This is a genomic window from Rothia nasisuis (genome assembly GCF_928381405.1).
Classification (GTDB): domain Bacteria; phylum Actinomycetota; class Actinomycetes; order Actinomycetales; family Micrococcaceae; genus Rothia; species Rothia nasisuis.
In genome coordinates this window covers 56,580-114,250 of record NZ_CAKMSB010000006.1, presented here as the reverse complement: position 1 = coordinate 114,250, position 57,671 = coordinate 56,580, and the positions used below count along the sequence as shown (strand labels likewise).

45 protein-coding genes and 1 tRNA gene (2 of these 46 cut by a window edge) are annotated in these 57,671 nt (G+C 58.7%); 23 read left to right on the top strand and 23 right to left on the bottom strand.

The features are described 5' to 3' along the window. The 4 genes from L6966_RS06835 to L6966_RS06820 all read left to right on the top strand — a co-directional run. On the top strand, window positions 1–198 hold the end of the coding sequence (locus L6966_RS06835) for a TetR/AcrR family transcriptional regulator (protein ID WP_237233111.1). The gene continues 411 nt to the left of window position 1, outside the view; only the last 198 of its 609 coding nucleotides appear in the window; the start codon falls outside the window, past its left edge; it ends in the stop codon at window positions 196–198. A gap of 153 nt (window positions 199–351) precedes the next feature. After that, entirely contained in the window at window positions 352–2,289 is a 1,938-nt protein-coding gene (gene acs, locus L6966_RS06830) for an acetate--CoA ligase (RefSeq protein WP_083091987.1), read from the top strand. 243 nt (window positions 2,290–2,532) lie between these two features. Then, a complete protein-coding gene (gene aroQ / locus L6966_RS06825) occupies window positions 2,533–2,988 on the top strand; it encodes a type II 3-dehydroquinate dehydratase (protein ID WP_083091988.1) in 456 nt (151 codons plus the stop codon). A 108-nt stretch (window positions 2,989–3,096) separates the two neighbouring features. Continuing rightward, a complete protein-coding gene (locus tag L6966_RS06820) occupies window positions 3,097–4,368 on the top strand; it encodes an APC family permease (RefSeq protein ID WP_237224680.1) in 1,272 nt (423 codons plus the stop codon). On the opposite strand, the gene L6966_RS06815 is transcribed toward L6966_RS06820, so the two are convergent. Then, window positions 4,365–5,537: a MarP family serine protease gene (locus tag L6966_RS06815; RefSeq protein WP_237224681.1), complete on the bottom strand. Its 1,173-nt coding sequence runs from the start codon at window positions 5,535–5,537 to the stop codon at window positions 4,365–4,367. The genes L6966_RS06820 and L6966_RS06815 overlap by 4 nt on opposite strands. Window positions 5,538–5,913: 376 nt before the next feature. Here L6966_RS06815 and L6966_RS06810 point away from each other — a divergent pair, with 376 nt between their 5' ends. Further along, window positions 5,914–6,591: a Crp/Fnr family transcriptional regulator gene (locus tag L6966_RS06810; protein ID WP_083091991.1), complete on the top strand. Its 678-nt coding sequence runs from the start codon at window positions 5,914–5,916 to the stop codon at window positions 6,589–6,591. A gap of 158 nt (window positions 6,592–6,749) precedes the next feature. Here the strand turns inward: L6966_RS06810 and L6966_RS06805 are convergent, their stop codons facing one another. The 3 genes from L6966_RS06805 to L6966_RS06795 all read right to left on the bottom strand — a co-directional run bounded on the left by L6966_RS06805 (window position 6,750) and on the right by L6966_RS06795 (window position 8,489). Further along, window positions 6,750–7,718, bottom strand: a complete 969-nt coding sequence (locus tag L6966_RS06805; RefSeq protein WP_237224682.1) for an NUDIX hydrolase — start codon at window positions 7,716–7,718, stop codon at window positions 6,750–6,752. Next, the gene (locus L6966_RS06800) at window positions 7,711–8,187 is read right to left on the bottom strand and encodes a RidA family protein (protein ID WP_083091993.1); all 477 of its coding nucleotides are present in this window, start codon (window positions 8,185–8,187) and stop codon (window positions 7,711–7,713) included. Before L6966_RS06800 ends, L6966_RS06805 begins: the two co-directional genes overlap by 8 nt. Window positions 8,188–8,285: 98 nt before the next feature. Next, window positions 8,286–8,489, bottom strand: a complete 204-nt coding sequence (locus L6966_RS06795; RefSeq protein ID WP_083091994.1) for a DUF4177 domain-containing protein — start codon at window positions 8,487–8,489, stop codon at window positions 8,286–8,288. Window positions 8,490–8,610: 121 nt separating this feature from the next. Between L6966_RS06795 and L6966_RS06790 the strand changes: the two genes are divergently transcribed. From L6966_RS06790 to L6966_RS06765, 6 genes are all read left to right on the top strand, one after another. Next, window positions 8,611–10,740 (top strand): transglycosylase domain-containing protein, encoded by a 2,130-nt coding sequence (locus L6966_RS06790; protein WP_237224683.1) that lies wholly within the window; start codon window positions 8,611–8,613, stop codon window positions 10,738–10,740. Window positions 10,741–10,761: 21 nt separating this feature from the next. Continuing rightward, window positions 10,762–11,733, top strand: coding sequence for a metallophosphoesterase (locus L6966_RS06785; protein ID WP_237224684.1), 972 nt, complete (start codon window positions 10,762–10,764; stop codon window positions 11,731–11,733). A 16-nt stretch (window positions 11,734–11,749) separates the two neighbouring features. Then, on the top strand, window positions 11,750–13,579 hold the full coding sequence (locus L6966_RS06780) for an ABC transporter ATP-binding protein (RefSeq protein WP_237224685.1): 1,830 nt from the start codon (window positions 11,750–11,752) through the stop codon (window positions 13,577–13,579). A 3-nt stretch (window positions 13,580–13,582) separates the two neighbouring features. Then, complete coding sequence (locus tag L6966_RS06775; protein ID WP_237224686.1) at window positions 13,583–15,427, top strand: ABC transporter ATP-binding protein; 1,845 nt, start codon at window positions 13,583–13,585, stop codon at window positions 15,425–15,427. A gap of 100 nt (window positions 15,428–15,527) precedes the next feature. Next, window positions 15,528–15,604, top strand: a tRNA-Pro gene (locus L6966_RS06770). Window positions 15,605–15,732: 128 nt separating this feature from the next. Further along, the gene (locus L6966_RS06765; RefSeq protein WP_219336357.1) at window positions 15,733–16,293 is read left to right on the top strand and encodes an NADPH-dependent FMN reductase; all 561 of its coding nucleotides are present in this window, start codon (window positions 15,733–15,735) and stop codon (window positions 16,291–16,293) included. 70 nt (window positions 16,294–16,363) lie between these two features. Here the strand turns inward: L6966_RS06765 and L6966_RS06760 are convergent, their stop codons facing one another. From L6966_RS06760 to L6966_RS06740, 5 genes are all read right to left on the bottom strand, one after another. Then, window positions 16,364–18,517 carry an MMPL family transporter gene (locus L6966_RS06760; protein WP_237224687.1) on the bottom strand — a complete coding sequence of 718 codons (2,154 nt, stop codon included), beginning with the start codon at window positions 18,515–18,517 and terminating at the stop codon, window positions 16,364–16,366. A gap of 9 nt (window positions 18,518–18,526) precedes the next feature. Next, window positions 18,527–19,540, bottom strand: a complete 1,014-nt coding sequence (locus L6966_RS06755; protein ID WP_237224688.1) for a DUF418 domain-containing protein — start codon at window positions 19,538–19,540, stop codon at window positions 18,527–18,529. Between the two features lie 120 nt (window positions 19,541–19,660). After that, window positions 19,661–20,302, bottom strand: coding sequence for a LutC/YkgG family protein (locus L6966_RS06750; RefSeq protein ID WP_083092001.1), 642 nt, complete (start codon window positions 20,300–20,302; stop codon window positions 19,661–19,663). Beyond that, window positions 20,302–21,927, bottom strand: a complete 1,626-nt coding sequence (locus tag L6966_RS06745; protein WP_083092002.1) for a LutB/LldF family L-lactate oxidation iron-sulfur protein — start codon at window positions 21,925–21,927, stop codon at window positions 20,302–20,304. The genes L6966_RS06750 and L6966_RS06745 overlap by 1 nt, the downstream gene beginning before the upstream one ends. Window positions 21,928–21,930: 3 nt before the next feature. Continuing rightward, on the bottom strand, window positions 21,931–22,728 hold the full coding sequence (locus tag L6966_RS06740; protein ID WP_237233110.1) for a (Fe-S)-binding protein: 798 nt from the start codon (window positions 22,726–22,728) through the stop codon (window positions 21,931–21,933). Between the two features lie 456 nt (window positions 22,729–23,184). On the opposite strand from L6966_RS06740, the gene L6966_RS06735 reads away from it, so the two are divergent. Both L6966_RS06735 and L6966_RS06730 read left to right on the top strand, forming a co-directional pair. Then, window positions 23,185–24,900 carry an L-lactate permease gene (locus tag L6966_RS06735; RefSeq protein WP_083092004.1) on the top strand — a complete coding sequence of 572 codons (1,716 nt, stop codon included), beginning with the start codon at window positions 23,185–23,187 and terminating at the stop codon, window positions 24,898–24,900. A gap of 148 nt (window positions 24,901–25,048) precedes the next feature. Further along, complete coding sequence (locus L6966_RS06730) at window positions 25,049–25,819, top strand: FadR/GntR family transcriptional regulator (protein ID WP_237224689.1); 771 nt, start codon at window positions 25,049–25,051, stop codon at window positions 25,817–25,819. 90 nt (window positions 25,820–25,909) lie between these two features. Here L6966_RS06730 and L6966_RS06725 read toward each other — a convergent pair whose 3' ends face one another. Next, window positions 25,910–26,830, bottom strand: a complete 921-nt coding sequence (locus tag L6966_RS06725) for a phosphoribosylaminoimidazolesuccinocarboxamide synthase (protein WP_237224690.1) — start codon at window positions 26,828–26,830, stop codon at window positions 25,910–25,912. 70 nt (window positions 26,831–26,900) lie between these two features. Beyond that, window positions 26,901–28,190 carry a phosphoribosylamine--glycine ligase gene (purD, locus tag L6966_RS06720; protein ID WP_083092007.1) on the bottom strand — a complete coding sequence of 430 codons (1,290 nt, stop codon included), beginning with the start codon at window positions 28,188–28,190 and terminating at the stop codon, window positions 26,901–26,903. A 426-nt stretch (window positions 28,191–28,616) separates the two neighbouring features. Here purD and L6966_RS06715 point away from each other — a divergent pair, with 426 nt between their 5' ends. From L6966_RS06715 to purM, 8 genes are all read left to right on the top strand, one after another. After that, complete coding sequence (locus tag L6966_RS06715) at window positions 28,617–29,540, top strand: DUF559 domain-containing protein (RefSeq protein WP_083092008.1); 924 nt, start codon at window positions 28,617–28,619, stop codon at window positions 29,538–29,540. Between the two features lie 216 nt (window positions 29,541–29,756). Continuing rightward, the gene (locus tag L6966_RS06710) at window positions 29,757–30,464 is read left to right on the top strand and encodes a TetR/AcrR family transcriptional regulator (RefSeq protein WP_083092009.1); all 708 of its coding nucleotides are present in this window, start codon (window positions 29,757–29,759) and stop codon (window positions 30,462–30,464) included. Between the two features lie 38 nt (window positions 30,465–30,502). Continuing rightward, window positions 30,503–33,238 (top strand): MMPL family transporter, encoded by a 2,736-nt coding sequence (locus tag L6966_RS06705; protein ID WP_237233109.1) that lies wholly within the window; start codon window positions 30,503–30,505, stop codon window positions 33,236–33,238. A 132-nt stretch (window positions 33,239–33,370) separates the two neighbouring features. Continuing rightward, window positions 33,371–34,369 carry an asparaginase gene (locus L6966_RS06700; RefSeq protein WP_083092011.1) on the top strand — a complete coding sequence of 333 codons (999 nt, stop codon included), beginning with the start codon at window positions 33,371–33,373 and terminating at the stop codon, window positions 34,367–34,369. Beyond that, window positions 34,369–34,764, top strand: coding sequence for a sterol carrier family protein (locus tag L6966_RS06695; RefSeq protein WP_083092012.1), 396 nt, complete (start codon window positions 34,369–34,371; stop codon window positions 34,762–34,764). The genes L6966_RS06700 and L6966_RS06695 overlap by 1 nt, the downstream gene beginning before the upstream one ends. 40 nt (window positions 34,765–34,804) lie before the next feature. After that, entirely contained in the window at window positions 34,805–35,176 is a 372-nt protein-coding gene (locus L6966_RS06690; RefSeq protein WP_083092013.1) for a hypothetical protein, read from the top strand. Between the two features lie 152 nt (window positions 35,177–35,328). Next, entirely contained in the window at window positions 35,329–37,077 is a 1,749-nt protein-coding gene (purF, locus tag L6966_RS06685) for an amidophosphoribosyltransferase (RefSeq protein ID WP_237224710.1), read from the top strand. Next, the gene (gene purM / locus L6966_RS06680) at window positions 37,078–38,220 is read left to right on the top strand and encodes a phosphoribosylformylglycinamidine cyclo-ligase (protein WP_237224693.1); all 1,143 of its coding nucleotides are present in this window, start codon (window positions 37,078–37,080) and stop codon (window positions 38,218–38,220) included. Between the two features lie 403 nt (window positions 38,221–38,623). On the opposite strand, the gene L6966_RS06675 is transcribed toward purM, so the two are convergent. Next, on the bottom strand, window positions 38,624–39,367 hold the full coding sequence (locus L6966_RS06675) for a DUF6270 domain-containing protein (protein ID WP_237224694.1): 744 nt from the start codon (window positions 39,365–39,367) through the stop codon (window positions 38,624–38,626). A 95-nt stretch (window positions 39,368–39,462) separates the two neighbouring features. Between L6966_RS06675 and L6966_RS06670 the strand changes: the two genes are divergently transcribed. Together L6966_RS06670 and wecC are read left to right on the top strand one after the other, a co-directional pair. Further along, complete coding sequence (locus tag L6966_RS06670) at window positions 39,463–41,454, top strand: CgeB family protein (RefSeq protein WP_237224695.1); 1,992 nt, start codon at window positions 39,463–39,465, stop codon at window positions 41,452–41,454. A gap of 151 nt (window positions 41,455–41,605) precedes the next feature. Beyond that, entirely contained in the window at window positions 41,606–42,859 is a 1,254-nt protein-coding gene (wecC, locus tag L6966_RS06665; protein WP_237224696.1) for a UDP-N-acetyl-D-mannosamine dehydrogenase, read from the top strand. Window positions 42,860–42,950: 91 nt separating this feature from the next. Here wecC and L6966_RS06660 read toward each other — a convergent pair whose 3' ends face one another. The 11 genes from L6966_RS06660 to L6966_RS06610 all read right to left on the bottom strand — a co-directional run. Beyond that, complete coding sequence (locus L6966_RS06660; protein WP_237233108.1) at window positions 42,951–46,439, bottom strand: glycosyltransferase 61 family protein; 3,489 nt, start codon at window positions 46,437–46,439, stop codon at window positions 42,951–42,953. A gap of 13 nt (window positions 46,440–46,452) precedes the next feature. Continuing rightward, entirely contained in the window at window positions 46,453–48,663 is a 2,211-nt protein-coding gene (locus L6966_RS06655) for a glycosyltransferase (protein ID WP_083092020.1), read from the bottom strand. Further along, window positions 48,663–49,433: a hypothetical protein gene (locus tag L6966_RS06650; RefSeq protein ID WP_083092021.1), complete on the bottom strand. Its 771-nt coding sequence runs from the start codon at window positions 49,431–49,433 to the stop codon at window positions 48,663–48,665. The genes L6966_RS06655 and L6966_RS06650 overlap by 1 nt, the downstream gene beginning before the upstream one ends. A gap of 28 nt (window positions 49,434–49,461) precedes the next feature. Further along, window positions 49,462–50,601 carry a non-hydrolyzing UDP-N-acetylglucosamine 2-epimerase gene (wecB, locus tag L6966_RS06645; RefSeq protein WP_237224698.1) on the bottom strand — a complete coding sequence of 380 codons (1,140 nt, stop codon included), beginning with the start codon at window positions 50,599–50,601 and terminating at the stop codon, window positions 49,462–49,464. Between the two features lie 107 nt (window positions 50,602–50,708). Next, window positions 50,709–51,530: an ABC transporter ATP-binding protein gene (locus tag L6966_RS06640; protein ID WP_083092023.1), complete on the bottom strand. Its 822-nt coding sequence runs from the start codon at window positions 51,528–51,530 to the stop codon at window positions 50,709–50,711. Then, window positions 51,514–52,410 (bottom strand): ABC transporter permease, encoded by an 897-nt coding sequence (locus tag L6966_RS06635; protein ID WP_083092024.1) that lies wholly within the window; start codon window positions 52,408–52,410, stop codon window positions 51,514–51,516. Before L6966_RS06635 ends, L6966_RS06640 begins: the two co-directional genes overlap by 17 nt. Continuing rightward, a complete protein-coding gene (locus tag L6966_RS06630) occupies window positions 52,395–54,047 on the bottom strand; it encodes a glycosyltransferase family 4 protein (RefSeq protein ID WP_237224699.1) in 1,653 nt (550 codons plus the stop codon). The genes L6966_RS06635 and L6966_RS06630 overlap by 16 nt, the downstream gene beginning before the upstream one ends. After that, on the bottom strand, window positions 54,035–55,297 hold the full coding sequence (locus tag L6966_RS06625) for a glycosyltransferase family 4 protein (protein WP_237224700.1): 1,263 nt from the start codon (window positions 55,295–55,297) through the stop codon (window positions 54,035–54,037). Before L6966_RS06625 ends, L6966_RS06630 begins: the two co-directional genes overlap by 13 nt. A 141-nt stretch (window positions 55,298–55,438) precedes the next feature. Further along, a complete protein-coding gene (locus L6966_RS06620) occupies window positions 55,439–55,645 on the bottom strand; it encodes a DUF3073 domain-containing protein (protein ID WP_237224701.1) in 207 nt (68 codons plus the stop codon). Window positions 55,646–55,906: 261 nt separating this feature from the next. After that, window positions 55,907–57,391, bottom strand: a complete 1,485-nt coding sequence (locus L6966_RS06615; RefSeq protein WP_237224702.1) for a carbohydrate-binding domain-containing protein — start codon at window positions 57,389–57,391, stop codon at window positions 55,907–55,909. A 48-nt stretch (window positions 57,392–57,439) separates the two neighbouring features. Next, window positions 57,440–57,671: the end of a polyphosphate polymerase domain-containing protein gene (locus L6966_RS06610; RefSeq protein ID WP_237224703.1), read on the bottom strand. 665 nt of this gene lie beyond the right edge of the window; only the last 232 of its 897 coding nucleotides appear in the window; its start codon lies beyond the right edge, outside the window; its stop codon occupies window positions 57,440–57,442.

The following is a 57,671-nucleotide window of genomic DNA, read 5'->3' as shown; positions in this document are numbered from 1 at the left end:
GCTACCAGCAGAGACGAAATACCCGCTGGCGCAGACTCCGCCTGGATTGCCGACGTGCTCACCGGGCCCCTACTCATGCGAGCGCTCCTACCAGGCCTGGAGCCTACCGACGAACACCTGATGCACCAGACCATCAACGCCGCCCTTGACTCCCTGGGGTACCGGGGTGATCGGGGCTTGCTTGCGCTCCCCCAGTGAGCCGCTTTGCCAGCAGCTTCTATCTTTATCTACGCGTAACACGAACCTTTATATTTGTGACTAGTACTACATGGTGCGCTATGGTGATACCAAGCCCACTGTGGCGCAGGTCAACAGCGCCATGTATACCCCAATAGGAAGGCACAAACTACGATGAGCGAAACCCAGGCAACCTTCGCCCCCAGTGCAGAATTCGCCGCCCAGGCCAACGCCCAGCCCGGCATCTATGACGAAGCCAAAGAAAAAGGCACCGAATTCTGGGCTGAACAGGCCCGCGAACTCCTGACCTGGTACAAGCCCTTCACCGAAACCCTTGACTGGTCCAACCCGCCCTTCGCCAAGTGGTTTGCAGACGGTGAGCTCAACGCCTGCTACAACGCTGTAGACCGCCATGTTGAAGCGGGCAAGGGCGACCGCACCGCCCTGCTTTTCGAGGGTGAACCCGGCGACACCGCGTCCTACACCTACGCCCAGCTCAAAGACGAAGTCTCCCGTGTAGCGAACGGCCTCGAATCCCTGGGCGTAACCAAGGGCGACCGTGTGGCTATCTACCTGCCCATGATTGCCGAAGCCGTCATCGCCATGCTGGCCTGCGCCCGTATCGGTGCGGTACACTCCGTCGTCTTTGGCGGCTTCTCAGCTGACGCGCTACGCTCCCGCATCGAGGACGGCGAAGCCAAGCTGGTTATTACCGCCGACGGATCCTTCCGCCGCGGCAAGCCCTCCATGCTCAAACCCGCCGTAGACACCGCCCTCGAAAAGGGCGGAGCCACCGTTGAGAAGGTGCTGGTCGTCAAGCGCAACGGTGAAGACATCAACTGGGTTGAAGGCCGCGACATCTGGTGGCATGAGCTGACCGCCGAACAGCCCACCGAGCACGAGCCTTCCCGTCAGAACGCCGAAGACCCCCTCTTCATCCTCTACACCTCCGGCACCACCGGTAAGCCCAAGGGTATTCTGCACACCACCGGCGGCTACCTGACCCAGGGCGCTTTCACCCACAAGAATATCTTTGACCTCAAGCCTGAAACCGACATCTACTGGTGCACCGCCGACGTCGGTTGGGTGACCGGCCACTCCTACGTGGCCTACGGCCCCCTCGTCAACGGCTCCACCCAGGTCATCTACGAAGGCACCCCCGACGCCCCGCACCGGGGCCGCTTCTGGGAGATTGTCGAAAAATATGGGGTGACCATCATGTACACCTCCCCCACCGCCATTCGCACCATGATGAAGTGGGGCGAAGACATCCCCGCCAAGTACGACCTGACCAGCCTGCGAGTGCTCGGTACCGTCGGTGAGGCCATCAACCCCGAGGCCTGGCGCTGGTTCCACCGCGTCATTGGCGGCGGCACCTGCCCCATTGTGGACACCTGGTGGCAGACCGAAACCGGCGCCATTATGGTCTCCCAGCTACCCGGCATCACCGAGGCCAAGCCCGGCTCCGCCCAGCAGCCCATCCCCGGCATCACCATCGACGTGGTCGACGATTTGGGTGACTCCCTGCCCAACGAACAGTCCGGCTTCCTCACCATCCGCGAGCCCTGGCCGTCCATGCTCCGCACCATCTGGGGCGACGACGACCGCTTCGTCGACACCTACTGGTCCCGCTTTGAGAACATGTACTTCGCCGGTGACGGAGCTAAGCGCGACGCTGACGGCGACCTCTGGGTGCTGGGCCGCGTGGACGACGTCATGAACGTCTCCGGGCACCGTCTCTCCACCCCCGAGATTGAATCCGCCCTGGTCTCCCACCCCGCCGTCGCTGAAGCAGCGGTGGTGGGTGCAGCCGATGAGACCACCGGCCAGGCTGTCATGGCCTTCGTCATCCTCAACGACGAGGCCAAGGCAGCTGGGCACGACGAGGCCGAGCTGGCAGAGCAGATTCGCGCTCACGTTGGCGTCGAGATTTCCCCGATCGCTAAGCCCAAGCGCGTGCTGATTGTCGATGACCTGCCCAAGACTCGCTCCGGCAAGATCATGCGCCGCCTTCTCAAGGACGTGGCCGAGGACCGCCCGGTTGGTGACACCACCACCCTGGCCGACCCCACTGTTATGGAATCCATCGAGGCCAACTTCAAGAAAGGCTAGAACGCATAAAATAAAATAACAGCATGTGGGGCATATGTGCCCGCCAACTAACTTTCTTGCTGGCTCGCGAGCAGCTCATGCCAGCCCCAACCAGTTAGCTCTGACACGTATGCCCCACATCAGTCGAACTACATCGTAATGGTTTCCCTCTGTGAAGGTTCTTGACTAGAAGCCCGCCCCACTTTGCTCTATAGATGGTGAGTATGCTGGAGGCGGGCGTTTTGGTGTGAAAAACTAGAAGCTATGGCAACACCACAGACTGCACCACGGCTCATTTCCGTCATCAACGGCCCCAATCTCAACCTGCTGGGTACCCGCAAACCTGAAATCTACGGGCACACCACCCTGGCCGACGTCGAGGCAACACTGCGGGCGCAGGCCGCCGACCTGGGCTACGAGATCACCTTCATGCAGTCAAACCATGAAGGCGAGCTGGTTGACGCAATCCAGGTTGCCCGTACAGCGTCCGCCGGTATCATCATCAACCCGGCCGCCTACACCCACACGTCCGTGGCTCTGCACGATGCCCTCGAAGCCGCCGACCTGCCGGTTGTTGAAGTGCACCTGTCAAACGTGCACAAGCGTGAGCCCTTCCGCCACCACTCCTACGTCTCCCCCCAGGCCACTGCGGTCATTGCCGGGGCTGGAGCCCAGGGCTACGAGCTGGCGCTTGCCTTCCTGGCCCGCCACCTGGGTTAGCCCAGCCCCGCACTTTCACCCACACCATGAGGTGACCACAAAACCAAAAACCGCATCATATGCGATTCTTTTGAGGAAATCTGGCCCCCTGGGTCGAGGAAGCAGCCTATGAACCACCAGCCCAAGCTCACCCTCACCGACGCGGTCTATATTGGGGCCGGTTCCATGATAGGGGCAGGTCTCTTTGCGGCCTTCGCCCCAGCGGTGGCAGCAGCTGGCAACTGGCTCCTGCTCTCCCTCGCCCTAGCAGCTTTTCTCGCCTTCGCCAACGCAACCTCCTCAGCCCAGCTTGCCGCTCAGTACCCCGAATCAGGTGGCACCTACATCTATGGCAGCCGTCAGCTGGGCCATGCCTGGGGTTTTGCAGCTGGGTGGTGCTTCGTCATCGGTAAAACCGCTAGCTGTGCAGCTATGGCCATGACCTGCGCGGCCTACCTGGCACCGGGCTATGAAAAGCCTCTCGCTATCGCCGCAGTTGCTGCGCTCACCGCCGTCAACTACAGGGGTATCACTCGCACCGCAGCCCTCACCAAAATCCTGGTTAGCCTGGTGCTCCTAGCTCTGGCAGTCTTTTTCTGTGCGATTCTGGCCGGGGTAGCCCCCGACCCCGCGCTGATCGACGCTACAGCAGGAACCGAGATCGCGTCCGCCGCCCCCACCAGTCTGGCGGCAAGCATCTACGGGATTCTACAGGGGGCTGGCTTGCTCTTCTTTGCTTTTGCTGGCTACGCCCGCATAGCCACCATGGGGTCTGAGGTCAAAGACTCTGCCCGCACTATTCCGCTGGCTATCATTATTGCCTTGACGCTGGTGGGCTTACTCTACCTGCTGGTTGCTCTCGCCCTTATCAACCAGCTGGGCTACAGGGGTCTTGCGGACGCGTCCGCCCCGCTAGCTGCCGCCGTTGGTGCGTCAGCCCCACTCTCAGCCCTCATGGGGTTGGCCGCATCGATCGGCGCACTTGGAGCCCTGCTAGCCCTCATCACGGGTATCGGCCGCACCGGCCAAGCCATGGCCGCCAACCGCGACCTTCCCACCTACTTTGCGCGCCTGCACCCGGTCTACGGGGTACCCTACCGCCTAGAGATTACGGTCGCGACGGCGGTTACCGTGCTGATTCTTTTCTTTGACGTGCGTGAAGCTATCGGGTTTTCATCCTTCGGGGTACTGCTCTACTACTTCGTAGCGAACCTGGCAGCCTACACCCAAACCGCCCCCTACCGCCGCTACCCACGCGTCCTACAGGTTGCCGGGGCAGCAGGCTGTTGTGTGGTGGTCTGGACGCTGCCGCTCGCCTCCATCGTGGGCGGGCTGATCCTGCTCGGGGCAGGCCTAGCGGTTTTTACCCTCTATGCCCGCCCTCGAGCTACAACCCCTTAGTTAGAGGCGCACTGGCCGGTCGCCACAGCCGGTGAACCGGCATTAACCTGCGCGAGCGCCTCAGCTATCTGTGAGGACGGAACGGCGTAGCCAGTCTGGCTCTGCGTTGACTTGGCAAAGACCATGCCCATCACCTGGCCGTCGTCGGTCAGCACCGGGCCACCCGAGTTCCCCTGCTGCACATTCGCAGCCAACTGGTAGACCAGGCGTGAGGGGTTGGTTTCACCCGTCTTAGCGTTAACGGTCTGGGTGTAGCCCAGGCCCTGGACGGTGGCCGGGCGGCTCTCGTAGGGGCCGCCGCCGGGGTAGCCCATGAAGGCCACGGTAGTGCCAGTTGCGACCTCAGCTTGGTTGACGGAAAGCGGGTTGACGTTCAGGCTGGGGGCGCTGATAATCGCGATGTCACGCTCTGCGTCAAAATAAACGACCTCACCCGTGGCTGCTTGGCCGTCGCGAGCCAGTACCGACGGAGTACTCACCCCCGCAACCACATGGGCGTTAGTCACCACAAGATCACCATCGACCACAAAACCCGACCCCTCAGAGGTGTAGCTGCAGGCCTGAGCCGCACCTAGAACCTGCACTACAGACCAGCTGGCTTCTTCAAGTGCAGAGGTTGCCAGAGTCTCGGTAGGGGCGGCCTGCTCTGGGTAGAGCAGTTGAGAGATTTCGGGCAGGCCGGTGGCCTGCACGATTTGGCCGCGAATCTCAGTAACCTTCTCTTGGGCTGATACCGGGGTTACCTGCATCATCCAGGTCACCACTTTAGAATCGGCCGTTAGGGCGGTCACCGCTGGGATACCCAGTGGGCGCACCACGAGCACCACGGTGATAATGACCAGTGCTGCCAGTACCATGTTCAGCAGACCGCCAGCCAGTCGCTCCAGGCCGCGCAGGGGCGTCCGATCGCTGGCCTTGCGAATCGCGCTACCCAGGGTCATACCCAGGGTTTGGCCCAGCACCAGGCAACCCAGTAGCGTTCCTAGCCCAGCTAGCAGGTACCACTGAGAATCGACCTGGCTAATTACCCAGGGGGTCGCGTAGAGGGCTGCTACCGCGCCCAGAACAAAACCCACAAAGGTGCCCAGTGTGACGAACAGCCCCTGCCGCAGACCGGCTAAAAAGTAGAGGACAATAATAGCGATAATGACCCAATCAAGTACGGTCATGACTCTCCATTCAACGGGGAGAGCCGTAGCCCGCAACGCACCTGACCGCCCTCAGGGAATAGCATAATCCCGAGGTACTGGGCAGGGCACCGCTGGCAGTACGACCCTCACAGGAATACCACAGCCTACACTCTCAATCTGAAAAAATCGGTGGAAGGGTCGAGAAAAATTCTTGTAGAACAGGTCATTACCGCAGGTCTTGGGTGTCAAAACATTAAATATCCTGTAGGCTCGTAATAGTTGAATAAGTCACAGATAGAAGTGCTGTGTGATGAGCTAGGCAAAGATTATGCTTAGAAGTCTTCCTGCCCCGTATACACAGGGCTTTGCACTCGAACCACCCTTCTAGATCTATCACCAGGAGTAAAAGAGAACCATGGATATTGAAGTACTACGCCGTGCTCCGCTATTCGCTTCACTCGACGACGAAGCATTCGCAGCACTGACCGAAGACATCACCGAAGTTGACCTCTCCCGCGGCGCTACCCTCTTCTACGAGGGCGACCAGGGCGACCAGCTCTACTTTGTTATCTCGGGCAAGATGAAGTTGGGCCGCACCGCCTCTGACGGCCGCGAGAACCTGGTTGCTATCATGGGCCCCGGCGAAATCTTCGGTGAGATGGCCCTGTTTGACCCTTCACCTCGTTCCACTAGCGCAACTGCTGTCTCTGAGACCCGCCTAGCCGGTGTTAAGCACGAGTCCCTACGCAAGGCCATGGAGAAGTCCCCCAACATCTCCGCTCAGGTTTTGCAGGCCCTGGCTCGCCGCTTGCGCCGCACCAACGAGAACCTAGCCGACCTGGTCTTCTCAGACGTTCCCGGCCGCGTTGCTAAGGCCCTGCTCGATTTGGCTGACCGTTTTGGCCGCCCCGCTACCGACGGCGTGCTCGTAGCCCACGAGCTGACTCAGGAAGAGCTGGCCCAGCTGGTCGGTGCTTCTCGCGAAACCGTGAACAAGGCTCTGGCTGAGTTTGTCTCCCGCGGCTGGATTCGCCTGGAGGCCCGCGCCGTTGTCATTCTTGACCTACAGCGGTTGCGCCAGCGCTCCCGCTAAGCGCACCAGCTGGCACGAGCGTCCGCCTTCACTGAAAAACCGGGTGGCCAGTTGAGACTGGCCACCCGGTTTTGTGTGCCCTGGCCGAGGCGAGTGAAGCAGAGGCCTCAGGTTGAGCGTGCAAGGACGTCGGGGGGGGGCTAGTAGCTGCGGGGCGGCTAGACCTTCTTCTCCTGAATAGCCAGGTAGCAGGTGCCTGAAGCGTCTTGCCTTACCTCAGGCCTGTACAGAGAAACCTGACGACGCTTGCTCAAGAAGGCCACCGCACCTGAGGCGGCAGCTAGCTGCTCCAGCAGGTACATGACGCCGGGAGTCACCAGCTCACACAGGGGCACACCCACGGTATCGGGCTGGCCGATTTCGTCACCCAGGGCAGTGCTGGCCGTATCAGCCACCAGCTCGCGCGGGCTCACCCAGCTTCCCCACACGCCCTTGTCCTTGAGAAGGGTCGGGCTCTGGCCCACTGGCACGGCACAGGTGAAGTAATGCACGTCGTAACGTTTATGAAAGTAGCCGGGAGACTGCCAGCGAGCCAGGGGCTTTAGCAGGTCAGCCCGAATCTTTAGGCCACGTCGATCAAGGTAGTCGGCGAAGGTTTTATCTTGTTGTGCAACCGCCTGACGCGACACCATGCACTCGTGGCCGCTGGTCAGCTCAATCGTCGAAGACTCTCGGTCGCCTGCCAAAAGCACACCGGTTTCCTCAAAAACTTCACGGGTGGCGGTGACGACTGTAGCGGCCGCCGCTCCGAGATTATCCTCAGCAAAGGCCTGCGCCCAGTATTCACCGGTAGGGCCAACCCAGCCCACGGGGGCGGCGTCCTCAGCTACACCCAGACCGCCTGGGAAGGCTATGCGACCCATCGGAGATTTAACCCGGTAAGTCATATAGGTCTCTACCCCGTTCGCGCCGTCGCGCACAAAGACCACGGCAGCTGCCGGCTTGGCCGGGCGAAGAGTTCCCTGACCCTCTTCAAGCCAGGTCAAAGCACACTCCTGCTGGTGGGCTGGGATGGGGTGGGTTTTAATAACCGGCAAGTTGGCGGTGGCAGGCCGCGGAGCTGAGGGCACGGACGCCGGTGGCGGCACTCGTTTGAGAGCACCGGTATATAGAGGTTGGCTAGACATATTCCACAATAATTTCGACTTCTACCGGTGAGTCCAGCGGTAGCACGGGTACACCAACCGCGGACCGGGCGTGAACGCCAGCGTCACCGAAGATATCACCCAGAAGCAGGGAAGCCCCATTAATGACCCCCGGCTGGGCTGTAAACGCGGGGTCAGAAGATACGAAGCCCACAACCTTGACCACGCGGGTGACACGATCCAGGTCACCGATGACTGACTTGACAGCCGCCAGCGCATTCAGCGCAGAAAGTCCGGCTAGCTTCTGGGCGGTCTCAGGGTCAACGAAGCCCTCTCCTCCCGAGCTTGAAACTTTACCGGTAGCCGGTAGCTCACCCTTGACGAAGGGCAGTTGCCCGGACGTGTAGACGTAGTTACCACTGGTAACAGCGGGCACATAGGCAGCAACGGGTGCCGCCAGTTCAGGTAACTCGTAACCGAGTTCTTTAATACGGTCTTCAATCTTTGACACGGTGCACCTTCCTCAAACTGTGCAGAAGATATCGGCGGTGGGGCGCAAAACCGGGCCCCGCAACCTGTGTGTTGCGTGAACCCGGCGATGCGATATGTTTAGAGAGCCTTCTTACGTTTGAAGTAGGCTATCGGATTACCCTGAGTAGGAGCAACCATGTTCCCGGCGGGGGTGGCACCTGTTGGTGCGGGCGCACCGGGGAGCACGGTTACGAGCTCCCAACCGTCTTCACCCCAGTTATCGAGGATCTGCTTGGTTGCGTGAATCATCAGGGGCACTGTTGCGTATTCCCATTTTTCCATAGCATCAAGCCTAGACCACCGGGGTGCAAAAGGCGATATTGGCGGCATTCTCAGCCGATTCTTTGGCGGCTGTGACGTGCTCTCCGGTGCGCTTTTCAGCCCAAACCGATAAACTGTTGCAATGGCTTCTTCAAAGAATGTTCGCACACGGCGCCGCACCCCCGGTGATTTGGTTCAGTTTATAGCGCTGAGCATCATCGCCGGTTTTATAGCGGCACTGATTCTGGTACCACCGACCACAGCTCTCAGCGCCACTGCTAACGCATCTATGAGCTGGTTCAAGAGTCTTCCTGCCACCTTAAGCAATGGCCCGCTCTCGCAGCCGTCCGTGATTTATGCATCTGACGGTGAGACCGAGCTTGCCTCCTACTACGCCCAGAACCGCACCGAGGTACCCCTCGATCAGATTTCTGAGAACATGAAGGATGCAATCCTCTCGTCTGAGGATCGTAACTTTTACGAACACGGTGCCGTCTCGCCTATGGGTATTGCCCGTGCGCTGATTAACAACGTCATCAACCCTAACAACCGTCAGGGTGCATCAACGCTGACCCAGCAGTACGTGAACAACCTCCTGTTCGACGCGGCTGAACAGTCAGGTGAAGAAGCCAGCACCATGGGCGCTAGCAAGGGTTACCTCGATAAAATCAAGGAAATCAAGCTGGCTATTTCTGTTGAGCAGAACATGACCAAAGACGAGGTGCTTGAGGGGTACCTGAACGTCATCAACCTGGGGGGCACCAACTACGGCGTAGAAGCTGCGGCCTACTACTACTGGGGCATCAAGGCCTCCGAGCTCAGTGTCGCCCAGTCGGCTCTTCTCGCGGGCATGGTGGTTTCACCCAACATGTATCGCCCTGACGTAAACCCCCAGCTCGCCAAGGAGCGCCGTGACGTGGTGCTCGGCACCATGCTTCGTGATGGAAAAATTACCGAAGAAGAGTACTCGAACGCTCTGAATGAAGAGATAGAGCTCGATATTCACACCACCCCCATGGGGTGCTCAACGGCTGGAGACTTTGCGCACTTCTGCTACTACGCCGTCACTGACTTCCTGAACGATGAGACCTTCGGTGCCACCGAGGACGACCGCGCCAATGCCCTCTATCGCGGTGGTTACAAGATTGTGACCACTGTCGACACCGACGCGCAAGAGGCCGCCAAGGAGCAGGTCGAGGCGACCCAGCCTTCAGACAACAACCCTGACCGTGTCAGCGCTTCACTGGTATCTGTTGCCCCCGGCTCCGGCAAGATTATTGCTATGGCCCAGAACTCTGACTACGGCAACTCTGAAGAGACAGATTTCGCGGCGAACTTCTACAACTACAACGTGGGGGTATCACACGGTGGTACCGCCGGTTTCCAGCCCGGTTCGACCTTCAAGGCTGTGCTTCTGGCTCAGTGGATTAAGGACGGTAAAGGCGTTAATGCCACTATTGACGGCACCTCCATCAGCTACCCCAAGTCCTTCCCCTGGCCTGCCCGCTGCCTTGAGGGCGGTCACGTGCTTTCTGAAGATGCGGAGGGCTTTTCTTTCGATAACGCCGAGGGTGGTAGCCGGGGGTGGGGCACTGTGGCTTACGGCCTGAAGAACTCCATCAACTCCTACGCCGTCAAGATGGCTTCGGAGACCGACGCCTGCGATATTAACGATTTGCGGGCCCAGCTGCGTATCACTGACGGCATGGGCGGCGACCCCTACACCCTCTCCCGCCCCTCCTATCTGCTCGGTGGTTGGGACCAGGGTACGACCCCGCTGATTATGGCCTCTGCTTACGCTACTTTTGCCTCTGGTGGCACCTACTGTGAACCTCTCTCCCTGGAAAAGGTGTCTCAGGGCGACACCGAGGTAAAGACCTACCAGTCCTCCTGCGAGCGTGTGCTAGATGAGGAGGTCGCTAACGGGGTGAGCTACGTGCTCAAGCAGGTGCTGGTGGATGGTTCTGGCTACCAGCGCGGTATCGGGCTCAGCGACGCTTCTGCTGCCAAGACCGGTACCACCAACAATTCCACCCAGACCTGGATGGTGGGCTACACCCGCGGCCTCTCCACCGCTTCATGGGTGGGCAATGTTGAGAACACCTCCCGTTCCCTCAATAACCTCTCCATCAACGGCCGTACCCTGGACTACGTGGACGGTGCAACCTACGCGGGTGCCCAGTGGCAGCGTTTTATGCAGTCACAGGCTAAGAACTTTAATACCGATAAGTTCGATGAGCCCTCGGGCACGGTGCTGGGCACAGGCCAGTAAAAACCGGTAAGAAAGAGTTTCATGGCTTCTTTAAATTCTGATGGCCTGGTAGCCTCGGCCGGTACCCTGGCCAAAACGGCCTCGGCAGTTTTAGCGGCGGGTACTGTTGCCGGGGCTGCCACGGTTGCTTATGCCCGCTACGTTGAGCTCAACAACTTTCAGGTACGCCACGAGACTTTGCCTGTGCTCCCAGTAGGGGCACCTGATTTTAGGGTTCTGCATATCAGTGATATGCACATGATTCCGGGCCAGAAAACAAAGATTGAGTTCATGCGTTCACTGACACAGTTGGAGCCTGACCTGATTATTAATACCGGTGATAACCTGTCACATATGAGTGGGTTGCCCTCTCTGTTGCAGGCTCTTGATCCGCTTCTGGATTTTCCGGGCGTCTACGTTCCGGGTTCTAACTGCTATTTTGCGCCTGTCATGAAGAACCCGGCCCGCTACCTGTGGAAGAAGAACACGGGGGGCGAGGCTAACGCCCAGACCCGGGCTGAGCTGCCCACTCAGGCCATGCACGATGCCTTCGACGCACGCGGCTGGCTCGGCCTCATCAACCGCTTCGACACACTCACGCTCAAGGGTTTACGTATGGAGTTCTCTGGCGTGGATGACCCCCACCTGGAGTATGACCGCCACCCCGGTTTCGCTCCCACCGCTTTTGACCCGGAACCGAGCCCGAGCGTCCGGCTGGGCATTTGCCATGCCCCCTACCTGCGCACCCTAAATCGCTTTGTCAGTGATGGTGCCCAGGCTATCTTTGCCGGTCACACGCATGGCGGGCAAATTTGCCTACCGGGTGGGCACGCGCTGGTTTCTAACTGTGACCTGCCACCGGCACGGGCCAAGGGCGTGAGTTTACAGCAGGACGTTCCCGTACAGGTCTCGGCTGGGCTAGGCACCTCCCGTTTTGCGCAGGTGCGTCTCTTCTGCCCACCCGAGGCCGTACTGGTCACGCTGACGGCAGCAGACCGACCATTACGAGCGTAGGCCCCCGGTTATTACTGTGGCTTCTAGACTGTTACGCGTTCGCCCTCTCCCAACCCCTGCCCCAGTACCCCACGGGCCTCGCACCGAGCACGATGTGACCCTCTGGACGTACTCAAAGCCCATTCGCGGCCGCTGGGTTGCCGGACTCCTAGTATCCCTGGCCGCCGCAGTCATCGCAATCTCCATCCCCCAGGTTCTGGGCTGGATTGTGGATGCTATGCTCACCGATTCCCCCACTACCGGTACGGTCTGGGCCGGCGGAGGGCTGGTTTTTGCGCTGGGAATCGTGCAGGCAGCCCTCTTCTTTCTGCGCCGCCAGCTGGTTCTTGAACCGGCCTCCACCGTAGAAAACACCATGCGTATTGACCTGTTTGACCGCCTACTGCGGTTCCCGGTCAGCTTCCATGACCGGTGGCCTTCGGGGCAGCTATTGACCCGTGCCATGGGTGACTTGAGCACGATACGCCGCTGGACGGCATTTGGTCTGATTCAGGTGATTACCGTAGCCGTGCAGGTTACGCTTGGAACTCTGTACATGTTTAATGGCGCCTGGCAGCTCGGCCTGCTTTTTCTCGCGGCCCTGCCTATTACCTTCTTCTGTATCTGGCGCTTCGTGACTCGTTTTCGCGCCCTCACCCGAGCTGCTCAAGAAAAGACCGGCGATATGGCTACCACCGTTGAAGAGTCAGTGCAGGGCCTTCGAGTGCTCAAAGCCCTAGGCCGCGGACCGCATGCCCTGAGAGGTTTCACCAGCGAGGCTGCCGAGCTGCGCGACCTTGAAATAGAGCGCGGCAGGGCCATGGGTGCTGTCCGCATGCAAACCGCCCTGATGAGCGGCGCCACCCTCTGTGCCGCCCTCATCTGGGGCCTGAATTTGGTTTCGTTAGGGCAGCTGACCGTGGGTGCCCTCACCAGCTTCTTTGCGACCGCCACCCTTCTTTTTACCCAGGTGGAGCGCTCAGGCATGCTGCTTTCCATGTACCTGGCAGCTTCGGTCTCTCTGGACCGCCACCGGCAGGTCATGGTGGGGCCGGCGGGGGAAGATGTGAGCCTCACCCGCGCCCCTGCCGTTCGCAGGGACGATGCCGCACCGCTGACCTTCAGGCAGGTTCATTTCTCCTATAGCCTTGAGGAGAAACCGGTTCTCGTAGACTTCACTCTTGATGTACACCCCGGCGAGATTATTGCACTGGTTGGCTCAACGGGGTCAGGCAAGTCCACGGTTCTACAGCTGGTGCAGCGGCTCTACGAGCCAACGGAGGGTACCATTGCACTGGGCGGTCGCGATATTCAAGACTTCTCCCTCCCCGAACTGCGGGGGCAGGTGGCTATCGCCTTTGAAGATCCCCTGCTGTTTTCGGACTCGGTGCGGGAGAACGTCCTGCTCGGTGTCAACCGTAGTCGCTACACCGCAGAAGAGCTGGACGCCCTGGTGGCCCGGGCTCTGAACGTGGCGGCAGCAAACTATGTGTACGACCTCCCGGAGGGTCTCGATACCGTGATTGGTGAAGAAGGTATGAGCCTCTCCGGTGGCCAGCGCCAGCGCCTCTCACTGGCCCGAGCTATCGCTGCCCAACCGGCCGTCCTACTCCTCGATGACCCTCTTTCTGCACTTGATGTAGATACCGAAGAGCAGGTGCTGGCACAGCTCAAGAGTGAACTCACCGCAACCACCACCCTGCTGACTGCTCACCGCCCTTCCACCGTAGCCCTGGCTGACCGGGTGGCCCTGATCGCAGACGGCGGGGTAGTTGCGGTGGGCAGACACAGCGACTTACTCACCCACCCCGCCTACAGAGATCTGATGAGTGCAGCGACCTCACTCCCGGGCAGGCAAGAAAAATAGCCCATGGCAAGTAACAACATTATCGAGTCTGAAGACAAGATTACGCTCAGCAAGGACGAGGCGCGTGAGGTTCGCCGCCGCTCCCTGGCCCTGCTGAAGGAGTCCTTGCGCCCTCTTCGCGCCCAGCTTCTCGTTACCCTCTTTTTGGTCGTCCTGGCCACTGCCCTGACCACGGCCATGCCCTGGCTGATTTCTACAGCCATCAACGATGCTCTCGAACCTCTGCTAGCCAACGACCCCGCCTACGCCATCTGGCTGACCATTACCTATGCAGCGGCTGCTGCGGTTTCCGGCATCGCCACCTACGCCAACGTGCTCCTCACCCACAAGATTTCGCAGCAGGTACTCTACAACCTGCGCCTGCGCATGTTTGAACACTCGCAGAAACTCTCGGTAGGCTTCCATGACACCTACACCTCGGGCCGCGTGATTTCACGATTAACCAGTGACCTCGACACCATCCGCCAGTTCTTTGACTCCGGGCTTTCCGAGCTGGCCGCCATGCTACTTGCCATCATTTTTACCGTGCTCGCCCTCACCCTCATGGACTGGCGCGCCGGCGTGGCCCTCGTCGTCATCATGTTGCCGCTAGCCTGGTTAACCTCCTGGTTCCGCCGCGAATCGGAGCTGGCCTACCGGGCCGGGCGCGTTGCCTCAGCCAAAATTATCTCCCGCTTCTCTGAGACCTTTACCGGTCTCCGTGCCGTCAAGGCCTTCAGCGCCGAGGCCCCTGCCCGCGCCGCCTACGCTAAGACCGCCGAAGAGTACCGCGTGCGCGCCATGCAGTCCATCAAGGTTCACGGCACCTACATGCCCTCCCTCCAGGCCCTAGGGAACACGTTTGTGGCCGCTGTGCTAATCATCGGCGGGTACTCCATTCTGGGTGGCACCATGCAGGCTGGTACCCTGCTCGCGCTTGTCATCTATGCCAACCGCGTCTTTGAACCGATTTTTATGCTCTCTGACTACTACAACATGTTCCAGTCTGCGGTGTCGGCACTCGAGAAAGTCTCGGGCTTTCTGGCCGAAGAACCCCAGGTGGCTGAGCCTGAGCACCCTGTAGCTCGCAAGCAACCGGCCACCGGTGAGCTGGTTTTTGACGGTGTTGACTTTGAGTACGTGGCAGGGCTCCCTGCCCTTCACCGACTGAGCCTTGAGGTCCCTGCCGGGCAGCGTCTGGCTCTGGTGGGCGAGACCGGCGCGGGCAAGTCAACCCTCGCTAAACTGGTGGCCCGTTTTTATGACGTGACCGCAGGTTCCATCACCCTGGACGGGGTGGATGTGAGGGATCTAGCTGATGAGCAATTGCACCGTGAAGTGGTCATGGTGACGCAGGAGGCCTTCCTCTTCAAGGGCTCGGTGGCCGATAACATCCGCCTGGGCAACCCCAGTGCCACGGACGAACAGGTCTTTGAGGCTGCCCGCCGCGTGGGCGCCTACGACTTCATCACAAGCCTGCCACAGGGCTTTGATACCCATCTCTCCAAGCGCGGCGGGCGTGTTTCAGCCGGTCAGCGGCAGCTCATTTCCTTCGCGCGCGCTTTCTTGGCTGACCCTGCCGTGCTGATTCTCGATGAGGCCACCGCCTCGCTGGATATACCCACCGAGAAGCTGGTGCAGCGCGGCCTAGAAACCCTGCTGGCCGGGCGCACCTCACTGGTAATTGCCCACCGTCTCTCTACGGTGCTGACGGCAGACCGGGTACTGGTCATCGCTGCTGGCCGGGTAGTTGAGGACGGCTCCCCCGCTGCTCTGGTAAAGGCCGGCGGCCGCTTCGCCGGTATGGTGGCTTCCTGGGACAAGAACAACCGGGTCAACGCACCGGATTCCTCAACGCTACCTGGGTAGCTCGCCCGGCAAGCCCAGTGGGCTGAACCCCTGTTTTGCAGGGGTAGGGGCTGCACGTTATACTTGAGAGGTTGTTATCACCTCGGTGTAAATCAATTCTCGGGATGTAGCGCAGCTTGGTAGCGCGCGTCGTTCGGGACGACGAGGCCGCAGGTTCAAATCCTGTCATCCCGACCAAGCTCAAACCGCTCTCTGGTACTCCCGGAGGGCGGTTTCTCTGCTTTTCGACCCCAAAGTAGTTGCAAGGTAAACCATCTTGGTTCTATAGTTACTATGAAAATTAAGACGTGAAAGGAAAGTCTACCGTGTCCACCAAGGTACTCATTATCTCAGGCTCCGATCGTGAGGGTTCTTTCAATACCCAGCTGGCCGAGCAGCTCACCGAAGCTCTCGAAGCCAAGGGCCAGGCCGCTGAGGTGTATGATTTCTCTGCCGTGCCCATGCTGAGCCAGAACTCCGAGTTCCCCGCTCCTGCCTCCGTACAACAGCTACGTGCAGACATTGCCGAGGCAACAGGCCTGATTTTTGTCTCCCCCGAGTACAATGGCTCCTACCCTGCACGTCTCAAGAACCTGATTGACTGGGCCTCACGCGCTGTTATCGCCGGTGATAACGAGTCTCCCACCGTTCTCAACGGCAAGAAGGTTGGCGTTGCTTCCGCTGCTAACTCAACCTACGGCAAGTTTGTGCGCGAGCATCTGCGCCACCTGGTGCCCTACGTCCGTGCGAACCTGATGGAGGGTGAGGGCCTGGGCATCCGCATTCCTGGTGAAGCATGGGGAACCGGCAAGCTAGAGCTCGACGGCGAGCAGCAGAAGAACGTTGACGAGTTCGTCGATGCCTACCTGGAGTTCCTAGGCAAGTAAACCCCGAGCTCCTATAGCTAACAAGGGCCACCTCAGATGAGGTGGCCCTTGTGCGTGACCGCGGGCGATTCTACCGAGCCAGCCGAGAAGGCCACCAGATTTTCTTGCCGATGTCTTCAACAAGGGCAGGAATGAGCAGGGCACGCACCACGGTCGCATCGAGTAGCACGCCAAAGGCAACGATGAAGGCAAGCTGGGCCAAGAAGATCAGCGGAATAACACCCAGGGCGGCGAAGGTTGCAGCCAGCACGATACCGGCTGAGGTAATCACCCCGCCGGTTGCCACCAGGGCGGTCCGCAGGCCACTCTTGGTTCCCTGATGCAGGGCCTCTTCTCTTACGCGGGTCATAAGAAAGATGGTGTAGTCAATACCCAGAGCTACCAGGAATACAAACCCGTAGAGGGGCACGGTGGGGTCGGCCCCGGGAAAGTTGAAAAGGTGGTTGAAAACCAGGGCAGAAACACCCAGGGCCGTGAGGTAGGAGAGCACCGTGGCGGCAACCAGAGTCAGCGGTGCCAGAATTGAGCGCAACAGAACCATCAAGATGAGGGTGATCACTGCGAGTACAACCGGGATAATCAGGGCCCGGTCGCGCTGGGCGCTGTCGATGGTGTCAAGTGCGGACGCGGTGGTTCCGCCTACCAGCGAGCCGGGGGCCTCGCTGGCAAGGATCTCACGCATCTGGCCAACGGTTTCTTCTGCCTGCTGTGAGTCAGCGGGGTCGGCCAGGGTTACCTGGAGCATGATACGCCCCCCGACCTCCGTGGGGCTGATACCGGCAAAAGCGGGCGGTGCCGACTCAGCGGATACCCCCACCGGAACAGTGCCAGCAGGTGAGTCTTGGGCTACAGCGGCGATGGAGCTTACCCCATCCAGGCTATCGAGGGCCGCCACAGCCGCCTCCTGTTCAATTGCGGGAATAATGACGTTAGCCGGTGAACCTGAGCCACCGGGGAAGTGCTCAGCAAGCACGTTCTGGCCGTCCCTGGCCTGGGACTCTCCCAGCACCAGGTCAGACTGACGCACGCCGTTGGCCTGAAAGGTTGCAGAAAAGCCGGCAAAAAGAGCCAGCACCAGGGCGGTAACCAGCCAGACCTTGCGGGGCTTGCCCGCCACAAAAGCTGAAACTTTTGTCCAGAAGCCGGCCGAAGCGTCCTTCACCTCAGAGGAGTATAGGGGGCGGGCAGGCCAGAAGGCCACCCTGCCCATCAGGGCCAGGACGGCGGGCAGGAAGGTGAGCGAGGCCAGCATCGACAGTACGATACCGGTCGCAGCCACGGGGCCCAGAGCCTTATTGGACGACAGCTCGGAGAGCAGCAGGCAGAGCAGGCCCGCAATCACCGTGCCACCAGAGGCCAGGATCGGTTCGAGGGAGCCGCGCCAGGCGGCCCGTGTTGCCTCCCAGCGGGAAACGTGCTGGGTCAGGGCCTCACGGTAGCGGGCTACATAGAGCAGGGAGTAGTCGGTGGCGGCACCCACCACCAAAATTAGCAGAATGCCCTGCACCTGGCCGTTAATCATCACCCAGCCAGCATTCGCCATGTGCCAGATGACGAAAATCGCGCCCGAGAGGGCAACCATCGAGCTGATCAATACGATGATGGGGAGCAGGGGTGAGCGGTAGACGACCAGCAGAATCACAAAGACCACGATGAGGGCTACCGCCAGCAGGATACCGTCGATACCGCCAAAGGCTTCGACCAGGTCAGCAGAGAAGCCCGCGGGGCCGGTCACGTACCCGGTCAGACCGTTGGGTGCTTGGGCTATCTCAGCACGGATGCCGTCAACGACCTCTCGGGTCTCCACATCGGTGGAGATGGGGAGGACCAGCTCTGCCGCCCGGCCGTCCTCTGAGTAGATGACGGGGGAACTCTCACCGGTGAAGGTTCCGGACGCCGCCAGCTGGTCGGTCAAACCCTCCAGGTAGGTGCGGTGAGCTTCGGTGAGGGAGCCGTCCGCCTCAAAGACAAGGATTGCGGGCACCGCGTCGGTGCCCAAAAAGTCGCCCTGCTGCTCTACCACCTGGGTGGATTCAGCAGAGGCGGGCAGAAAGTCGGTCTGAGAGTTGGTAGAAACTTCAGAAATTTTGCCAAAGTAGGGCCCGCCGATACCTGCCACGGCCAGCCAGGCTAGGGTAAGCAGGGCAGCCAGGGCTACCCGCACCCAGGTGCGCGAGGACGAACGGGCCTTGGCAGAGCCTGCCCCCGAAGGAAAAGTATGCATGCTGAGAGTCTATCCCCTGCCGGAAATCCACGCTAACGGCGTCTCAAGAGGGCCGCGGTGCACAGGGGTGTGCCCCAGCAGGCGGTCCCACAGCCAGGCAAAGAGGAGGGCACCTAGAATTAGACCCACCATCATGGGGTAGGAGTCGTCGGCACTGGGCAACCCGCGACCTGGGGCGTAGCTCGCATAGATTGCCAGCGCAGCAACCTGCAGAACGTAGAGGCTCAGCGTCATACGCCCGGCCAGTATCAGAGGCGCAAGTAGCGCCTCTCGGCTGGCCAGCGCACGTGCCAAGAGGCAGCACCAGCCTGTTGCAGCCAGGCAGGCCGACAGGCTAAAAGCAATCTCCAGGCGGCTAGAGGTGTAGGGCAGAAATTCGGGGACGGCCGTGCGCGAGTACCAGAAGAGGGCTCCGGCTGCCGTGCTACCCACTACCGCCAGAGCGGTGTCGCCCAGCACACCCCAGCGCTCCATGAAGGTTGCAATCACCGCGCCCGCACAGGCGTAGGTCAACAGGGTAAAGACCTGGTAGTTAGGCCCGGTGAACATCCACTGCACAAGATAGGCGGTGTGGCTGCCGTCCGCCAGGGCGTCCGTGTACTGGGGAGCGAAATAGTCGCGTGCCTGTGCAGCGAACCACCAGCTTGCTACCGCTAGGATTCCCAGCGCCCACCGGGGCAGAAAAACCAGCGGAGCCATCAGCAGGCTCAGAAGCCCCAGGTACTCCAGCACGATATCCACGTGCGCGCCCCAAGAGCCGATATAGAGACCAACCGCCACCAGGGCGATAGCGCGAACTACTGACGAGGCAAAGAGAGCTGAGAAGCTCATGCGTTGAGACGACAGGAAGGTCGCAGCGCCTAGCAGGAAAGCGAAGAGAGGGGCCGCAAGAAACTCGCTCAGGTTAAATACGCCACCGGGCCCGCGCCCCGGCGCAACGTGAGCAACGAACATGCTTATCAGGGCGGCGCAGCGCGCCAGGTCAACGCCAATGACTCTGCCCGCCCCGGCCATATATGCCATAGTTCCCCTCCCCTCATCTCGTCATCTCCACTCTAAACCTATGGACCAGTCAGTTCGCATTTTGTGGGGTTGTTTACCCGCAAAATGCGAACTGACTGATCCATAAGTTGGGTGGCGGGTCTACGAGAGAATGATGACGTCCAGGGTACGGGGGCCGTGCACGCCCTCCACGCGAATCAGCTCGATGTCTGAGGTCGCTGACGGCCCTGAAATCCAGGTGATGGGCTTGTCAAAGTTCAGGCGGGCCACGGTCTCAGGGATGAGCTCAACAATGGTGTCCACGGGAACCACGCAAATGTGGTGGTCGGGCACCAGGGTGATGGCGCGGCGGCCCTCCTGCTCTGTGGAGTTCAGGGCAATCGTGCCGGTCTCGGCGCAGGAGACAGTCGAGGAGGTAACAACCGCGTCAATGGCGTCCAGCTCGCGCACGCTCAGGGCACCGGGCTTGTTTACATTACCGGAGTCAACCACACGAGAGCGGACGGCGGTATCCTCGGGCAACCACTCTGACTTCAGGCCGTTGGGAACCACGTAGCGAGAGGACTGCCCCAACAGTTCGCTCACACGGGCCGCGATGGTCTCGTCGGTCTCGTGGTAGACGTTGGCCTTGTAGTCGACTAGACGGTCGACCAGCATCTCAATAATCTCTTCGGTGCCCTTGTCACTCTCGCGGCGGTAGGCACGGGTCGGCTCTTCTGGTTGCGGGTGGTCCCAGAGGGAGGAGCGGATGCGGCCCAGAATCTCGGCTTTTGCATCAGACATTAGTTAGCCTCCTTGGGGGCGATGGGGTTGGCGGTCTCAGCGTTAGCGTGGGCCTCGGCAATCTTGCCCTGGTTGGCTGCGATGATGGCCTGCAGGTCAACGCGTTCGCCACCCACACGCTTGGGGGCGGAGCCGCGCTCCTTCTTCCACTCATTGCGGAAGGAGCTCTTGGGGGGCTCGGGAATGTCGCGGTATTCGGTCCAGCCGCCAACGATACCGGGTAGCTTGGTAATCTTACCCTTCTTGCCAGTAATCAACTTGGAAGCGGGCAGACCCTTGGTAGCCAGGGCCATGAGCTTACCGGAGCTAAAGAGCTTCTTAGCACCGAACATCATGGCGTCCATCTGCACGTGGCGTTCCTTCTTGCCACCGGCGAACTCGCCCTGGGCCTTTTCGTGGTCAACGGCCTTGCCGCGCAGGTGGACCAGCACGTCAGGGATGTTGATTTTGACGGGGCAGGCATCGTAGCAGGCACCGCAGAGGGAGGAAGCGTAGGGCAGGGTGGAGTTGTACTGGTTCTCTATACCGCCCAGCTGGGGTGAGAGAATCGCGCCGATGGGGCCGGGATAGGTGGAACCATAGGCGTGGCCGCCCGCGCGTTCGTAGACGGGGCAAACGTTCATGCAGGCCGAGCAGCGGATGCAGTGCAGAGCCTGACGGCCAACCTGGTCAGCCAGTGCGGCTGTACGACCGTTGTCCATGAGGATCACGTGCAGGTTCTGGGGGCCGTCACCGGGGGTGACTCCGGTCCACATGGAGGTGTAGGGGTTCATACGCTCACCGGTGGACGAGCGGGGCAGCAGCTGGGTGAAGACCTCAAGGTCCTGGACGGTCGGCAGTAGCTTTTCGATGCCCATGAAGGTGATGAGGGTATCGGGCAGGGTCAGGCACATGCGGCCGTTGCCCTCAGACTCAACGATGGTCATGGTGCCGGTTTCTGCGATACCGAAGTTGACGCCCGAGATAGCGACCTTGTTGACCAAGAACTTTTCGCGCAGGCGGAAGCGGGAGGCCTCAGCCAGCTCAGCGGGGTCGTTGGACAGGTCGGGGTTGACCCCCTCAATTTTCTTGAGGAAGATATCACGAATTTCGGTGCGGTTGCGGTGAATAGCGGGCACCAGAATATGGGAGGGGCGGTCATTGTCGCCTAGCTGCACGATTTCTTCTGCAAGGTCGGTTTCGATAGCCGAAATGCCGTGCTCTTCAAGGAACTCGTTGAGGCCGGTCTCTGCGGTGGCCATCGATTTAATCTTGTTGACCTCGGTGACGCCTTCAGCCTGAATGAGCTTGAGGGCAATCTCGTTGGCCTCGTGGGCGTCGCGCGCCCAGTGTACGTGGCCGCCGCGGGCGGTGAAGTTCTTTTCGAATTCTTCGAGGTAGGTGTCGAGGTTGGCCATGACCTTTTGCTTGATCATGGAACCGGCGGTGCGTAGCTCCTGCCAGTCGGGCAGTTCACTGATGACGTTGGCGCGCTTGGTGCGAATCTTGTGGGTAGCAAAGCCCAGGTTGGCGCGCAGCTGCTCGTTCTGTAGCTCCTTTTCGGCGTATTCGGGGAAGGGCTCGAACTCGAAGATGTTGCCAACGCCGTGGCGGACCTTGGGCATACCCAGTGCGGTAGTTGACATGTCTTACTTACCTCCTGTGGTAACTGCTACGGGGCCGGTGACTGTGAGCGGGTTCTCCTGGGTGGAGGCTAGAATCTCGGCAAAGTGAACGGTCTGGACGGGCGAGCTCTTGCGGGAGAGGGCGCCGCCAATGTTCATCAGGCAGGAGGAGTCACCACCGGTGCAGACGGACGCGCCGGTGGCTTCGATGTTCTCTACCTTGTCGGCGACCATGGCACCTGAGGTGTCAGCGTTCTTGAAGGAGAAGGTGCCGCCAAAGCCGCAGCACTGGTCCAGGCCGTCAATCTGGGTGTATTCCAGGCCCCCCACTGTGCGGATCAAATCCTCCTGACGGGTACCCAGGTGTAGCAGGCGCATGCCGTGGCAGGAGGAGTGGTAGGTGACTTTTTCGGGAAAGTAGGAGCCGAGCTGTTCAGCTGCGTTGGTGATACCGCAGACGTCGATGAGGAACTCTGCCAGTTCAAAGGAGCGGGCAGCTAGGGACGTAGCGGTCTGGGCGGTTGCTTGATCACCTGCTCGTTCTGCAATCATGGGCTGCTGGTGGCCCAGCGAGGCCACGCAGGAACCTGAGGGGGCCACGATGGCATCGAAGTCCCATTCGGTGAAGGCCTCCACGTGGGTTTTGACGATGGGGTAGGCATCGTCGAAGTACCCCGAGTTGACATGCATCTGCGAGCAGCAGGTCTGACCCTGCGGGAACACGACCTCGTGGCCCAGGCGCTCCAGAATGTCTACGGTAGCTTTGGCTACCTTGGGGTACATTGCGTCGACGATGCACGTTGAAAACAGTGCGACACGCATGTTGGTTCTCTCTATCTGCTGTACGGCGCGATGCCTGAGCGGCACCCCGGCGGCCGTGCGTCACAAGGACGCCGGGGCGCAGAAGGGTGGGCTCACCAAGGCAGGTGCCTGTTTAGATTCTCTGTTCTTACTCTTCATTTAACACGATTGCAGGCACGAATTAACACTTTAAATAGGGCACATTTTCCTCAGCAAATAACCTATTGGTCAGGCCACGCCCCCCGTCGCAATAACGGTTATACAGGCAGTTTGAGCCCGCGAAAGCCCACTACTAGGCAGGCAGAAAAAATTACCGGGCGTGAGCTCCCTCCAAAACTTGGTCTCTGTGAACAGAGTCATGTAACCTAGACCTCGAACATAATGGTCTGACCACACAAGGTTAGACCACATTCTTTTGGCAGATGCCCCGCAGAAGCGGCACCTACCAGAACACACATCACACAAAGGAGAACCGCAGTGGAAAACACCTACACCGCTGTTACCGATGCTGTAGGGGGTAGCCTGGCGCTCAGCGCGCTCGTCTCAACCCTGCCGCTTCTGGCATTCTTTATCATGTTGCTGGGCTTCAAGGCCCGAGCCCACGTCGCAGGCCTCGTCTCCCTCGTCGTTGCCGTGCTCGTTGCTGTCTTTGGCTTCGGTATGCCCTGGGATTTGGCTGGCATGTCCGCCTTCCGCGGCGGCATCTACGGCCTCTTCCCCATCGCCTGGGTTATCCTCATGGCCATCTGGTTCTACCAGGTCACCGTACTCTCAGGTCGCTTTGAAGACCTGCGCCGCACCTTCGACCTCATTGGTGGCGGAGACCTGCGCATCCAGGCCATCCTGATTGCCTTCTGCTTCGGTGGCCTGCTCGAAGCTCTAGCAGGCTTTGGCGCCCCCGTTGCCATTACTGCAACCATGATTCTGGCTCTCGGTGTCAAGCCCCTCAAGGCTGCCACCACCGTCCTGATTGCCAACACTGCCCCCGTTGCCTTCGGAGCAGTAGCAATCCCCATCACCACCGCCGGTGAAGTAGTCTACGGCGCCAACGAACAAGGCGCGCAGGCAGCGGTTAATGTTGCCGCAATTGTTGGCCACCAGGCCCCTTTTATTGCCTTCTTCGTGCCCTTCATCCTGCTCTGGATCCTTGATGGCATCAAGGGCCTCAAGGACGCCTGGATTCACGCAGCGGTTATTGGCGCCTCCTTCGCCATCGCCCAGTGGTGGGCCGCAACCTACTTCGTCTACCAGCTCACCGACGTCATAGCCTGCATCGTGTCCATCGCAGTTGCCGTTGTCTTCATGCGCTTCGTCAAGCCCCGCGGTGTTGAGGGCGTGCGCGAGCGCTACGGCATCACCGCTCCCCTCGAAGCTGCACACCTACCCGGCCGCCGTATCTGGATGGCCCTCATGCCCTACCTGGTCGTTGTCATCATCTTCGGTATTGCCAACCTCTTCACCCCGCTTGTTGACTGGTTGAAAACCACCGCTATCAAGTTCCAGATGCCCCTGCTCTCAGAGCGCCTGCTCACCGCATCGGGCGACCCCGTCAACTCCGCCTACACCTGGTCCTGGCTCAACAACCCCGGCACCTACCTGCTGATTTCCGGCTTGCTCGTTGCAGTCCTCTACTCCACCTTCAACGAACAGGGCACCTACAAGCTGGCCGTTGCAGATGCCATCAAGGAAATCGGCGCCGTAGCATACAAGATGCGCTGGACAGCCGTCACCATCGCCCTCGTTCTGGCCCTGGCCTTCGTCATGAACTACTCCGGCCAGACCGTTGCCATCGGTGAATACGTCGCCTCCCTGGGTGTTGTCTACGCCTTCCTGGCACCCGTTCTAGGCTGGGTCGGCACCGCCGTCACCGGCTCCGATACCTCAGCCAACGCACTCTTCTCTAAGTTGCAGGTCACTGCAGCTGAGAACCTTCAGGCCAACGGCGTTCCTGGCGCCCACCCCGAACTCATGCTGGCAGCTAACACCACCGGTGGTGTGGTCGGTAAGATGATTTCACCTCAGTCTCTGGCCATTGCAGCCACCTCAGTTGACATGGAGGGTAAAGAATCCGAAATCTTCAAATCGGTTCTGGGCTGGTCTTTCGTCCTGCTCATCGCGGTCTGCGTGCTGGTTCTGCTCCAGGCCACCGTTCTCTCGGGCCTGATGGTCGAGCCCTACCTGGGCGACCGCTAAACCGAGGCCTGCTCACACCGGTGAGCCCCGGATAAAGCCCCACCACGGCGGGCGGCGCAGAACCACAGCACACACGGCTGGTTCTGCGCCGCCCTCGGTTTATGCCCAAGATAGCCCCGCCGCACACCTTCTCACCGAAAGGCAGCGTGTGAAAGAAAAAGAACCCACCTACACGGCCCTGCTTACATCTATCGAATACCGGTTGCGACACGGCCAGCTGCGAGTAGGTGACCGGCTACCCGGCGAACGATCACTAGCCGAAAAATACGGTATCTCCCGGGCCTCCGTACGCGAGGCACTGCGTATTCTCTCGGCAGTAGGGTTGATACGCTCTGGCGTTGGGTCAGGGCCCAAAGCCGGTGCCGTTGTCGTCTCAGAGCCCTCGGACGCTCTCGGCTGGGCTCTGCGCATGCACATCGCCACGCGCACCCTGCCCGTGGCCGACATCGTTAACACCCGCGTCCTACTCGAAGGCGAAGCTGCCGCCCGCGCAGCCGGCGTAGCCAGCGACCCCGAACGCACAGCGTCCCTAACTAACGCCCTCCGCTATCTCGACGAGATGGACCGGGCCGACATCTCAGATGACCGCTTCCACTTCTGTGACACCCGCTTCCACTACGAAATCTCATCACTCAGCGGCAACATTGTGATGGACACCGTCATTGACTCCCTGCACTTAGCCACCGTCAGTTACGTACAAGAAGCCGTGCCCTACCTTGAGGATTGGGCCGCTACCAAGCGTGAGCTCCAAGAACAGCACCGCGCCATCTATGCAGCTGTTCTTGCGGGAGACCCCGAACGCGCCCGCCGCACCGTGGCCGAGCACATTCGCTGGTTTTACGCCCTCTCAGAAATTGGCGCCGCACACTACGAGTACCACCAGAAGGTGCGAGGTAGCGAAGAAGGCCGAGGCACCTAGTCGCACACCTCACACCCTGATGCAGGAGGCCCCGTCACACATGACGGGGCCTCCTGCATCACACCTTATTGTCACCCGGCGGGGCCGGGGCTAGAACGTCTGCCCGGTCAAGCGTTCGTAAGCCTCTAGGTAGCGTGCGCGGGTCTTCTCAACCACCTCAGCGGGGAGCTCGGGCACAGGGCCGGCACCGTCCCACCCCGACTCATCGCCCCTAAGCCAATTGCGCACATACTGCTTATCGAAGGACGGCTGGGGGCGGCCCGGCTGATAATCGTTCGCATCCCAAAAGCGGGAGGAATCGGGGGTCAGCACCTCATCGCCCAGTGTAATTTCACCCCGGTAGGAGTCGGTGCCAAACTCAATCTTGGTATCTGCCAGAATGATGCCGCGCTCCCTGGCGATCCTCTCGGCAGTCTCATAGACGTAGAGGGTCAGCTCCTGTAAGCGATCGGCGATAGCCTCTCCCACCTCAGCGTCGAGCTCTTCACGGGTGATGGGCTCATCGTGCTCCCCCACCTCGGCCTTACCGGTGGGGGTGAAAAGCGCAGGCTGCAGACGGGAACCGTCCACCAGGCCAGCAGGCAGGGTGTATTCGTTGACCTTCCCGGTCTTCTGGTAAGAAGCCAGACCCGAACCGGTCAGGTAGCCGCGCACAATGCACTCCACAGGGAACATGTTGAGAGACTTACAGATCATGGCACGGCCAGCCACAACCTCGGGCACGTCGGTGGAGAGCACGTGGTTAGGTACACCTTTGAGCTGATCGAACCACCACAGCGACATCTGGGTCAGAATCTTACCCTTGTCAGGAATTTCGGTAGGTAGCACCTGATCGAAAGCGCTGATGCGGTCGGTGGCGACCACCATGACCGAACCGGCGCGTAGCTCAGCGTCATCTTTCAGGTTAAGGCCGGTGGCGTCTTGGGTATCTTCGCTCGGGATGTAAAGGTCACGAACCTTACCGGAATATACGTGCTTCCAGCCGGGAATCTCGGCGGGGGGATGAGTCATGGTGCTTCTCCTGGGGGTGGCAATGGGGTGACGGTCCCAGTGACTGCCTACGCGGCGTATCGGTGGGCAGTCACAGAGATGGGTTCTGGGTTGGGATTGTGATGCGATTTTCTGCGGCGGCGAGAGCGATGTCGGTGCGGTGCTGGCAGCCTTCCCAGCTAATGGCTCTGACGCCCTCATAGGCTGCGGTGCGAGCCTCCGCCAGGGTGCCTCCGAGCGCGACGACAGCGAGCACACGCCCCCCTGCGGTGACGATAGAGTCACCTTCAAGGGCGGTTCCGGCGTGATCTACGTGGACGTCCTCGAGCGCGTTAGCAACCTCAAGGCCGGTAATAGCGTCCCCCCTGCGCGGGGCTTCGGGGTAGTTCTCAGCGGCCATCACCACGTCCACAGCGGAGCGGGGATCCCAGTCAAGGGTTAAGCCTGCGGGTAGGTCCCCTTGAGCAGCTGCCAGAAGGACGCCGCCGAGTGGGGTGCGCAGGCGCGCCAACACGGCCTGGGTTTCGGGATCACCAAAGCGGGCGTTGAACTCAATCACGCGGATCCCGCGGCTGGTCGCAGCCAGACCACAGTAGAGCACACCGACAAAGGGGGTGCCCCGGCGGGCCATCTCGTCAATTGTGGGCTGGGCTACACGCTCAATGACGTCTTCTATGAAGCCTTCAGGTAACCAGGGCAGGGGCGTGTAGGCTCCCATGCCGCCGGTGTTGGGGCCTTCGTCATTGTCATAGATGCGTTTGAAATCTTGGGCAGGCGAGAGGGGCAGGCAGGTAGCCCCATCTGAGATAACAAAGAGAGAGACTTCGGGGCCCTCCAGGAACTCTTCAATGACCACAGAGCCGCCGGCTGCAAAGCAGGTTTCGGCGTGGGCCAGAGCGGCCTCGTAATCATCGGTTACCACAACGCCCTTACCGGCTGCCAGGCCGTCGTCCTTGACCACATAGGGGGCGCCAAAGGTAGCTAGTGCGGTTTCAGCTTCTTGACGGCTGGCTGCTACGCGGGCCATAGCGGTGGGAACGTTAGCTGAGGCCATAACCTCTTTAGCAAAAGCCTTGGAAGCTTCAAGCAGGGCGGCCTGCTTGGAGGGGCCAAAGACCGCGAATCCCGCATCGCGCAGGGCATCCGACACGCCCGCCACCAGGGGGGCTTCGGGGCCGATGACGACGAGGTCAACGGCTAGTTCAGTGGCCAGTGCCACGGCAGCCTCAGGGCTGTTCGCGTCTGTGGCGTGCGTAGGAACGTCTTGAGCGATACCGGCGTTGCCCGGCGCTGAGTGCACCTCGGTCACAGCCGGATCTTTGAGAAGAGCGCGAATAATTGCGTGTTCACGACCACCAGGGCCCAGTACCAAAACCTTCATTCTTTCAGGCTACCGGCAAGGCCATGGTTTGATGAGTTTTTACCTCAGCGTGGGCACTTTTTGCCGATAGATTTTTTGCGGACGCCACAGCGCACCTCCCAGCCCCAAGGCAAGATAAGGGGCAGCGGCGTCCGTACCTGCTTCACTCGTAGCCTTCGCCCACACTTTCCGCATTTATTCTGATTTACCCGCAACTAGTTGCGGGTAAATCAGAATAAATGCGGAAAGGCGGATGCCCGTGGCGGCTTCTGTATATGCGGCAAGGTGTTTTCGTTCGTGTTATCCACAGGGAGGGTGTAACTGTGACCTTCTGTTGCGATTTTATTGTCGTTATTAAACTGCGGTATGACAAGTGATAAGGAAAGTTATCCACAGGTTTAAAAATAGTACTTGAGTCGCAGGCGGCTACTCTGCAACAGTAGCCCCATGCACGACAGAATCGAACGCATCGCTGCGAAGGTAAAAACATCTCAACAGCTCAATCTCGAAGGGTTCAGCAAAAACCTCATTGGTGCTATGTGCCGAAGAGGTGAGCTCATTAGGCTCACACGGGGTGTCTACATCTCAGCATCAGAAGGCCGGCAGTTGACACCTGAAGAGCGGTGTATTGCTGTAACTGTAGCGCTCGCGATGTCTCATCGGCAGGCAGTGCTCAGTCATGCCTCTGCTGCGCTGATGTGGGGCGCCCCGCTCCTTGGGCTACCCCCAAAAGTTGAGCTGTCCCTTCCTCGTTCTAATCATCGGCACCACAGCCAGGTCAAGTACCATAGTTGCAGGTCAGAGGTGTGTGCTTCAGCCTACCTGATAGGTGGTTTTTCGGTAACAGATCCGCTAACGACCATTCTTGATTGTGCCCGTACTCTGCCTGTAGTCCAAGCCTTGGCGATTACAGACTATTTCCTGCACCGGGCTCATGTGAATTATCAAGATGTGCACACCCAGCTCAAGAGCACCAGTGGTTATGGAACAAATAGTTTTTCTCTTATCGCCGAGTCAATGAGCGTTCTGACTGAATCGCCTCTTGAATCCTTAGCGATGCTCAGAATTGTGCAGTATAACCTCGAACGCCCTCGTCAACAGCTGGAAATTAGAACTCATAATGGCAGGGTGCACCGAGCAGATTTTGCGTGGGAGTCATTGAAACTTCTGTTGGAGGTCGACGGTTTGCACAAATATTACGGCGCCTACCGCCCGACGGAGGAACAGCTGCGCAGGGACGCCTTGCGGCAGCGTTCTCTTGAGCTCACGGGATGGACGGTAGTTCGGGCCACCTGGGATGACCTGATGAATAAGCCTCAGGTTGTTCTTCACCGTCTCATGCGTTCTGGGGTGAAGAGGCTGGAGAGGTGACCCTCGATTCTTTCCGCATTTATTCTGAAAACTCCGCAACTAGTTGCGGGTAAATCAGAATAAATGCGGAAACCTCGTACCGGCCGCACTCAAATCTCCACCCAATCACTCGTACCTAACCGCCCTCTTGCACCCAACCATCCACCCTCCCCTCCGTGCCTAACCCCACACACCAACTATTTGCAGTTCCTGCAATATTGCAGTTACTGTAAATATATGCTGAAAAATATTCCCCCTCCGGACCAGCGCAGAGCGCGCTCAACCGCTTCTAAAAATAAAATTGCCTCAGCAGCCGAACATATTGTGCTCACCAGCGGGCGGGCAGGACTAACCGCCTCTGCCCTAGCAGAGCAGGCAGGGGTCTCAGAGCGCACCGTCTTCAACCACTTTAAAAAACTTGAGGACGCTCTTACCCACCAGCTAGCAACCCACCTGGAGCCCTGTATCGATGAGCCGCCCCTGCCCCAGAACCTACCGGCAGAAGAGCTCCCCCGCGCTCTCGTTCAGCATTTTCACGATGCCATAGAGAATCACCGCTCACAGCAGAGTATTATCCGCTTTATGACTCTGGCAGCAGCTCTGGGCCATGACGAATTTGAACTAGTAGCTAGAGAAGTCAGGCTAACCCTGGACGACATCGGCAACACTCTTTTCAACGAGATGAACCGGCTCTACCCCACACTCTCCGTTGACCAGGTTTTAGCGTTAGGGTTGCTGATTCACAACCTGATGACGGCCTACATGATTGGCTGGGTGCGCTTTGCCCAGGACGTTGACGCCAGCATTTTTAAGGGCTTTTCTGTGCCGTTCACTATCAAGCCCCATATGTTTGTGCCTTATATCCATGCCTACATTGACCAGGTAGCCGCAGGCACCCCGGTATTTACAGCTGACGGCAGCGTTGCCGCAGATCAGACCACCTAAGAGAAAATACAACTACGCGAAAGGGAAACCGGCAGAGCATGTCTGAATTCCTCTACAAAGTCGGTAGCTTCGCAGCTCGCCGTGCCTGGGCCGTCATCGGCATCTGGGCGCTGGTCATTGCGCTGGCTGGCGGCGCTTACGCATCCTTTAAGGGTGAACTGACCGATTCTATTACCATTCCTGGCACCGAGGCGCAGCTGGTTCAGGAAGAGCTCACCGACACCTTCAACCTGAATCTCAATGCGGGCACCGGCTCTGCCATCTTACAGACCGAGAACGGTTCAGCCTTCACCGACGAACAAAAAGCTGCTGTAGCCGGTGCCGTTGCTGAGGCTGAGGGCGTTGAGGGTGTCGATACCGTCAGCGACCCCTTTGCTATTGCTCAGCAGCTTGCGGACGGCCAGACCCAGCTTAATGCTGGGCAGGCCGAGCTGGCCAGCGGCGAGCAGCAGATAGCGGACGGCCAGGCCCAGCTTGATGAGGCCAAGGCTCAGTTGGATTCGGGGCAGGCCGAGCTTGATTCTCGCCGTGCTGAGCTAGATTCAGGCCAGCAGCAGCTTGATGAGGGCTACGCCCAGCTTGAGGACGCCCAGAATCAGCTGAACGAGGCCCGCACCCGTCTTGAGGGTGAGGGAGCACCGCCGGAAACTTTCGGTGAGCTCGACGGCCAGCAGGCCCAGCTGGATGCTCAGCGGGCTCAGCTGGATGCGACCGCTGAACAGCTCAACCAGGGTCGTGCCCAGCTCGATGAAGCCCAGGCTCAGCTTGACCAGGGGCGTGCCGACTACGAGGACGGCCTTACCCAGCTCGAAGAATCCCGCTCCCAGGTAGAGAGCGGCAAGAGCACCCTTGAGCAGAACGCCGCCCTGTTGGAGATGTCCCAGAGCAGTATTGCGATTTCTGAGGATAACTCCACCGCTATCGTCTCTGTTACCTTCGATGCTGAGACCGGTTCTATTCCTGCTGAGACCCTTCAAGCAACCCAGCAGAAGCTTGATGTACTGGCAGATAGCGGCCTGACCGTCACCTACGACCAGTACATGCAGGGCGTTGAGCCCCATATGAATGCAACCGCGGAGATTATCGGTATCGGCATTGCCTTTATCATCCTCCTTCTCATGCTTGGCACCCTGGTAGCAGCCGGTCTGCCGATTATTATGGCGGTAATCGGCGTGGGTATCTCTGCCTTGGCCGTCCTATCGCTTTCCAGTGTTGTCGACATGACCTCGACCACCCCAACCCTGGGCACCATGTTGGGTCTGGCTGTGGGTATCGACTACACCCTCTTCATTCTGAACCGGCATCGCACTAACCTGGCTAAGGGCATGGGTGTAAAGGAGTCTATTGCCCTAGCAACCGGCACTTCCGGCGGCGCGGTCTTCTTCGCAGGCGCTACCGTCATTATCGCCCTGCTGGGTCTGAACGTCGTGGGTATTCCCTTCCTGGGCGTGATGGGTAATGCTGGAGCCTTTGCGGTTGCGGTTGCCGTGGCGGTAGCCACCACCCTCTCCCCCGCTGTGATGTCTCTGCTGGGCGAGCGCATCCTGAGTAAAAAGCAGCGGGCGAAAATTGCGGCTGGTGCACAGGCAGCCAGTGGGGACGATGCTCAGGCAGTTGCTATTCGAGCAGAGGCTAAGCGGGCGGCGGCTGACCACGAAGAAGCCCGTCGTGGCTGGATTGGCCTGGTTCTCAAGAAGCCGCTCGCTACCGTTGCGGCTGTAGTGCTTGCCCTGGGCGCTGTGGCTCTACCGGTGACCGATATGCGTCTGGGTCTACCGACCGGCGCTTCTCAGCCGACTGATTCTGCTGCCTACATCTCCTACACCACCGTCGCTGAGAACTTCGGTGAGGGCCAGAACGGCCCCATCGTGGTGGCAGCCCGCCTACCCGAGGGAACGACCGAGGAGCAGGCTAAGGCCTTGCAGGTTGAAGTGGGTCAGAATCTGCTGGAACAAGGCGACGTCTCAGCGGTCGTTCCCGCCATGATTTCTGATGATAACTCTGCCCTGCTCTACCAGGTGATTCCCGGTGAGGGCCCCAACGCCGAGTCAACCACTAACCTGGTACACACTCTGCGTGATTTGACTGTCTCAACCGACAACGGTGAGGTGACCTTCGGCGTCACCGGTCAGACCGCTATGGCCGTTGATATCGCCCAGAACCTGGCAGATGTTCTGCCCCTCTATGTTGCCCTGGTCATGGGACTGTCGCTGCTGGTGCTGATTCTGGTCTTCCGCTCCATTCTGGTACCGGTCACCGCGACCCTGGGCTTCCTCTTCTCCCTGCTGGCAGCTCTCGGTGCGACCACGGCTGTGTTCCAGTGGGGCTGGGCCGCTGAGCTCTTCAACGTTTCAACCCCCGGCCCACTGCTGGCCTTCCTGCCGATTCTGGCAGTGGGTATTCTCTTCGGCCTGGCTATGGACTACCAGCTCTTCCTGGTATCTGGCATGCGAGAGGCCTATTCACACGGCCGCGGGGCTAAGACTTCGGTTGTTGTGGGCTACCACCACGGCGCTCGCGTGGTCACCGCAGCTGCCCTGATTATGGCCGGTGTCTTTATCGGCTTCGTCTTCTCGGGTGACCCCATGATTGCCTCTATCGGCTTCGTGTTGGCGGTCGGTGTGCTCTTCGACGCCTTCGTCGTGCGCATGACCCTGATTCCGGCGCTCATGTACCTGCTGGGTGAAAAGGCCTGGTGGCTACCTGCCTGGCTCGATAGGGTTCTACCCGACCTGGATGTTGAGGGCACCAAGCTCGAGACTCAGGCCCAATAGGAAGAGAGCGCCCCCAGGTACCCGCGGCACCGGCTACGCACAACATTAGCCCGCATTTATTCTGAAAACACCGCAACTAGTTGCGGGTAAATCAGAATAAATGCGGGCTTTTCTGCCGCTAAACTGAAGGGCATGCAGACTTTTACCGCGCAGCAGGCAGCAGAGCTGGCCGTCGTAATCCGTGGCGACTTTGTCGAATCACGGCATGTAGGGTCGCTGGTGGTGCTGGCGCCCGACGGTTCTACGGCCCTGAGTTTCGGCGCTCCCGAGGCTCTTATTTATGCCCGTTCAGCGCTCAAGCCCTTACAGGCTATTGCCTCGATGAACGCGGGGGCCGAGCTACAAGGGGCCCAGATTGCACTGGCTGCCGGCTCACATACCGGGTCTTTTGAGCACATGAAGGTGGCCCAGTCGGTGCTGGCTGAGGCCGGTCTAACCGCTGATGCCCTGCTCTGCCCACCGGCCTGGCCCGCAGATGAACCCAGTTACCATGCCCTGGTGACAGCGGGGCACGGTAAACAGCGCCTGGCCTTTAACTGCTCAGGTAAGCACGCGGCCTTTCTGTGGGGCTGCGTCAAATCAGGGTGGCCAACCGAAACCTATCTGGAGCCCGGCCACCCCCTGCAAGAGCTGGTGCTTCAGACCGTCGAGGAATTCACGGGAGGAACACCCCAGCACGTGACGGTTGACGGGTGCGGTGCACCTGTAGTTGCCACCTCGCTGGTGGGGCTGGCCCGTGCCTACTCCACCCTGGGTTCAGCGGTTGAAAATATCAAGGCCGATGCCCGCGCCGCTACCGTTGCAACGGCCATGGTGGACTACCCCGAGTACGTCCATGCCCCCGGCGGCTCAGATACGGTGCTGGCTGAAACCCTGAGCGCCGTGGTCAAGCGGGGCGCCGAGGGCGTACTGGCTATAGGGTTGCGCTCTGGCGCGTCAGTAGCCTTGAAAATGCTTGATGGTTCCAACCGGGCTGCTTCTCTGGTGGCGGTGCGTGCACTACAGGCAGCGGGCTTCCTCGAGAGCAAGCTTGCCGACCGCGCTGTTGAGGGCACAACTTTGCCGATAACTGGTGGCGGGCGGTCGGTAGGAGCTATTGGGCTGGGCGTTGCCTTTGAGGGGCTACTCTAGTGGCGATTCGGCGCAAGATTTCAGAGCAGGACGGCCTGGTAGCCGTCGCTCAGGTACGGCAGGTTTTTGAGACAGCAGAGGTCGCGGACGACCACGCGGCGGCTTTTGCTGCCCTGCCCCGTAGCGTGCGGGCGACCGGCGTCCGTTTTCTCCTTGAAGAGCTGGCAACGTTGGCCCCGGGTAACTCGGTAGAGGTGCGCGTGCCACCCTTTGGGGTGGCCCAGTGTATTGCCGGGCCGCGGCACACTCGTGGCACTCCGCCCAACGTGGTTGAGACAGACCCGGTCACCTGGTGTGCCCTCGCCCTGGGGTACACTACCTGGGAGCGGGCAGCCTCTCGGGTAGCTGCGTCCGGTCTGCGCTCAGACCTACGTGAGCGTCTGCCTCTTCTCTAGGCCCACCCCGTACCGCTTCACTGAGGTAAGGTTGATACTTATGAGCTTGATGTCCCGTTTCCGCCGCCCGCCCAGCCCCGAAACACCGCTTACCGATGCTGATAGGCAGGCGGCTCCCGGCCAGCACTTTGAACCAGCGACGGCACCAGAACGTGCCGAACTTACCGTGCGCCGGGCCCCCTCACTCCCGGCTTTCGCGGTGACCGGACTGCTCATCGGCCTAGTGGTAGCTTTGATCGTGACCGCCGTAGGCCCCGAAAACCCCGACTACACCTTTGGCGCGGTTTACGGTGTGATGGCCGTAATTTTTGGGACGCTCTGCACTGCCGCCGCCATCGTGCTCGCGCTGCTTCTTGACCGCCGCTCGTCCAAGCGCACTACCACCTACAGTGCTATCAGCACCAACGACTAGCCTCGGCCCACCCATGAGCCTGCACAGCTCACACGGTGGGCTGTTCTTATCAGGTGCTAGCCGGGCCGGGTACACTAAAGATGTTCGCTCGCTCTGACGCCCGTGCGCGGTATGAGCGGGATAACCACCACGACAAGAGACGGAAAACCACCTTGGCTCGTCCTGACGGAAAACTCTCCTTCGATCTTGACCCTGTAGACCACGGACCCAAAGATGAATGTGGTGTCTTTGGCGTGTGGGCTCCAGGCGAAGATATCGCCAAACTGACCTACTATGGCCTGTACGCCCTGCAGCATCGCGGGCAGGAGTCAGCTGGCATTGCAACCAGCGACGGCAAACATCTGAGCGTCTACAAAGATATTGGCTTAGTCTCCCAGGTTTTTGACGAGGCAACGCTCAATTCTATGGGCGGTCACATGGCTGTGGGCCACTGCCGCTACTCCACTACGGGCGGTAACATCTGGCAGAATGCCCAGCCCACTCTGGGCGATACTCCGCACGGCACCATCGCTCTGGCACATAACGGTAACCTCGTGAACTCTGCAGATCTCTACGACCGGCTACTGGCTCAGAACGGCGGTAAGCGCCCCGAGCGCGGCGAGCTAGCGCAGGGTAACACTACTGACACTGCGCTGGTCACCGCCTTGCTCAAGGATCATGACTTTGGCAGCCTCGAAGAAGCAGCCCTCAACCTACTCCCCACACTCTCGGGTGCTTTCTGTCTAGTCTTTATGGATGAAAACACCCTCTACGCGGCCCGCGACCCCCAGGGCGTGCGCCCGCTGGTGCTGGGGCGGCTTGACCGTGGCTGGGTCATTGCCTCTGAGACCGCAGCACTCGATATTGTGGGGGCCTCCTATGTGCGGGAGGTTGAGCCTGGCGAGTTTATTACGATTGATGAGGACGGTCTGCGCTCCACCCGTTTCGCCGAGGCCAAGCCAGCTGGGTGCGTCTTCGAGTACGTCTACCTGGCCCGCCCCGATACCACCATTTCGGGCCGTAGTGTCTACGAGTCCCGTGTAGAGATGGGCCGCCAGCTGGCTCGTGAACACAGGGTAGAAGCTGACCTGGTTATGCCTACCCCCGAGTCAGGTACCCCCGCCGCTATTGGTTACGCCGAGGAATCCGGCATCCCTTTCGGTAACGGCCTGGTCAAGAACGCCTATGTGGGCCGTACTTTTATTCAGCCGTCACAGACGATTCGCCAGCTGGGCATCCGGCTGAAGCTCAACCCCCTACGCTCGGTGGTAGAGGGTAAGCGGCTCATCGTGATTGACGATTCGATTGTGCGCGGTAACACCCAGCGCGCCCTGGTACGCATGTTGCGTGAGGCCGGGGCCAAAGAGGTGCACGTGCGTATCTCATCCCCGCCGGTCAAGTGGCCCTGTTTCTATGGCATCGACTTTGCCTCGCGTTCCGAGCTGATTGCCAATGGCCTGACTATTGAAGAAATCGGTCAGTCTCTGGGCGCGGATTCTCTGGGGTTCATTTCAGAGGACGGCATGATTGCCGCCACTGAGCAGCCTCGCGAGCGTCTCTGCACCGCCTGTTTCACCGGAACCTATCCCATTGAGCTGCCCGGCGAAGAGCGCCGCGGCAAGTCCATCTTTGATGACTCTAAGGGTGGGCCCCTTGCCGGTACGGCAGCTGAGGTGACCGTTGAGCGTCCGGTTGCCCACAAGCCTTCGCAGGCTCACGCTGTCTCCATTGACACCCGCCCCGGCACCGAGGCACTTGAGAACAAGTTTGAGGCTCAGGCGGACTCCCTTGACCCGGCTGCCGGGGGTGGGGCAACCACCGGCTCCTGTGAACCGGGCCCCGACGCTGACCTCGAAGACCTTGTACTCCCCCAAGATACGATTCCTGCCGATTCCACCGGCACCGACCGAGAGGCCCGCTAAATGAGCGAGAACCAGAAGGCAGTCACCTACGCTTCGGCGGGTGTTGATGTTGAGGCGGGCGACCGCGCTGTTGAGCTGATGAAGGACGCTGTGAAGGCCACACACGGCGCCGGTGTGGTGGGCGGAGTGGGCGGCTTCGCCGGCCTCTTTGACCTGTCTGCGCTCAAGGACTACCGCAAGCCCTACCTGGCGACCTCCACCGACGGTGTGGGCACCAAGGTGGCCATTGCCCAGAAGCTGGATATTCACCACACTATCGGCCATGACCTGGTGGGTATGGTGGTGGATGACATCGTGGTGACCGGTGCCCGCCCCCTCTTTATGACTGACTACATTGCCACTGGCAAGGTGGTGCCTGAGCGCATTGCCGATATTGTGCGCGGTGTTGCTGAGGGCTGTTCCCTGGCTGGTACTGCCCTGGTGGGTGGTGAGACTGCTGAGCATCCCGGTCTGCTGGCTGAGGACGAGTACGATGTGGCCGGTGCTGCTACCGGCATCGTTGAGGCCGATGAGCTGCTGGGCCCCGATCGTGTACGCGAAGGCGATGTGCTGATTGCTATGGCCTCAAGCGGTATTCATTCCAACGGCTACTCCCTGGTGCGCAAGGTACTCTCGGTGGCTGGCTGGGGGTACGAGCGTGAGGTTGCCGAGCTGGGCCGTACCCTGGGTGAAGAGCTGCTGGAGCCCACCCGTATTTATACCGCTGACTGCCTGGATTTGATTGCGGCTTTCCCGGTGAATGGTGAGGATGGGCAGACCGGTTCGGGTGTGCGTGGCTTCTCGCATGTGACCGGTGGCGGTCTGGCCGCTAACCTGGCGCGTGTGCTCCCCCAGGGCACTGTTGGTCTGGTCGACCGCTCCACCTGGGAGATCCCGGCTATCTTTAAGCTGATTGGTGAGCTGGGTTCTGTGCCCCAGGCCGACCTGGAACGCACCCTGAACCTGGGTGTGGGAATGATTGCCGTGGTTGACCCGTCCGTTGCCGATGCGGCCGTTGAGCGTCTAAACCAGCGCGGCCTGCCTTCCTGGGTACTGGGTACCGTCCAAAAGGATATTGGCGAATACAGAGCCAGCCCTGACTACGTGCAGGGCGCCAAGGGCGTGGACGGCGGCGCGGCAGTGTTGCTGAATAACTACAAGTAAGAAGCTTATTCATAAGGGGTTCCGCAGGCTCACACCTTCGCAAGCTCAGGTGATTCCGTTCGCTCTTGAGTGCTGACGCACCCGCTTCACTTCATCTGCCGACCCTCTCGCCTGGTTCGCTCCTGGCTCGCAAGCTCGCCAGATGCGCAAGGCTTTCTTTTTCGCTTCGCGAAAAATCCTTGCTTATCCAGGCGATTGGTGCCCCGCCTTGCGGCGGATTCCGTGCCCTGAGGGCGTTGCATCTTCGCTTCGCTCAGATGATTCGCACCAGTTTCTTTTGTCACCTGGGGGCGGAAACTGGTGCTCATCCGGTCACTTCATCCGAGCCAGCAGCTTCGCTGTGAACCTGCTTCACCTACCCTTATGAATAAGCCTCAATTACAAACTGTGCACGCCGCTCTCGTTACACGGTGAACCCGCCTGCCCGCAGGTGATCGATTACGTAACTGTATACCTCGGGCACGTAGTGAAAGGGAGCTAGACCCCACCTGTGATTCGGGTCTGCGTGCGTTATCTCTGCAGGCACGGTAAGGGTGAGGGCACCTGCCGCCGCTAGGTGCTCATAGTAGCGGGCGTAGAGGCGGTTGGCCTCTGCCGCCACTACTCCCATGGACGCTGGGGTGGGCTCACCTGCCACGGTGGTCTCGGCCCAGTTCACCCTCAGTAGGCGTGTTTTCGCAAGAAGCCCGCTGGTACGAAGCTGCTCTATGAACCAGGTAGCTTTGTCGCTCCATTCTTCGAAATGGGCGTCGCTTCCAAAGGGTACGTGAGAACCTGGCTCCAGCTGTTCTCGGGCAGCTCGAGACTGCATGAGGTCAATGGAGCGAGTGACGACCTCCCCTGACATGAACCAGTGCACGCCGTGACGCTCATCGGTGAGGTCCCACAGGAGTAAATCAATGGTTTCTGCCTGAGCGAGCACAGCGTTCAGAGGTGCCCCGGACCAGTCTTGCTGCACCATGCGTGTCTGAAATTTAGAGGGCAGGCCCAGGTTGCTGGGGAGTTTGTAGGCGGCGTCGGTACCGTGAGAGAGAAGGGAATGACGGGCAACGTACCCGGATAAAGTATAGGACCCCACCGGCAGGGTGGCCACCGTATCCCGAGCCACGCAGGAGCCATAGATGTAAATGCGGAGTGGTGTGCTCACCGCTGGCTCCTTTTCTCTTGTAACAGGCCAGTTACGAACTATAGTAGGTGAAAAGTAAAGTTTCTGCTGTGAAGCGTCGAAGAAGAGGTAGCTCTATGCTGGGCCGTACCCGTGTGCACACCATGCTGCTCAACACTCGCAAGAAGGTGTGGCACCTACGGCACGGTGGCCTCACGCAGCTGAAGGTGTTTATTCAGCGGGAACGCGCCCTGGGCAGGAACCAGGGAAGCCTGGCCCAAGGCGCCCAGGGTTCTGGCTTGCTCTGGGGGCAAGAGGCAGTTGCTGAGGTTCCAGCGGTGCGCAAGGACGCCCGTCTCGGCTCTGGTTATCGGCTTGAGTTTGATCCGCTTCGGGCTTTACCCCTGCCGAAAACCTACCCGGGTGTGAAGGTAGCGGTTATTCTTGACGATTTTTCTTTGCAGGCATGGGGGGCGGAGTTTGAAACGCTTGTGCTTCGACCTGACACCTGGCAGGCCCAGCTCGACGAGACACCCGTAGATTTTCTGCTGGTGGAGTCCGCCTGGGCGGGTAACGGTGGCGCTTGGCAGTATCACTTGACGGGCCCGAGCGCCCCTCGCCCCGCCGTCCTAGCGCTGGTCACCTGGTGTAGGGAGCATAAGATTCCTACGGTCTTTTGGAATAAGGAGGACCCGCCCCACTTTGACGACTTTCTAGCGACGGCCCGGCTCTTTGACTATGTTTTGACCTCGGATTCGAACACGGTGCCCCGGTACACGCAGGAGCTGGGGCATGAACGGGTTAGCCCGCTGTCTTTTGCAGCGGCGCCTTCGGTACATAACCCGGTTCGTGCAAGCGGGTTCGTGGCCTCACGCGGGGTGGCTTTTGCGGGAACCTATTTTGCGCATAAGTTCCCAGAACGCCGCGAGCAGATGGACGCCCTTCTGACGGGAGCTCTCGTTGCCGCACGTAAGAGCAAGGAGCCGTTTGAAATTTACTCACGGTTTTGGGGCAAGGGTGAGAGGTACCAGTTCCCTGAACCGTTCGATGGGCAGGTGGTGGGTTCGCTCCCCTACCCTGCTATGGTGCGAGCCTATAAGGCGCACAAGGTTTTCTTAAACGTGAATTCAGTGGTTGACTCCCCGAGCATGTGTGCCCGGCGTATTTTTGAGATCTTGGCGTCGGGGACGGCTGTGGTTACCACGGGGTCGGCAGCAGTGCGAAATTTTTTTGACGAAGAGCAGGTACTCGTTGCCGATGACGCGGAGCAGGCCGAACTCAAGATCCGCGCCCTGCTCAATTCGTCTATGCTACGGGGTCGGTCGGTTCACCTGGCACAACGGGAGATTTGGGCCAGGCATACCTACGCTCATCGGGCTCAGCAGCTGATAGATACGCTGGGCTTGCCCGCCCAGCCGCACCCACGCTCACTGGTAGCCAGCCCGCTCGTATCGGTTCTGGCTCCAACTATGCGCCCGCAGCAGCTGGGCCACGTGTTTGAGACGGTCGGCCGGCAGAAGGACGTTCGGGTTCAGCTGGTAGCGCTAACGCACGGTTTTGAGGTGCCTCAGCAGGCCGCCCAAGAACTGGCTGATCAGCATGGGCTGGCCGATGTGGTGCTTCTGAGCGCTGACTCTGACCTTACCCTGGGGGCCTGCCTCAATCTCATGGTCGCCCGAGCGGCAGGTAACGTACTAGCCAAGATAGATGATGATGACCTGTACGGTGATTACTATCTACGGGATATGATTAATGCTTTACGCTTCTCGGGGGCAGATGTGGTCGGTAAGAGCGCCTACTATGTCTACCTTGAGGGCCACAATGTAACGGTGCTACGCCGCCCTGAGCTTGAGCATCGTTTCACGGATTTTATTGCTGGCCCAACCTTAGTGGGCTGGGCCGAGACATTCAGGGCGCACCCCTTTGAAGATAGAACAAGAGGTGAAGATACAGCTTTTGTTCGATCTGTGGTGGATAGCGGCGGGTTGGTGTATGCGACTGACCGTTACAATTTTGTGCAGCGCAGGTTGGCTGATCAGAGTCATACCTGGCAGGTTGATGATTACCTGTTACTCGCCAACGGTCAGGCTACCTACGCTGGGCTCAATAGAGCCGATATGATGTTTTAGATTATTTATTTATGAGAAAGACCTTATGGATCAGCCTCCGTGAGCCCGTGCCGGTTGCCGGCTCGAGGGAGCCAAAAAGTAAGATTTTTGAAAAAGCCTCCACTTTCTGTAAATATTTTTATACAACATATTCACTTTGAGGATTTCTGTCATGACTAGTCGCTCTGTTGCCTTTGTAGGCCTAGGTTACATTGGCCTGCCAACCGCTGTTGTTCTTGCCAATCACGGGGTACAAGTTACCGGTATTGACATCAACACCAAGAATGTTGACCGCATTAATCGCGGTGAGGTGACCATCGTTGAACCCGGCCTTGAGAAGCAACTACAGCAGGCTCTAGCCAGCGGTAACTTCAAGGCGACTACTGAGATGGTTCACGCCGACGTGTACATCGTTGCTGTGCCCACCCCTTTCAAAGAAAATTACGAAGGCGACCTAAGCTATATCTTCTCTGCTGTAGACTCTATTTCACCGCACCTGCGCGGCGGCGAGCTGGTGATTCTGGAGTCAACCTCTCCCCCCAAAACTACCGCCACAATGGCAGACCGCATTCTGGCTAACCGGCCTGACCTGGTAGCTGACGGGGCAGAAAACCCCGGTAACAAGCCCGTGCTTTATTTTGCCCACTGCCCTGAACGCATCCTGCCGGGTTACGCCATGGAGGAGCTGAAGACGAATGACCGTATTATTGGCGGTCAGACCCCAAAGGCAACTGCGATAGCCACCGAGGTATACACGTCGTTCTGCACCGGTGAGCTACTACCCACCGACGATGTGACCGCTGAGATGGCTAAGCTCACCGAAAATTCCTTCAGGGATGTCAACATCGCGTTCGCGAATGAACTGTCGCTGATTGCTGACGAACTGGGAATTAACGTGTGGGAGCTAATTCGCCTTGCCAACCACCACCCCCGTGTGAATATTTTGCAGCCCGGCCCCGGTGTGGGCGGGCATTGCATCGCTGTTGATCCCTGGTTTATCGTGTCTTCAGACCGCAAAAATTCAAACCTGATTCGCACGGCGCGCGAGGTGAACGATGGTAAGCCCCGCTGGGTTCTTGAAAAGGTCAGGAACGCTGCGGGGTCATTGGAGGCCCCGGTCATTGCTGCCCTGGGGCTCGCTTTCAAGCCGAATATTGATGATTTGCGTGAATCTCCGGCTCTAGATATTACGGTGGAACTGGCAGAAACCTTTAAGCACGGTAGGGTGCTGGCGGTAGAACCGAATGTGTCTGGGCTTCCCCCTCGGCTACAAGACTACGCAAATGTTGAGTTTGCGGAATACAGTCAGGCAATTGAGGACGCCGACGTGGTAGTTCTTCTGGTAGATCACAAGGAGTTCTTGACCGTGCCAGCAACGGCACTGGCAGGTAAGAAGGTTGTAGACACCAAAGGAATCTGGCGCTAAGAAGGCTTATTCATCAGGCAGGGGCGCCGCCCTCGGGCTCAGAACGAGCGCGAGCCCGAGAGCACCCCGAGAAAAACCTTGTGAATAAGCTTCATTCGCTGAGGATTTCTTGAAGGGCGAGCTCCAGCTTTTGAGGATCAATCGAGAAGCTGCTGGCCATATCGGCTGTGGTCTCAGCGGAATTTCCCTGTAGCGCATAGTAGAGACCCTTCTTATGGCACACAATATCGTAGAAGAAGTCATGCCTCATGCTGGGGGTTGTCAGCGCAAGCACCTTCACCCCGTCCGGGCTGAAGGCCAAGCTCGAAAAGGCCGCCCCCAGGTTACCCACAACCACGTGCGCGCCCTTAAACAGTGAGGCTTGCTCCGCAAAAGAGAGCTGCTCAGGAATAATCTTCACAAAGCCGCTCTGTTTGAGAAGGGGCCAGATTTCGTCTTCGTTAATTAGCGACCGGCGGCCGTACTCGTTACGCGAGATATAGATTTTCCGGTGCACCCCGGCTGGCACCTTGTCCACTAGCTGGGTCAGGAAGCCAAGGGCTTCTGGGCTCTTGATGATGGGGTGAACCGTTAGGGCAGCTGGAATATACACCGATTCAAACTGCCCCGTCGAGTTATCGTGCTCCATCACGTCGTCCGGGCGAATGCCGGCGAGGAGCAGGGTGTCGTAGACGATGCTCCGCATGGCCTCTCGTGGCTCATTGATGACCCATATCGGGTCGCCCGGAAGCTTGGCCTCCTTCACCAGCTGAATACGGCTGAGGGTATCCCAAAGCCAGTGGCCGTAATTGGCATCCCACACTGATTGCAGAAGCACGTGTTGGCGCTCTGGAACAGCCTCAACATAGTGGTCGGGCGCCAGCTCCCGGCCCGTCCACAGGCGGTCTTCTTCAAGACGGTACACGCCTCTGAAGGAGTCAAGTTTTCTGGCGCAGTTCATGGTTTCTGCGACCAGGTACCCGTCTGAGGTGCAGACGACGCCACCCCCTATCATCGTCGCGTCCTTCAAGTAGCCCGAGGCTAGGGGGCCCATCGAAACAGGCTCTTTGGGTGATGACAGGGCAGCGAAGCTGTGCTGGATGTGCGGCGCACCACCCACAACAGTTCCCGGTATTCGGTGGTAGCTGCCAGATTCGTGCAGGTCGAAGGAGCTGCTCACGTCACGCATGCTACGGACGGGGAACAGGCGAGCTGGGTTATCGCTCTTTTGGATGATGACCGCGTGCTTCAAAAATTTCACTGATGCTACGGATTCGCGGAAGTAGAAATCAAATCCGCTCTCAGGGGTGGCGCTCTGGTTCCCACCAACAAAATCTGTCACATAAGACAGAATCTGATGATAGGCGCTCTCTCTTTCGCCGCCCTGATAGTTTTTCTTGAATACACCAAAACTGGTGTGTATATCTTCAATAATGTAGTAGCCGCCGGGTTTGAGGGCAATAAATAAATGTTCAAAGGCCCGCATTTGATGGTCCCAGCGGTGGGTGCCGTCATCAATGACGATACCAGGGTTAAATTGACCTGCTATCTTCTTGAAAAATTCTGGGCTGTAGGCTGTGGGGTGCACGCATGACACCCTGCCATCGAACCCCTGGGTCGTTTCTTCATCTGTTTCTATCGCGAGGAACTCGGCGTGTGTGAAGTAGTCGAGCAGGGTCTTAAGGAGCCCGGGGTGTGCAACCCCAATGAGCGTTACCAGCAGTGGGTCCTCTTTGAGGTCTTTAAATATTTTTTCGTACTCAACCAAATAGTTGTGTACCAGAGATGAACTATCTGTCTGGTGGAGAACTCCGAGCTCGTCAAGGCTGTGATGTGATTCCCTACCTGTCGGTTCAGACACCGCCACTTCCGAACTTTCTGCTGTGGTATTCACAACGAGCCTTAAAGCATGAGAAACTCTCTGCTCCTCATAGTCATAGGTTTTCAGTTGTACCTGCCAGGAGGGGGTTTTTGCGAATGAGACATCGAGCGACCACTCACCGTCTGAATCAACTTTCGTGGCCTGATAGTACTTATCACCGATCTGTATGGCCACTGCTGTTCCGAGAGGAGCCCGCCCCTTAAAGGAGATAAACCCGCTCTTGAGGGGCCGGGCGTAGTGTGACGCCTGGTGGAGGATGGGCCGTGCAAGGTTACGGTCAACCGGCAGCTGGAGTGACGGAATCTTGATATTTTTATCCCACGTCAACTCGAAGGGGGAACCTTGTTTCAAGGATTTCTTAGCCGCCTCGAGGGCACCCAGAAACAGGGATCGGGGCGGAATGGGGTGGCCCTCGCCCCAGTAGGTCAGGTACCCGGTTAGCTTATCTTCAGCTATTTCTTGCAGGCCTTTGACCGGGCTTTGACCGTGCGAGGCTAGCTCAGGGAGATAGTGGTCTTTCATGTGCTCAGCATCGCCTAGGTTCTGTAGCCACACGGCCTGTCCGCGGTAGGTAGAGCCTTCTTCAAAGAGGTCTCGCACGGCTAAACGAGAGCCAACTTTTGCGTATGCTTCAGCCCAGTCCATTCCCTGCAATACATGTTCATAGAACCCAACTGTATGAATTTTAGGGCCTTTGCTCATGTCACGCTGCAAAGAGTACCCGAGGGCTACTGCGCGTGAAAAATGCGCACCGAGCTGCAAGGCCGCTACCCCACCGGCTGAGCTTCCCACCAAAATGATGTCTTCAATACCGAGCTGATCAGAAACATATGCGATGAGCTCTTTGATGCCGAGGGTGATATCGTCAGCCACTGTGCCAAAATACCACCCATTTTTTAGCGCATGAGATAACCACAGTGTGGGGTCAGAGATATAGAGCTTGTTATCAGCAACCTCAGCGAGCGTACCCCGCCACTCGTAGTGGGGCAGTCTCAGGGGGCCGGGTTCCAGGCCGCCGTGAAAACAGACAATCAAAGTTTTACTGCCCGGGTTAGGTTCGAAAAGCGCCTGGATAGGCAACGACTCTCCGCCGTGTTCGCACCTTGCCAGCACAAGTTCGTGGGTACCGTCTTGAGAGAGCTGGTTCTGATCCTGGGGACGGAGGATGCGCGGAGTCGGGCTGAGTGGTTCGTACCCCGGGATGACCTCACGAAGCGTGTCTACAGCCAGAATACTCAGGGTGAAGCCCACTTCCTCTGTAGGCAGCAGGCTCACCCGGCGAGAGTAGCTCTCAATGGTGCTCTGCGCAGCCTGAGACACACAGAAAATGTTCGCCTCAGCGTTGCAGTACCGCGCCCAGTGAGCTTCTGCGTCCCCGAGAATAAGAACTGTTTCTGCCCGGTGTAGCTGTGATACAAAGCGCCTTATCTCCTGCTCGCCCGCATACAATAACTGGGCTCCAGAGGCCTCGCACTCCCGTGCTATCTGCTTTTCATTGAGCAGAGTAGCGCTACCTCTCATCTGCCCAGACAAAAGAACCACCAGGGGGTACTTTCGGTGCTGAGGTGCGGATTGAGTGCAGTGTTCAAGGAAGACATCCGTATCGTCCACGTGCACTGACCAGTAGTCCCCCTCTCGCGTAACCGATAGGCAGCCCTGGATTTCTTCTAGTCCAGACACGGTCTGGGCGCCCAGGGCCGGAACGTAAACCTTATGCATGATCCTTTGCCCCCTAGGCTGCTAAGTTCTGATTTTTCTGCTTAACAATTTTTTCGAGAACGGCGATTAGTGACGGTACGTCACCCACCGGAACCTTATAGTCAACGTCCATCCGAGACATGGGAGAATCCTCATCCACCAGGGCAAGAATACCCACGCCCGAGCCGAGGTAGTCCGAGTATTTAGACGGCAGGAAGGGGTTCACGGGGAGGTTGCTATCTCGCTGAACATCGTTGACCAGGAGTACGTCGAACAGCTTTGTCGCGTTCAAAAACTCCATATACGACAGGTAGGGGTTACTGTAGATATTCGGCCCAAGCCCGAGGTCTTTGACGGCCTGCGCGACCTCTTCAGGCTTGTTGCTAAAAATATGCACCCGAATCTGCTGCCGTATCTCCTGCTGTGAATTAGTGAGAGCCTGGAGTACATCCCCGATGCCGCGGTTGCTATAGAAGCTACCAAAGTAGGCGATGTTCACCACGCCTGCGGGCACCGTATAGCTCGTTTGTACCAGGTCATACGCATAGGCAGGCGGTGTGGGGTGATGCCGTACAACCGACTTGCGCCGTACAAGTTCCTCAAGCGAGCTGTCCTGGTACAGAGACAGCATGTAATCCATCTGGTTTTGGTTAGTAAAAATCAGTTCGTCTGCAGTGACCAGGGTGACCAGCTCAACCACATCAAAGAGGGTGTTCATTGGGAGATAGCCGAAACCGCGCGCAGCGATACAGGATTTTAGGTACTCCGCAGTTGAATTATCGGTCAGCTTACCCGGGCGCTCCTGCCCCTCTGCATCTCTGCGTAGCGGATCTGAAAACTCAGCCGTCCAACGAACGTTCCAGTGCTTGTTTTTAAAGAGGGCGGCAGCCACATGAGAACCAACCCACAAAGCACGGCTATAGATATTCTCATACGACCCGTTCAGGGCGTGCTTACGTTCGGCCACGACCAGGGCCTTCTCTGCAAAATCACAGATTGGTTCCCAACCAGCAAATGAGGGGTGGCTGCTGATTATTTCACGGTCAGCAATCCAACGGTCAGCCAGTGCCGATACAGCGTAGTCATAGCGGCGCACCTTAGACATATCGTTGGTAATAACGTCGGTGACGCGGCCCCGTTCAACAATGGCTTTTGCCGCTACAACCGCGCTGGTATCAGAAAAAGGCGCAAAACAGTAGACGAAGGCTAGATCCTTAGCCTGGTCAAGCTGCACCGTCTTCCAGGGAAAAGTCCTGATTCCGCTGTGCTCAATCGCAGAGAAGACGGCCTCTTTTTCTTCAAGATTCTCTTTGAGGTAGCGCCCAACAAAGCCAGCCTGCGCGGCCTTAAGCTGTTCGGCAGCCCTCATCTGGGGTGTATTTTCCTTAATAGGGATGCTCTCTAGGGCCTTGATGCAGGCTAGTCGTTGTTCAACCGCAAAATTAAAGGTGAGTGATTGGCGTGATACGGACTGATCGCGGGTGTAGCGCAGGTATGAGGCAGCATCGAGGTCTTGAGGTACGGTGACCTTAAGCTCGGGGTACTGCAAGAGCTCAGCAAAGTACACGAGATCTTCGCCGCTCGCCAGGTCATCACGGTAGCGGGCCCGCCGGGCATACTCACGAGGGAAGAGCTTACACGCATTGAAGCCCAGGGCCCACGGGACCTCAGCGAGTGGAACCGTCTGCCCCCGAAGCTTATGAATCCTTTGGTTGAGCGTGTTTTCACCATCAATCACACCGTCAGGAGAAATATTGATAATGGGAGACAGCACAATATTTGTTCCGGTCGAGCTGCCCAAAGCCGTCTCTAGAAAGCCAAGTTCCACATCGTCATCGTCATCGACGAACGTGACGCGAGAAAACCTCGCTAAATCCAGGCCTAGGTTACGCGCGCCACCTGCTGACCCCTCTTCTCGCCAAAACTGACGGATGCTCACCGAGGGGTAGGTGCGCTGGTAGTTCTTAATGACGTCTGATGTTCCGTTGTCTTTACCGTTCACCACACAGATAACTTCATACCGGCGGGGATCTAGGGTCTGGTGAGCCAGAGAGTTAAGCACCAAACCAATTCTCTCGGCGCCATCGTAGGTAGCGATAATAACGGAAATCCCAGACTCCAGAACCCGGTCGAACTCACCCAGGTTAGCTTTCTTTAGCTCGGTGACCTGTTTTCTGTTGTCTGCAAGGAGCTTTTCCCGTGCTGCTGAATCGAGCAGAATCTTTCGGCCGTATTCCTGTTCCATTACCTGTCTTCCCCCGTGCCTGTCTCCCGGTTCTTGTCCCAGCGGGTCAGAATAATTTTTCCAAGCTTTGAGTTCGCTAGCGCGTCATACTTTCTCTGCAGAGCATCGAGCTTCCGGTTGAGGCTAACGACCCGCCCCTCAAGCTCAGCAATGTACTGCTTTGCTTTTTCGTCCGTTTTACCGGCGGAGCCTTCAACCTCCAGTAGGCTCTGTTCTTCAGGCTTCTTAAAGGCAACCAGTTCAAGGCTCTCTAGCACAGAAATCAGTTGCTCTCGCACCTCGATCTCGGCCGAAGAATCGCTGTGGCTAGAAATTTTCTGGCCCGCGAGCTCCAACCCCAGCGTAATACCTCTAAACAGAGTTGCCGCGTCTACGTCCTCAACCTGCGGCGTGCCCACTTCAAGAGCGATAACCTGCTCGTCAACCACATAGTCGCGCACGGCAAGCTTCTGTATGCTCTTGCGCGTCACAACCCACTCAACCAGGTGGGCGTGATTCTTGGGAAAGACGCACCAGGCCGTCTTACCGCCAAGTCCGTTCGCGGTCCCCACGTTGTCAAGATAAGCCTCAAAGGCTTCTGGCCTGGTATCAACCAGAGCCAACGAAGATTTATGAACTGCTCTCAGGGTCGTTGTCCAGTCATCGGTGACCTCGCACGAATCTTCAACGAAATCGAGCCCAAGGTGCTCACGGTGAAAAGCGTCGATAATGACCAGGGAGTCTTGAAGAGCTACACGCCCGATACCTGTGGGGTGAGGAGTTATTTTCATACCTACATCTTCTCTACTTTGTCTTCGCCTACGAAAAGTCTTCGATTCGATGGCCCAAACCGAACATCTGCTCCAGGGCGGCCACGGTACGCGCCGCAGCCCTGCCGTCTCCGTAGGGGTTTACGGCATTTGCCATCGATGCATAGTGAGCCTCATCCTCAATGAGTGCTGCTACCTCATCAATAATACGGTCTTGATCCGTTCCAATCAGTCGAACCGTACCCGCCGCAACGGCCTCAGGGCGCTCCGTGTTCTCGCGCAAGACCAGGACGGGTTTGCCCAGACTTGGAGCCTCTTCTTGAACACCGCCAGAATCGGTGAGCACCAGGTAGGCTGCTTTCATCAGGTGGGTAAATTCTGCATAGGCCAAAGGCTCGGTCACCACGACGTTTTTGAGCCCTTGCAGGGCGGGAACGACCGCCTCACGCACCAGGGGATTTTTATGGGCTGGGAGGATAAACACAAAGTTGGGGAACCTGCCAGCCAGAGTGGCAACGGCCTGACCGATACGCTTCATAGGCTCACCCCAGTTTTCGCGGCGGTGGGTGGTCACTAACACCATCGGTCTGCCGCTTTGGACCACCTGCCCAACCGTAGCGTCCTCGAACCTCACGGGCTTCTCAACGGTTGTCAGCAGAGCGTCGATAACTGAGTTACCGGTCGTTACAATATCTGTCTCTCGAATACCTTCACGCAGCAGATTGGCCTTAGACTCAGCGGTCGGTGCCAGGTGTAACGTAGTGATTTGGCTGGTCAATTTACGGTTGGCTTCCTCGGGGAAAGGCGAGGTGATATCGCCAGATCGTAGGCCAGCTTCAAGATGCACGACCGGAATATGCCGGTTAAAGGCTGCCACGGCCGCACCCATCACGGTAGAGGTATCTCCCTGAACAATCACAGCATCGGGCGCATACTTCTCGTAGATAGTGTCTACACCTGTGATCACCTTCGACACAATACCGTTGAGCCCCTGACCCGCAGACATGATATTTAAATCTTCCACCGGTGCAATCTCAAAAAGCGCATTAACCTGGTCAAGCATCTCACGATGCTGACCGGTTACCACCACTATAGATTCAAATTTCGCTGAGGCTTCAAGCGCCTTGATAATGGGGGCAACCTTGATAGCTTCAGGGCGTGTACCGTACACGGTCATAATTTTTTTCATGTGTGAACCTCAGAGGGTGTGAATAATGATGAAGTACATCTAGTTGGCTGAGAAAAATTGTTTTTATTGCGTCCCAGCGCGCGGCAGATAGGGTGTCTTGGCACGTTTTATCCGCCCTCATGAACATAGCCAGCCTGGCCCTCTTGCCGGGCATCTGCGAGCAAACCCGCAGCTTTCGTCTCGTCTCCCAGAGAAAGGGTGTGGGCGTACCAACGGTACTTGCGTGCAACCGCGCGCGCATCACCGTCCATAATCAGTTCACCCTCATCAATCCAGAGAGCACGGGTGCACATTTCTTCTACAGTCTGAGCGGCGTGCGACACCAAAAAGACCGTGCCTGCCTGGTCGAGCAAGCCCTGCATAGCACGCCGAGCACGCTCTGCAAAGGCAGCATCACCAGCGCTGAGGGCCTCGTCAATCAGCATAATCTGCGGTTGAGCCGCCATAGAAATTGCAAACCGCAAACGTGACCCCATACCGGCTGAATAGGTATTCATGGGCCGGTAAACAGCATCACCAATACCTGCCAGCTCAATGACGCCCGCTCTGCGGGCCTCAACGTCCTTGAGGCTCATGCCCATAGCCAGGCACCCCAAGGTGATGTTGTCATCGCCTGAGAGGCTGGGGTTCAAGGCGGCAGAGATACCGATGAGGGTGGGCTCATCAGCAGCGAACACCTGCCCCTCAGTGGGAGTCTGTAAACCGGCGATAACCCGCAGCAGGGTCGACTTGCCCGCCCCATTTTTGCCGACCAGGCCGATGAACTCCCCCTCGCGGGCGGCAAAAGAAATCCCTTTAAGAGCGTGAACCCTCTTGTGCCGAGCCGAGAAACGCCCCGTCTTATACCGAGTGGTGTATTCAACCTCCACGCCGTCCACCAGCACATTCAGTCGCTGAGATGACGACTCGCCCCTAGGAAACCGAACCATACCGCTCCTCAGCTCTCACGAAGAAAACAAACCCTACAAGCATAATCAAGGCAGCCCAGAGCGCTAGAAGTAACCACTCGTAGGCACCGGGGGCAGCCCCCTCAACCAGCACCTCCCGGTACATATTAAGGATGATGAACACGGGGTTCGCTTCAACCACTGCCAGGGCTGTGGGCTGGCTGATAAACCGTTCAATCGGGAAGATAACGCCTGAACCGAACATCAGAATACGGGTGATAAAAGAGAAGAGCGCTCCGGTATCGGGAACGAAATACCCGAGCCTAGCCACTATTAAGCTCAGCCCCGTATTAAAAAGAACGTGAAACACAAAGATAGGTAGCAGCAAGAACCAGGTCACAGAAAAAGGCACATGTGGCGGAATAAGCAAGATTCCCACAACCATCACCAGCACCATGGGCAGAGCCTCAAGAGCGTTCTTCAGGGCTAACGAGAAGACAGGTAAAACCCGAGGAAAGTTAAAGCCCTGTATGAGCCCCTTATTCTGCTTCATCACGCCAGACGCAGAGGTGATTGACTGAGCAGTAAACTGGAACATCAAAATGCCCACGATGATAAACGCCGGGTAGTTCTCAACCCCCCGGTTGGCCTGAAGCACAACGCCAAAAAATACCCAGTAGAAAAATACGTCAAGGAGGGGCTTTAAAAACAGCCACAGGGACCCCAGTCGGTTATCGCTGTTGGTCGCAAAGACACGGTAGAGAGACTGGTGCCAGATAAAGGCCCGATACTTCCACAGCCGCGCAAGGTACAAGCGGTAGCTACCCCGCAAGCCTACGGGCTTGAGCTCACCCCGCTGAACCAGCCCCTGGTAGTGGCTGTGGCGGGCACTCAGCACACGATTACCTAATCGTTGGGGCATGCTTCCTCCTCATGACCGGGCCGTGGGGCACACTGATTGACAAGTTGAGTATACAAATGCGTGACTGCCTTGCTCTGCTCCTCCCAGGTGCGCTCTCGCGCTAGAGCCCGCCCCTGCGCTCCCAGGCGGGCCCGGGCTCCCTCGTCCCTCAGTAGCGCACCCAGGGCCTGCGCCCACGATTCCGGGTCCTCGGGGGTGGCCGTCAAGCCTGCAGGCGCTACACCGGCAGGGCAGACTAAATCAGCCAGGGGCGGTACGTCACTCACCACCACAGGCCGCCCCAGTGCCATCGCCTCGACCGGCTTCAGCGGAGTGACCGTGCGGCATACCTCGTCATCAGTGCGGGGCACCGCAAAAACATCGAGGGCCTGGTGAACAATCAGAGCGCGCTCGGGGGTAACCCGCCCCAGAAAAAGAACAGCTTCACGCAGGCCCAGCTTTCCCGCCAGCTCTTCAAGAAAAACCCGGCTGGTGCCGTCCCCGGCCAGCAGAACCCGGGCGTCCGCGCCCTGCTCCCGTAACAGTGCCACTGCCCGAAGCAGGGTCTCAAAGCCCTCGTAGGGCACCAAGGAACTAACCGATCCCACCCAGAAACCGTGTGCGGGTAGTCCCAGCTGGGCGCGAGCCTGCTGCGGTGGCAGCCCCTGCTCAAGCAGAGCTGTATCTACGCTATTCGGTACCACAGTAATCTTCTCGGTGGGCAGGCCCCGCTCAATCAGTGAAGCTTTCATGGTCTCCGAGAGCGTCACTACCCGGTGGGCTGCCCGCATCATCTGGGTTTCGCGGGCTCGAGTTAGCCTAAATCTTTCACTCTCAGTAGCGCTCTTGCGCAGGTGAGGGGGCTGTTTCGAAAGCCAGGTCTGCTCAAGTACCCCGCGTACCTCGTAAACCCAGGGGATCCCCCACCGCTCGGCGAGCGCCTGCGCTACCAGAGCGTTGTGAAAGTGGGTGGTGGTGTGGATGAGCTGGGGCGGCTGCACGTCATAGGTTCGGGCCAGGTGGGCCGCCCACTGCTCCAGCCGCGCGGTCGTTGTGCTAGCTAGCTGCCACGGTAGAAAACGCCGGTAGGTCAGGTTCTCAACCCGAACTGAGTCACGGGCGGTCAGCCCTCCCACCATCACCGGGTAGCCTATGCGGGTGTGCACGGCCAGCTGCACCCCCCGGTGCGCCAGTGCCTTCAGCAGGCGATGGCTCCGCACCGTGTAACCGGACTGGGTGGCCGGGAGCGAGTTGGTGAGCAGGTGCAAGACCCGCAGCTGATGGGCTGTGGGGTTGTGAGAGGCGGACGCTGGTGCCCCCTGCCCGGCGTCGGTGAGAGTGGGTGCGGTAGGCAGGCATGGGCGCCATGTGGGGTGTAGTAGCTGCGCTTCGGCCTCTAGTTTGGCGGCAAGGCGTAGGCGACCGTCTGCGCGAGCCAGTGTCAGAGCGTCCGAAACCTGCCCTGCTGAGAAGAGGGCACGAGCCTCATCCTGTTTGGGGGCTAAGCGCAGGAGCAGGGGGCCTGCAAGCCTGCGAGCTGTGACAGGTAGGCGCTGGGTCAGTTGAGCGATGAAGGCTGCGGGGTCAGTGCGCATCAGGCCCGCAACAACACCGCCAGCTAGCACTGTATTGCGTACCAGGTAGATTACGGCTCCCACGACGGCCCCCTGTTGTTGGCTACCTGTTCAAGTAACCCCAGGTAGCTGGCTGCTAACACATCATAATTGTAATGATCCAGTACGAACTGCTTGGCGTTTTGGCTGACCTCAAGTCGAGATCTATCGTGGGCCAGCTCTATGAGCAGGGTGGCAAGTTCAGTGGTAGCCTCGGGCCTCAAGCACACCGCTGTTCCTGAACTATCGAGAATATGCGCAGCTTCACCGGCTACCAGGCCAATGAGCAGGCGGGGGACGGTCAAAAGCTCGTAGATTTTCGATGGAACCGTCCAGCTGAATGCCTCTTTGTTCCGGAGCGACACGAATGTTACGTCAGCCCAGGCATAGTGGTTTCTTACCTCGGCGCGGGGCTGGAGCGGGTAGAACTCAACCGGTAGGTTTTTCTTCTGTGCGCGCCTTTGTAGCCTAGCCCGGTCGGAGCCCTCCCCCACAAAACGTACCGTGAATCTGGTTTTGGGTGAGTTGCTGATGGCTTGTTCAAGGGCTTCACACAGCACGGTCAGCCCCTGTGAACGCCCCATCGTTCCGGTGTAAAGTATGCGCAGTTCACCGGGTCGGTGGGGTAAGGGAGTGATGGTGCTGTGGAAGAGGCTGGGTGTGACACCGTTGCTGACTGTGTACACCCGAGGTAGGCCCCGGTTCTTGAGTACCCGGGCGAAACTTTCAGTGGTGGTCACTACAGCATCCGCTCTACGCTGGGCTGAGGTAAGGACCCGGGCGAAGACGCGACGGGCACGGGCAAGAGGGGCCAGGCCCGTCACCTGCGCATCGGGGTCAGCAACGACGTCGGGCCAGGCATCCCGCATTTCAAGTACAAGAGGGGCACGGAGGAGTTTAGAGGCTAGCAGCCCCGCCCCTATTGAGGGGACGCCTGGAACAGTAGCGACCACAATATCGAATTTTTGCCGGCGTACCGCATAAGCAGCTGAAACAGCCACAGTCGCCACCCCAGCAACCATCTGATCGAAAGTTCGAACAAGCCCAGAGACCCCGTGCTGCATGTAGGGCACCCGAATAATCCGCTCCCCGTACTTGCCTGAGTGGATTCGCGGTGTACCCGCGAAGGCGCTGCGGATTGACGCCGTTGCCGCTACGTCCGGGTAGTGAGGAGGAGGGCAGCACACAGTCACCTGGTGGCCCGCAGCCTGCCAGCGCTTCACAAGAGCTGACCAGCGGCGCTGCGGTGCGCCAATCTCAGGTGGATAGTAGTGCGTAATCAGGAATATCTTCATGCAGGTGTGTTCGGGCTTGTGGGCCGTTTATACTATAAACACCTTACCCTGTGAGGTCACTCAGACACGCAAAGACCCACCACCGGTTACGGTGGTAGGCCCCTGAGGTGAGAAACTAACCCGGGTCAGCTCTAGATAGGTTTACTTCTCTCGATATTCGTCGGTGTACTTATCTGCGTACTCTGAATAGTCGTCGTCATCATCATACTGATAACTAGATGTCTTCGGTTGCGAACTCGAGGTCTTACTCAGTTCGCGTTCGAGTGCAGTGTAGTCGGTATCGGGGCTGAAATATTTCATCTCCCGAGCCTGCCGAGTTGCTTTAGCCTTCTGACGGCCGCGCCCCATGGCGAGACCCCCTCTTTATCGCTTGTATCTGGCCACCCGTGTGCACGCAGGGGTGTACCAGAAAAACTTTCAGTCTTTTCTGTATCTAAGCGTACAGGTTTTTGCGCGGCTTTGCTTGCCTGTTCGCCACGTGAGATGTAAGAAACTCACACGAAACTCGAGATAGGCAAATCAAGGCCGACTGCTCACCAGGCGAGGGCTCCAAAGGAGCTCCTCGCCGCCCGTGAGAAGAGATGTGTGAGCCAGGAGCCAGCCGATTGCTTACCCCTGACCGCCGGGGGCCACACCACCAGCTGCTACGGTACCGGAGGTTGCAGTCACCGTACCCGCACCTATGCCGTTGACCGAGATAGCGTAGGCCTCCCCCTCAGTGATGCCAGCGCCAGCAACAACAACCGTTGAGACGGTCTTGGTTGAGGTGTATTCAGCTACCACCACGCCGGCTGAGTTAGTCACTGTCACGGTGTTGCCGGGTAAGATGCTAGCCGTGAAACGGGCGTAGGCCCCTTGAAGCCCCTCGAACAGGTCGCCAGAATCACTTTGAATCAGAGTTCCACCGCTAACAGTCAGACCGCCAGCAGCGTCAACTGCACCGTTACCACCGGTAGTGGGGCCGTTGATAACTACCGTGCCACCCGAAATCTCAGCGGTGCCGTTGGAGTCAATGCCATCACCTTCAACATTGAGAGTAAGTTGACCACCAGTGATGGTCAGGCCTGCATCGACAGCTACATCCACGTCACCGCCAGTGGGAATCGTGGCGTTGATGCCGTCATCGGAGCTTGTCGCCTGGATGGTTCCGCCGCTGATGGTAATGTATTGGCCCTCAATCGCCTCAAGGGAATTCTCGATAGTCAGGCTGCCGCCAGAGATTTCGAGTTCACGTTCTGCCTTGAAGGCGTCATCCCCGGCGCTAATCATCACAGCACCGCTCGTTAGACGGACCCAGCCGCGCTCGGCGTCCGTGGCGTTGGTGGTCTTGATGCCGTCACTGGTGGCTGCGACATTGATGGTACCACCAAGAATATCTACGTAGTCCTTGCCCTTGATGCCGTCATCTGCTGCGGTGACGTTGACGGTGCCACCGGCGATGGTAAGGCCGTCTGCGCTGGCGATACCGTCACCATAGTTACCGGTGACGGCCAGGGTACCCTCACCGGCCAGGGTTAAATCGGTGCGGGCGTAGAGAGCCGCATCGGGGTCCTCCTCACCGATTGCGGCGTAGGCTACACCATCAGCGACGGTGTTGGTGGTACCCGTTTCCGTATAGAGAATAACCTCGTTAGCACTTTCAGCATTGATGGCCGCACCGTCGTTGTTGGCGATGGAAGCGTTATCCAGAACCAGGCGGACTACGTCCTCTTCACCGGCGGTAACCACAATCTGCCCGTCCGTCAGGGTACCGCTGAGCCGGTAATCTCCCGCCCCGGTGATAGTGATAACGCCGTTCGCAACGGTCACCCCGTCAGCGGAGGTGGGGTTAGAGAGATTAACGGTAACTTCACCCGCCCGATCCCAGGTGAGGTCATCTGCGTCGTAGTGGGTGTCGTAGCTAATCACACTAGCAGGAACCGTGCCGGGTTCATCTGCCACAGGGGTCGCCGCATCTGAGCTCTCGGTGGAGCTCGGGTCAGCAGACACCGAAGAACTCGCATCGGTGGAACCCGTCGAGCAGCCAGCCAGAGCGAGGGAGGCTAAGAGGGCCACTGAGGTTAGGGTCTTGGTGAACTTATCGGGCATTTTCATAGGGTTTTCCTTAGATTTCGACCTAGGTATGGGTCAGCGTTTAATGGGCTACCAGCGTGCGTGAACTTCAAAACGGGCCGGGGTCTCTACCGGCTGTAGGTAGATGTTTCGGGCGATGGTTCGGTTCCACTTGTTGGAGACAAGGTCGGGGTTCAGGGCCGCTAGTCCCGTAGCAAACTTGGAGATTTTGGAGGGGCGGACGCCGGCCCGCCAGAGATGCCTATCAGCGATTGAGGGGGAAGATCCTGATTTGGTTTCGATGATGACCATGCCAGCGGCG

Excerpts from the sequence above, each read along its gene's own strand:
- acs (WP_083091987.1), top strand. The coding sequence starts at position 352 with ATGAGCGAAACCCAGGCAACCTTCGCCCCCAGTGCAGAATTCGCCGCC.
- aroQ (WP_083091988.1), top strand. The coding sequence starts at position 2,533 with ATGGCAACACCACAGACTGCACCACGGCTCATTTCCGTCATCAACGGC.
- L6966_RS06820 (WP_237224680.1), top strand. The coding sequence starts at position 3,097 with ATGAACCACCAGCCCAAGCTCACCCTCACCGACGCGGTCTATATTGGG.
- L6966_RS06815 (WP_237224681.1), bottom strand. The coding sequence starts at position 5,537 with ATGACCGTACTTGATTGGGTCATTATCGCTATTATTGTCCTCTACTTT.
- L6966_RS06810 (WP_083091991.1), top strand. The coding sequence starts at position 5,914 with ATGGATATTGAAGTACTACGCCGTGCTCCGCTATTCGCTTCACTCGAC.
- L6966_RS06805 (WP_237224682.1), bottom strand. The coding sequence starts at position 7,718 with ATGTCTAGCCAACCTCTATATACCGGTGCTCTCAAACGAGTGCCGCCA.
- L6966_RS06795 (WP_083091994.1), bottom strand. The coding sequence starts at position 8,489 with ATGGAAAAATGGGAATACGCAACAGTGCCCCTGATGATTCACGCAACC.
- L6966_RS06790 (WP_237224683.1), top strand. The coding sequence starts at position 8,611 with ATGGCTTCTTCAAAGAATGTTCGCACACGGCGCCGCACCCCCGGTGAT.
- L6966_RS06785 (WP_237224684.1), top strand. The coding sequence starts at position 10,762 with ATGGCTTCTTTAAATTCTGATGGCCTGGTAGCCTCGGCCGGTACCCTG.
- L6966_RS06775 (WP_237224686.1), top strand. The coding sequence starts at position 13,583 with ATGGCAAGTAACAACATTATCGAGTCTGAAGACAAGATTACGCTCAGC.
- L6966_RS06760 (WP_237224687.1), bottom strand. The coding sequence starts at position 18,517 with ATGCATACTTTTCCTTCGGGGGCAGGCTCTGCCAAGGCCCGTTCGTCC.
- L6966_RS06755 (WP_237224688.1), bottom strand. The coding sequence starts at position 19,540 with ATGGCATATATGGCCGGGGCGGGCAGAGTCATTGGCGTTGACCTGGCG.
- L6966_RS06750 (WP_083092001.1), bottom strand. The coding sequence starts at position 20,302 with ATGTCTGATGCAAAAGCCGAGATTCTGGGCCGCATCCGCTCCTCCCTC.
- L6966_RS06745 (WP_083092002.1), bottom strand. The coding sequence starts at position 21,927 with ATGTCAACTACCGCACTGGGTATGCCCAAGGTCCGCCACGGCGTTGGC.
- L6966_RS06740 (WP_237233110.1), bottom strand. The coding sequence starts at position 22,728 with ATGCGTGTCGCACTGTTTTCAACGTGCATCGTCGACGCAATGTACCCC.
- L6966_RS06725 (WP_237224690.1), bottom strand. The coding sequence starts at position 26,830 with ATGACTCATCCCCCCGCCGAGATTCCCGGCTGGAAGCACGTATATTCC.
- purD (WP_083092007.1), bottom strand. The coding sequence starts at position 28,190 with ATGAAGGTTTTGGTACTGGGCCCTGGTGGTCGTGAACACGCAATTATT.
- L6966_RS06715 (WP_083092008.1), top strand. The coding sequence starts at position 28,617 with ATGCACGACAGAATCGAACGCATCGCTGCGAAGGTAAAAACATCTCAA.
- L6966_RS06710 (WP_083092009.1), top strand. The coding sequence starts at position 29,757 with ATGCTGAAAAATATTCCCCCTCCGGACCAGCGCAGAGCGCGCTCAACC.
- L6966_RS06705 (WP_237233109.1), top strand. The coding sequence starts at position 30,503 with ATGTCTGAATTCCTCTACAAAGTCGGTAGCTTCGCAGCTCGCCGTGCC.
- L6966_RS06700 (WP_083092011.1), top strand. The coding sequence starts at position 33,371 with ATGCAGACTTTTACCGCGCAGCAGGCAGCAGAGCTGGCCGTCGTAATC.
- L6966_RS06690 (WP_083092013.1), top strand. The coding sequence starts at position 34,805 with ATGAGCTTGATGTCCCGTTTCCGCCGCCCGCCCAGCCCCGAAACACCG.
- purM (WP_237224693.1), top strand. The coding sequence starts at position 37,078 with ATGAGCGAGAACCAGAAGGCAGTCACCTACGCTTCGGCGGGTGTTGAT.
- L6966_RS06670 (WP_237224695.1), top strand. The coding sequence starts at position 39,463 with ATGCTGGGCCGTACCCGTGTGCACACCATGCTGCTCAACACTCGCAAG.
- wecC (WP_237224696.1), top strand. The coding sequence starts at position 41,606 with ATGACTAGTCGCTCTGTTGCCTTTGTAGGCCTAGGTTACATTGGCCTG.
- L6966_RS06660 (WP_237233108.1), bottom strand. The coding sequence starts at position 46,439 with ATGCATAAGGTTTACGTTCCGGCCCTGGGCGCCCAGACCGTGTCTGGA.
- L6966_RS06655 (WP_083092020.1), bottom strand. The coding sequence starts at position 48,663 with ATGGAACAGGAATACGGCCGAAAGATTCTGCTCGATTCAGCAGCACGG.
- L6966_RS06650 (WP_083092021.1), bottom strand. The coding sequence starts at position 49,433 with ATGAAAATAACTCCTCACCCCACAGGTATCGGGCGTGTAGCTCTTCAA.
- wecB (WP_237224698.1), bottom strand. The coding sequence starts at position 50,601 with ATGAAAAAAATTATGACCGTGTACGGTACACGCCCTGAAGCTATCAAG.
- L6966_RS06640 (WP_083092023.1), bottom strand. The coding sequence starts at position 51,530 with ATGGTTCGGTTTCCTAGGGGCGAGTCGTCATCTCAGCGACTGAATGTG.
- L6966_RS06635 (WP_083092024.1), bottom strand. The coding sequence starts at position 52,410 with ATGCCCCAACGATTAGGTAATCGTGTGCTGAGTGCCCGCCACAGCCAC.
- L6966_RS06625 (WP_237224700.1), bottom strand. The coding sequence starts at position 55,297 with ATGAAGATATTCCTGATTACGCACTACTATCCACCTGAGATTGGCGCA.
- L6966_RS06620 (WP_237224701.1), bottom strand. The coding sequence starts at position 55,645 with ATGGGGCGCGGCCGTCAGAAGGCTAAAGCAACTCGGCAGGCTCGGGAG.
- L6966_RS06615 (WP_237224702.1), bottom strand. The coding sequence starts at position 57,391 with ATGAAAATGCCCGATAAGTTCACCAAGACCCTAACCTCAGTGGCCCTC.